The sequence below is a fragment of the Streptomyces sp. TRM49041 genome, from assembly GCF_008271805.1.
In the GTDB taxonomy this organism is placed as follows: Bacteria; Actinomycetota; Actinomycetes; order Streptomycetales; family Streptomycetaceae; genus Streptomyces.
Genome location: NZ_VSRY01000102.1, coordinates 1 through 55,073, shown reverse-complemented (window position 1 = coordinate 55,073; position 55,073 = coordinate 1). Strand labels below are relative to the sequence as shown.

At 70.7% G+C, this 55,073-nt stretch carries 56 protein-coding genes, 4 tRNA genes and 1 pseudogene (1 of these 61 running past the window's edge); 29 read left to right on the top strand and 32 right to left on the bottom strand.

The window, feature by feature from the left end; genetic code table 11:
* The 3 genes from htpX to FVS66_RS11120 all read left to right on the top strand — a co-directional run.
* A protein-coding gene (htpX, locus tag FVS66_RS11130) for a zinc metalloprotease HtpX (RefSeq protein WP_149180859.1) crosses the window boundary here: on the top strand, window positions 1-783 show its 3' portion. Its footprint begins 81 nt before the window's first position; only the last 783 of its 864 coding nucleotides appear in the window; the start codon falls outside the window, past its left edge; the stop codon is at window positions 781-783.
* A complete protein-coding gene (locus FVS66_RS11125; protein WP_149180858.1) occupies window positions 780-1,178 on the top strand; it encodes a YccF domain-containing protein in 399 nt (132 codons plus the stop codon). The genes htpX and FVS66_RS11125 overlap by 4 nt, the downstream gene beginning before the upstream one ends.
* A 66-nt stretch (window positions 1,179-1,244) precedes the next feature.
* Window positions 1,245-1,784, top strand: a complete 540-nt coding sequence (locus FVS66_RS11120) for an SMI1/KNR4 family protein (protein WP_149180857.1) — start codon at window positions 1,245-1,247, stop codon at window positions 1,782-1,784.
* Between the two features lie 156 nt (window positions 1,785-1,940).
* Here the strand turns inward: FVS66_RS11120 and FVS66_RS11115 are convergent, their stop codons facing one another.
* A complete protein-coding gene (locus FVS66_RS11115) occupies window positions 1,941-3,182 on the bottom strand; it encodes an amino acid permease (protein WP_149180856.1) in 1,242 nt (413 codons plus the stop codon).
* Between the two features lie 109 nt (window positions 3,183-3,291).
* On the opposite strand from FVS66_RS11115, the gene FVS66_RS11110 reads away from it, so the two are divergent.
* Window positions 3,292-3,561 (top strand): GlsB/YeaQ/YmgE family stress response membrane protein, encoded by a 270-nt coding sequence (locus FVS66_RS11110; RefSeq protein ID WP_149180855.1) that lies wholly within the window; start codon window positions 3,292-3,294, stop codon window positions 3,559-3,561.
* On the opposite strand, the gene FVS66_RS11105 is transcribed toward FVS66_RS11110, so the two are convergent.
* The 3 genes from FVS66_RS11105 to FVS66_RS11095 form a co-directional block, all read right to left on the bottom strand.
* Window positions 3,558-4,226 carry an alpha-ketoglutarate-dependent dioxygenase AlkB gene (locus FVS66_RS11105; protein ID WP_149180854.1) on the bottom strand — a complete coding sequence of 223 codons (669 nt, stop codon included), beginning with the start codon at window positions 4,224-4,226 and terminating at the stop codon, window positions 3,558-3,560. The genes FVS66_RS11110 and FVS66_RS11105 overlap by 4 nt on opposite strands.
* Window positions 4,223-4,726, bottom strand: coding sequence for a methylated-DNA--[protein]-cysteine S-methyltransferase (locus FVS66_RS11100; RefSeq protein WP_149180853.1), 504 nt, complete (start codon window positions 4,724-4,726; stop codon window positions 4,223-4,225). The genes FVS66_RS11105 and FVS66_RS11100 overlap by 4 nt, the downstream gene beginning before the upstream one ends.
* Before the next feature lie 145 nt (window positions 4,727-4,871).
* The gene (locus FVS66_RS11095; RefSeq protein ID WP_149180852.1) at window positions 4,872-5,360 is read right to left on the bottom strand and encodes a YajQ family cyclic di-GMP-binding protein; all 489 of its coding nucleotides are present in this window, start codon (window positions 5,358-5,360) and stop codon (window positions 4,872-4,874) included.
* Between the two features lie 192 nt (window positions 5,361-5,552).
* Between FVS66_RS11095 and FVS66_RS11090 the strand changes: the two genes are divergently transcribed.
* Window positions 5,553-5,634, top strand: a tRNA-Tyr gene (locus FVS66_RS11090).
* 179 nt (window positions 5,635-5,813) lie between these two features.
* On the opposite strand, the gene FVS66_RS11085 is transcribed toward FVS66_RS11090, so the two are convergent.
* From FVS66_RS11085 to FVS66_RS11030, 12 genes are all read right to left on the bottom strand, one after another.
* Window positions 5,814-7,199, bottom strand: coding sequence for a tyrosine-type recombinase/integrase (locus FVS66_RS11085; protein ID WP_149180851.1), 1,386 nt, complete (start codon window positions 7,197-7,199; stop codon window positions 5,814-5,816).
* On the bottom strand, window positions 7,196-7,405 hold the full coding sequence (locus FVS66_RS11080) for a helix-turn-helix domain-containing protein (RefSeq protein WP_149180850.1): 210 nt from the start codon (window positions 7,403-7,405) through the stop codon (window positions 7,196-7,198). Before FVS66_RS11080 ends, FVS66_RS11085 begins: the two co-directional genes overlap by 4 nt.
* 331 nt (window positions 7,406-7,736) lie before the next feature.
* A complete protein-coding gene (locus FVS66_RS11075; protein WP_149180849.1) occupies window positions 7,737-9,716 on the bottom strand; it encodes a DUF3987 domain-containing protein in 1,980 nt (659 codons plus the stop codon).
* Between the two features lie 89 nt (window positions 9,717-9,805).
* Window positions 9,806-10,267: a hypothetical protein gene (locus FVS66_RS11070; RefSeq protein WP_149180848.1), complete on the bottom strand. Its 462-nt coding sequence runs from the start codon at window positions 10,265-10,267 to the stop codon at window positions 9,806-9,808.
* A gap of 4 nt (window positions 10,268-10,271) precedes the next feature.
* Window positions 10,272-10,880: a hypothetical protein gene (locus tag FVS66_RS11065; RefSeq protein ID WP_149180847.1), complete on the bottom strand. Its 609-nt coding sequence runs from the start codon at window positions 10,878-10,880 to the stop codon at window positions 10,272-10,274.
* A complete protein-coding gene (locus FVS66_RS11060; protein WP_149180846.1) occupies window positions 10,877-11,083 on the bottom strand; it encodes a hypothetical protein in 207 nt (68 codons plus the stop codon). Before FVS66_RS11060 ends, FVS66_RS11065 begins: the two co-directional genes overlap by 4 nt.
* Before the next feature lie 35 nt (window positions 11,084-11,118).
* Window positions 11,119-11,370 (bottom strand): hypothetical protein, encoded by a 252-nt coding sequence (locus FVS66_RS11055; RefSeq protein WP_149180845.1) that lies wholly within the window; start codon window positions 11,368-11,370, stop codon window positions 11,119-11,121.
* 141 nt (window positions 11,371-11,511) lie between these two features.
* A complete protein-coding gene (locus FVS66_RS11050) occupies window positions 11,512-13,734 on the bottom strand; it encodes a cell division protein FtsK (RefSeq protein WP_149180844.1) in 2,223 nt (740 codons plus the stop codon).
* Between the two features lie 130 nt (window positions 13,735-13,864).
* Window positions 13,865-14,251 (bottom strand): RRQRL motif-containing zinc-binding protein, encoded by a 387-nt coding sequence (locus FVS66_RS11045; protein ID WP_149180843.1) that lies wholly within the window; start codon window positions 14,249-14,251, stop codon window positions 13,865-13,867.
* On the bottom strand, window positions 14,251-14,898 hold the full coding sequence (locus FVS66_RS11040) for a GGDEF domain-containing protein (protein ID WP_149180842.1): 648 nt from the start codon (window positions 14,896-14,898) through the stop codon (window positions 14,251-14,253). The genes FVS66_RS11045 and FVS66_RS11040 overlap by 1 nt, the downstream gene beginning before the upstream one ends.
* Window positions 14,895-15,953 (bottom strand): DUF2637 domain-containing protein, encoded by a 1,059-nt coding sequence (locus FVS66_RS11035; RefSeq protein WP_262386925.1) that lies wholly within the window; start codon window positions 15,951-15,953, stop codon window positions 14,895-14,897. Before FVS66_RS11035 ends, FVS66_RS11040 begins: the two co-directional genes overlap by 4 nt.
* Entirely contained in the window at window positions 15,950-16,243 is a 294-nt protein-coding gene (locus FVS66_RS11030; RefSeq protein WP_149180841.1) for a hypothetical protein, read from the bottom strand. The genes FVS66_RS11035 and FVS66_RS11030 overlap by 4 nt, the downstream gene beginning before the upstream one ends.
* A gap of 496 nt (window positions 16,244-16,739) precedes the next feature.
* On the opposite strand from FVS66_RS11030, the gene FVS66_RS11025 reads away from it, so the two are divergent.
* From FVS66_RS11025 to FVS66_RS36545, 5 genes and pseudogenes are all read left to right on the top strand, one after another.
* Window positions 16,740-17,090: a winged helix-turn-helix domain-containing protein gene (locus FVS66_RS11025; RefSeq protein ID WP_262386926.1), complete on the top strand. Its 351-nt coding sequence runs from the start codon at window positions 16,740-16,742 to the stop codon at window positions 17,088-17,090.
* Window positions 17,091-17,285: 195 nt separating this feature from the next.
* Window positions 17,286-17,552 (top strand): annotated as a pseudogene (locus FVS66_RS36785) (helix-turn-helix domain-containing protein); the annotation flags it as partial.
* Window positions 17,553-17,744: 192 nt separating this feature from the next.
* Window positions 17,745-18,749, top strand: a complete 1,005-nt coding sequence (locus FVS66_RS11020) for a DNA-binding protein (RefSeq protein ID WP_262386924.1) — start codon at window positions 17,745-17,747, stop codon at window positions 18,747-18,749.
* A 38-nt stretch (window positions 18,750-18,787) separates the two neighbouring features.
* Window positions 18,788-19,471 (top strand): dihydrofolate reductase family protein, encoded by a 684-nt coding sequence (locus FVS66_RS36550; RefSeq protein WP_149180838.1) that lies wholly within the window; start codon window positions 18,788-18,790, stop codon window positions 19,469-19,471.
* A complete protein-coding gene (locus FVS66_RS36545) occupies window positions 19,468-19,920 on the top strand; it encodes a deaminase (protein WP_149180837.1) in 453 nt (150 codons plus the stop codon). Before FVS66_RS36550 ends, FVS66_RS36545 begins: the two co-directional genes overlap by 4 nt.
* A 1,057-nt stretch (window positions 19,921-20,977) precedes the next feature.
* Here the strand turns inward: FVS66_RS36545 and FVS66_RS11005 are convergent.
* The gene (locus FVS66_RS11005; RefSeq protein WP_187645471.1) at window positions 20,978-21,634 is read right to left on the bottom strand and encodes an SDR family oxidoreductase; all 657 of its coding nucleotides are present in this window, start codon (window positions 21,632-21,634) and stop codon (window positions 20,978-20,980) included.
* A gap of 34 nt (window positions 21,635-21,668) precedes the next feature.
* Window positions 21,669-22,901, bottom strand: coding sequence for an amidohydrolase family protein (locus tag FVS66_RS11000; RefSeq protein ID WP_149180835.1), 1,233 nt, complete (start codon window positions 22,899-22,901; stop codon window positions 21,669-21,671).
* A 253-nt stretch (window positions 22,902-23,154) separates the two neighbouring features.
* Between FVS66_RS11000 and FVS66_RS10995 the strand changes: the two genes are divergently transcribed.
* From FVS66_RS10995 to FVS66_RS10960, 8 genes are all read left to right on the top strand, one after another.
* Window positions 23,155-23,227: transfer RNA gene (locus tag FVS66_RS10995), tRNA-Thr, on the top strand.
* 48 nt (window positions 23,228-23,275) lie between these two features.
* Window positions 23,276-23,348: transfer RNA gene (locus FVS66_RS10990), tRNA-Met, on the top strand.
* 88 nt (window positions 23,349-23,436) lie between these two features.
* Window positions 23,437-23,601 carry a 50S ribosomal protein L33 gene (rpmG, locus tag FVS66_RS10985; protein ID WP_003948671.1) on the top strand — a complete coding sequence of 55 codons (165 nt, stop codon included), beginning with the start codon at window positions 23,437-23,439 and terminating at the stop codon, window positions 23,599-23,601.
* A gap of 157 nt (window positions 23,602-23,758) precedes the next feature.
* Window positions 23,759-24,211, top strand: coding sequence for a MaoC family dehydratase N-terminal domain-containing protein (locus FVS66_RS10980; protein ID WP_149180834.1), 453 nt, complete (start codon window positions 23,759-23,761; stop codon window positions 24,209-24,211).
* 8 nt (window positions 24,212-24,219) lie between these two features.
* Window positions 24,220-24,648, top strand: coding sequence for a MaoC family dehydratase (locus FVS66_RS10975; protein WP_149180833.1), 429 nt, complete (start codon window positions 24,220-24,222; stop codon window positions 24,646-24,648).
* Window positions 24,649-24,707: 59 nt separating this feature from the next.
* Window positions 24,708-25,823 carry a UDP-N-acetylmuramate dehydrogenase gene (locus FVS66_RS10970; RefSeq protein ID WP_149180832.1) on the top strand — a complete coding sequence of 372 codons (1,116 nt, stop codon included), beginning with the start codon at window positions 24,708-24,710 and terminating at the stop codon, window positions 25,821-25,823.
* A 130-nt stretch (window positions 25,824-25,953) separates the two neighbouring features.
* Window positions 25,954-26,475, top strand: coding sequence for a SigE family RNA polymerase sigma factor (locus FVS66_RS10965; protein WP_262386923.1), 522 nt, complete (start codon window positions 25,954-25,956; stop codon window positions 26,473-26,475).
* Window positions 26,472-27,497 carry a hypothetical protein gene (locus FVS66_RS10960; protein WP_149180830.1) on the top strand — a complete coding sequence of 342 codons (1,026 nt, stop codon included), beginning with the start codon at window positions 26,472-26,474 and terminating at the stop codon, window positions 27,495-27,497. The genes FVS66_RS10965 and FVS66_RS10960 overlap by 4 nt, the downstream gene beginning before the upstream one ends.
* Here the strand turns inward: FVS66_RS10960 and FVS66_RS10955 are convergent.
* The gene (locus FVS66_RS10955) at window positions 27,494-28,132 is read right to left on the bottom strand and encodes an NAD(P)H-binding protein (protein ID WP_149180829.1); all 639 of its coding nucleotides are present in this window, start codon (window positions 28,130-28,132) and stop codon (window positions 27,494-27,496) included. The genes FVS66_RS10960 and FVS66_RS10955 overlap by 4 nt on opposite strands.
* A 115-nt stretch (window positions 28,133-28,247) precedes the next feature.
* On the opposite strand from FVS66_RS10955, the gene FVS66_RS10950 reads away from it, so the two are divergent.
* On the top strand, window positions 28,248-28,853 hold the full coding sequence (locus FVS66_RS10950) for a TetR/AcrR family transcriptional regulator (RefSeq protein ID WP_149180828.1): 606 nt from the start codon (window positions 28,248-28,250) through the stop codon (window positions 28,851-28,853).
* Window positions 28,854-28,860: 7 nt separating this feature from the next.
* On the opposite strand, the gene FVS66_RS10945 is transcribed toward FVS66_RS10950, so the two are convergent.
* Both FVS66_RS10945 and FVS66_RS10940 read right to left on the bottom strand, forming a co-directional pair.
* The gene (locus FVS66_RS10945) at window positions 28,861-29,883 is read right to left on the bottom strand and encodes an adenosine deaminase (protein WP_149180827.1); all 1,023 of its coding nucleotides are present in this window, start codon (window positions 29,881-29,883) and stop codon (window positions 28,861-28,863) included.
* A gap of 132 nt (window positions 29,884-30,015) precedes the next feature.
* Entirely contained in the window at window positions 30,016-31,242 is a 1,227-nt protein-coding gene (locus FVS66_RS10940) for a pyridoxal phosphate-dependent aminotransferase (protein ID WP_149180826.1), read from the bottom strand.
* A 207-nt stretch (window positions 31,243-31,449) separates the two neighbouring features.
* Between FVS66_RS10940 and FVS66_RS10935 the strand changes: the two genes are divergently transcribed.
* The 10 genes from FVS66_RS10935 to FVS66_RS10885 all read left to right on the top strand — a co-directional run bounded on the left by FVS66_RS10935 (window position 31,450) and on the right by FVS66_RS10885 (window position 44,722).
* A tRNA-Trp gene (locus FVS66_RS10935) sits at window positions 31,450-31,522 on the top strand.
* 102 nt (window positions 31,523-31,624) lie between these two features.
* Window positions 31,625-31,912 (top strand): preprotein translocase subunit SecE, encoded by a 288-nt coding sequence (gene secE / locus FVS66_RS10930; RefSeq protein ID WP_149180825.1) that lies wholly within the window; start codon window positions 31,625-31,627, stop codon window positions 31,910-31,912.
* A gap of 77 nt (window positions 31,913-31,989) precedes the next feature.
* Complete coding sequence (gene nusG / locus FVS66_RS10925; RefSeq protein ID WP_149180824.1) at window positions 31,990-32,874, top strand: transcription termination/antitermination protein NusG; 885 nt, start codon at window positions 31,990-31,992, stop codon at window positions 32,872-32,874.
* A 149-nt stretch (window positions 32,875-33,023) separates the two neighbouring features.
* Window positions 33,024-33,458, top strand: coding sequence for a 50S ribosomal protein L11 (gene rplK / locus FVS66_RS10920; protein WP_023587070.1), 435 nt, complete (start codon window positions 33,024-33,026; stop codon window positions 33,456-33,458).
* An 82-nt stretch (window positions 33,459-33,540) separates the two neighbouring features.
* Entirely contained in the window at window positions 33,541-34,263 is a 723-nt protein-coding gene (gene rplA, locus FVS66_RS10915; protein ID WP_149180823.1) for a 50S ribosomal protein L1, read from the top strand.
* A gap of 144 nt (window positions 34,264-34,407) precedes the next feature.
* The gene (locus tag FVS66_RS10910) at window positions 34,408-35,346 is read left to right on the top strand and encodes a hypothetical protein (protein WP_149180822.1); all 939 of its coding nucleotides are present in this window, start codon (window positions 34,408-34,410) and stop codon (window positions 35,344-35,346) included.
* A 297-nt stretch (window positions 35,347-35,643) separates the two neighbouring features.
* Window positions 35,644-36,174, top strand: a complete 531-nt coding sequence (gene rplJ, locus FVS66_RS10905) for a 50S ribosomal protein L10 (RefSeq protein WP_017949675.1) — start codon at window positions 35,644-35,646, stop codon at window positions 36,172-36,174.
* A gap of 115 nt (window positions 36,175-36,289) precedes the next feature.
* The gene (gene rplL, locus FVS66_RS10900; protein WP_149180821.1) at window positions 36,290-36,676 is read left to right on the top strand and encodes a 50S ribosomal protein L7/L12; all 387 of its coding nucleotides are present in this window, start codon (window positions 36,290-36,292) and stop codon (window positions 36,674-36,676) included.
* A 534-nt stretch (window positions 36,677-37,210) separates the two neighbouring features.
* Window positions 37,211-40,696, top strand: a complete 3,486-nt coding sequence (gene rpoB / locus FVS66_RS10890) for a DNA-directed RNA polymerase subunit beta (protein ID WP_149180820.1) — start codon at window positions 37,211-37,213, stop codon at window positions 40,694-40,696.
* Between the two features lie 126 nt (window positions 40,697-40,822).
* Complete coding sequence (locus FVS66_RS10885; protein WP_149180819.1) at window positions 40,823-44,722, top strand: DNA-directed RNA polymerase subunit beta'; 3,900 nt, start codon at window positions 40,823-40,825, stop codon at window positions 44,720-44,722.
* A gap of 82 nt (window positions 44,723-44,804) precedes the next feature.
* On the opposite strand, the gene FVS66_RS10880 is transcribed toward FVS66_RS10885, so the two are convergent.
* The 11 genes from FVS66_RS10880 to FVS66_RS10830 form a co-directional block, all read right to left on the bottom strand.
* Window positions 44,805-46,310, bottom strand: coding sequence for a PQQ-binding-like beta-propeller repeat protein (locus tag FVS66_RS10880; RefSeq protein ID WP_149180818.1), 1,506 nt, complete (start codon window positions 46,308-46,310; stop codon window positions 44,805-44,807).
* Window positions 46,311-46,323: 13 nt separating this feature from the next.
* Complete coding sequence (locus FVS66_RS10875) at window positions 46,324-46,644, bottom strand: hypothetical protein (RefSeq protein ID WP_262386922.1); 321 nt, start codon at window positions 46,642-46,644, stop codon at window positions 46,324-46,326.
* Window positions 46,645-46,749: 105 nt separating this feature from the next.
* Window positions 46,750-47,013, bottom strand: a complete 264-nt coding sequence (locus FVS66_RS10870; RefSeq protein ID WP_149180817.1) for a hypothetical protein — start codon at window positions 47,011-47,013, stop codon at window positions 46,750-46,752.
* Window positions 47,010-47,267, bottom strand: coding sequence for a hypothetical protein (locus FVS66_RS10865; RefSeq protein WP_149180816.1), 258 nt, complete (start codon window positions 47,265-47,267; stop codon window positions 47,010-47,012). Before FVS66_RS10865 ends, FVS66_RS10870 begins: the two co-directional genes overlap by 4 nt.
* A 114-nt stretch (window positions 47,268-47,381) precedes the next feature.
* On the bottom strand, window positions 47,382-48,341 hold the full coding sequence (locus FVS66_RS10860; protein ID WP_149180815.1) for an N-acetylmuramoyl-L-alanine amidase: 960 nt from the start codon (window positions 48,339-48,341) through the stop codon (window positions 47,382-47,384).
* A 128-nt stretch (window positions 48,342-48,469) separates the two neighbouring features.
* Window positions 48,470-49,915, bottom strand: a complete 1,446-nt coding sequence (locus FVS66_RS10855) for a phage tail protein (RefSeq protein ID WP_149180814.1) — start codon at window positions 49,913-49,915, stop codon at window positions 48,470-48,472.
* 76 nt (window positions 49,916-49,991) lie between these two features.
* Window positions 49,992-50,708 carry a hypothetical protein gene (locus FVS66_RS10850; RefSeq protein WP_149180813.1) on the bottom strand — a complete coding sequence of 239 codons (717 nt, stop codon included), beginning with the start codon at window positions 50,706-50,708 and terminating at the stop codon, window positions 49,992-49,994.
* Between the two features lie 3 nt (window positions 50,709-50,711).
* Window positions 50,712-51,818 (bottom strand): hypothetical protein, encoded by a 1,107-nt coding sequence (locus tag FVS66_RS10845; RefSeq protein ID WP_149180812.1) that lies wholly within the window; start codon window positions 51,816-51,818, stop codon window positions 50,712-50,714.
* 10 nt (window positions 51,819-51,828) lie between these two features.
* Complete coding sequence (locus FVS66_RS10840; RefSeq protein WP_149180811.1) at window positions 51,829-53,028, bottom strand: hypothetical protein; 1,200 nt, start codon at window positions 53,026-53,028, stop codon at window positions 51,829-51,831.
* Window positions 53,029-53,104: 76 nt separating this feature from the next.
* Entirely contained in the window at window positions 53,105-54,040 is a 936-nt protein-coding gene (locus FVS66_RS10835) for a phage distal tail protein (RefSeq protein ID WP_149180810.1), read from the bottom strand.
* Window positions 54,041-54,063: 23 nt separating this feature from the next.
* The coding region (locus tag FVS66_RS10830; RefSeq protein WP_222946919.1) for a tape-measure protein at window positions 54,064-55,073 on the bottom strand (1,010 nt) is incomplete at its 5' end.

The window sequence follows — 55,073 nt, the reverse complement described above, 5'->3', positions numbered from 1 at the left end:
TTCGGACGCACGGGCCTGGTCGTCGCAGTCCTCATCGCCCTCGGCACGAACGCGTACGCATACTGGAACAGCGACAAGCTGGCCCTGCGCGCGATGCGCGCCCGCCCGGTCAGCGAGTTCGAGGCGCCGCAGCTGTACCGGATGGTGCGCGAACTCTCCACGGAGGCCCGCCAGCCGATGCCGCGCCTCTACATCTCCCCGACCCAGGCACCGAACGCCTTCGCGACGGGACGCAACCCGCGCAATGCCGCCGTGTGTTGCACCGAGGGAATCCTGCGGCTCCTCGACGAACGGGAGTTGCGCGGCGTCATCGGTCACGAGCTCAGCCATGTCTACAACCGGGACATCCTGATCTCGTCGGTCGCCGGTGCCCTCGCCTCCGTGATCGTGTTCCTGGTGAACTTCGCCTGGCTGATCCCGATCGGCCGCTCCGACGACGACGAAGGCCCCGGGCTCCTCGGCATGCTCCTGATTCTGATCCTCGGGCCGCTCGCCGCGTCGGTCATCCAGCTGGCGGTCAGCCGGTCCCGGGAGTACGAGGCGGACGCGTCGGGCGCCCGGCTCACAGGTGACCCGCTTGCCCTCGCGAGCGCCCTCCGCAAGCTGGAGGCCGGCACACAGCGGCTCCCGCTGCCGCCCGAGCCCCGGATCGAGACCGCGAGTCACATGATGATCGCCAACCCGTTCCGGCCCGGCCAGGGCATGTCACGTATGTTCTCCACCCACCCGCCGATGGCGGAACGAATCGCCCGGCTCGAGCAGATGGCAGGCCACCACCCGTGAAGACGATCCTCAACATCATCTGGCTGGTACTGAGCGGCTTCTGGCTCTTCCTCGGCTATCTGGCCGCGGGCCTGCTGCTGTGCATCACAATCATCGGCATCCCGTTCGGCCTGGCCGCTTTCCGCGTCGGTGTGTACGCGCTCTGGCCCTTCGGCCGCACGGTCGTCGACCGGCGCGACGCGGGCGCGCCCTCCTGCCTCGGGAACGTGCTGTGGCTGCTCCTGGCGGGCTGGTGGCTCGCGCTCGGCCACATCGCCACAGGCATCGCCCTGTGCGTCACGATCATCGGCATCCCGCTGGGCATCGCGAACTTCAAGCTGATCCCGGTCTCGCTGCTGCCGCTCGGCAAGGAGATCGTGCCGAGCGACCAGGGCTTCGCGACAACCCGCTGGTAGCACGTCGGCATCCCGGTTATCCACAGCCCGGGCGGACTGTCGGTGCCGTGGTCCACCATGTAGCCCATGACCGACTACGCAGAGTTGCTGGACCGCCTCGCGTCCGCCGTGGGCGACGTCCACCCCTGGACCGGCGAGCCCGTGCCCGAGCCTTGCACCGCGGACGGCATCGCGGCAGCGGAGAGCACTCTCGGCTTCCCGCTGCCGCCGCTGCTGGCCTCCCTCCACACCCGTATCGCGGACGGCGGGTTCGGCCCGGACTACGGCCTGCTGCCGCTGCGGGAAGCCGTCGCGCGGTACGGCGCCCAGCGCCGGGGCGGCGCGGACGGGGGTGAGGACTGGCCGTGGCCGGAAGGTGTGGTGCCGACAGCCGACCTCGGCTGCGCCATGCTCGCCTGCGTCGACTTCCGCAGCGAAGAGGCCAGGGTGCTGCTGTTCGAGCCCAACCCCGGCGAAGCCGACCTCGCCTGGTGCGTCCTCGCGCCGAGCCTCAGCGCATGGCTCACGGCCTGGCTCGACGGCACCGGCTGGTTCGGCGACGAGGAGTTCGTCGACGACCTGGCCCCGTGGCCGGACTACCGCGCCCGCGCGGCCGCCCACATATGAACGCCTGGACCTGAGCGCCCCGACAGGACCGCCAGGACGTGAAGGCGGCCACTCGACCGTCGGCACCTGACCGCCGGCCGTGACCGTCGGCACCTGACCGTCGGCCGTGACCGTCGGCCGGTCTGCGGGACGTGACGGCCCGGCAGGCCGGCCAGCCTAGTCGTCCCGCCCGGGCGCGCCCCGCACCGCGTACAGCACCGCTCCCGCCGCCAGCACGGCCGCGCCCGCCAGCACCGACGCCAGCGGCAGGGAGAACGCCAGTGTCAGGCAGCCGACGAGGCCGCCCGCCGCCAGGAGGCGGACCGACGACAGCTTGGAGACGAGCGTCCAGGCCGAGGCGTTGGCGATCGCGTAGTAGACCAGCACACCGAACGACGAGAAGCCGATCGCGCCCCGGAGATCCGCGGTCGCCGCCACCACCGCGACGACCACGCCCACCGCCAGCTCCGCGTGGTGCGGCACCTGGAAGCGGGGGTGGACGGCGGCGAGCGTACGGGGCAGATGGCCGTCCCGTGCCATCGCCAGCGTCGTACGGGACACCCCGAGGATCAGCGCCAGCAGCGACCCGAGGGCGGCCACCGCCGCTCCCACCCGCACCACCGGGCCCATCCAGTCGACGCCCGCCGCCCGCACCGCGTCCGCGAGGGGCGCCGCAGACTCGCCGAGGGCGCGAGCACCCAGCACCGAAAGGACGGAGACCGCCACGCACACATAGACCACCAGCGCGATGCCCAGCGCCAGCGGGATCGCCCGCGGAATCGTCCGCTCCGGGTCTTTGACCTCCTCTCCGAGCGTCGCGATCCGGGCGTACCCGGCGAACGCGAAGAAGAGCAAGCCGCCCGCCTGCAGCACCCCGCCGACCGACGCGTCGCCGCCCACCTCCAGCCGCCCGAAGTCCACCGCGCCCGACCCGAGAGAGGAGACCACCACGGCAGCCAGCACCGCCAGCACCACGGCCACGATCAGTCGGGTCGTCAGCGCCGACTTCTGAACACCGCCGTAGTTCACGGCCGTCAGCGCCACCACGGCGGCCACCGCGACCGCGTGCGCCTGCCCGGGCCATACGTACGACCCGACCGTCAGCGCCATCGCCGCGCACGACGCCGTCTTACCGACCACGAACGCCCAGCCCGCCAGGTAACCCCAGAAAGGACCCAGCCGCTCGCGCCCGTACACATAGGTGCCGCCCGACGCCGGATAGCACGCGGCGAGCCGCGCCGACGCCATCGCGTTGCAGTACGCGACCGCCCCGGCCAGCGCCAACCCGACCAACAGCCCGGTTCCTGCGGCCCCGGCGGCCGGACCCAGCGCCGCGAAGATGCCGGCGCCGACCATCGACCCCAAGCCGATCACGACCGCATCGAAGACTCCCAGCGACCGCCGCAGTGTCTGTGCCATGCGCCGCACCCTACTGACCTGCGCAACCGCTCACCCCGCCGGAGGCGTCCTCCGGGACACACGCACCCCGCACGACCCGCGTGAACAGCCCAACGGAAGGAACAACGGCATGACCATCATCGGCTGGATCGTCCTCGGCCTGCTCGCCGGCGTCATAGCCAAGATCCTGCTGCCGGGCCGCGACCCGGGCGGGCCGATCGGCACGACGCTCATCGGCATCGCCGGCGCGTTCACCGGCGGCTGGCTGTCCGCCCGCTTCCTGGACCGGCCGATCAGCAACGACTTCTACGACGGCGCGACCTGGCTGGCGGCCATAGGCGGCTCGCTGGTCCTGCTGATCGCGTACCGGATCCTGTTCGGCCACTCCCGGTCCCGCTAGGCGCCGCGCGGCAGCCCCGTCTCTCGCAGGGTGATGTTCAGCCGCCCCGTCCGCAGGCCCACCGCCGGATCGCCGGTGCCCGGGTACACCTTCGGCACCCCGTGGTACGCGAACCGCGCAGGACCGCCGAAGACGAACAAGTCACCGGACTCCAGGCGGACATCGGCGTACGGCCGCCCCCGCCCCTCCGTGTTCCCGAACCGGAAGAGGCAGCTGTCGCCGATGCTCAAGGACACCACCGGCGCCGCGGAACGCTCCTCCCGGTCCTGGTGCATGCCCATGCGCGCGTCGCCGTCATAGAAGTTGATCAGCGCGGCGTCCGGCCCGTACGGAGCGCTGCCGTCCCCGTAGGCCGCTGCCACCGCGTCCCTGCCCAGCTCGGCGAGCCAGTCGGGGAAGGCCGCCACCCGCGCCCCGTTCACATCGTCCGCCGTCCGGGAGTACCGGTACGGCTGCCAGTGCCAGCCCAGGCACACCGTCCGTACGGACATCACGCCGCCACCCGGCAGCGCGGTGTGCCGGATCGTCACCGGCCCGCGCGCCCACTCCCGGCACGCCTCGACCAGTTCCCGCTGCCGCTCCATGGACAGCCACCCGGGCACGTGCACCGCACCCGGCGCCACCTCGGCCGGTCCCCCGTTCAGGGAGAACAATCCGTCCGTCACCCTGCGAGCGCACCCTCCAGGCCGAGCAGCAGCTGCTTGCGCTCCGGCCCGGCCGCGTACCCGCGCAGCGAACCGTCCGCCCCGATCACCCGGTGACAGGGCCGTACGACCAGCAGCGGATTGCGCCCGATGGCCGTGCCCACGGCCCGTACGCCCGCGCCGGAGACACCGACGCGCGCCGCGATCTCCCCGTAGGAGGCGGTGGCGCCGTACGGAATCTCCTCCAGGGCGCTCCAGACACGCCGCTGGAACTCGGTCCCCGCCCCGGAGCCGGCCAACGGAACGTCGAACCGGGTGAGCCGCCCCGCGAAGTACGCCCGCAACTGCCCGGCGACCGTCTCGAACGCCTCCGGCGCGTGCCGCCACCCCTCCTGGACGGTGACCGCGCCCTTCTGCTCCGGCAGGGACAGCGAGGCCAGCGCCGCGGAGCCGTCCGAGATCTCCTCGCCCACCAGCAGCATGGCGCCCAACGGCCCTTCGACACACGCGTACACAGTCATGGTCGGTCCTTTCCTCCCCCGCCAGTCTGGACCGCGCGGCCGCCCCGCCGCTGGCGGAATTCCGACATGACGTCGCGGCCACGGGGCGGGGGCGGACCGGCCACCGGCCGTGTCCTCCCCCGCCCCGCCCGCAGCGCGACCAACCTCAGCGGTAGTTCACAAACTGCAGTGCGAAGTCGAAGTCCTGCCCCTTCAGCAACGCGATCACGGCCTGCAGATCGTCCCGGCTCTTCGAGCTGACCCGCAGCTCGTCGCCCTGCACCTGCGCCTTGACGCCCTTGGGACCCTCATCACGGATGATCTTCGCCACCTTCTTGGCGTTGTCCTGGGAGATGCCCTCCTGGATCGTGGCGAAGATCTTGTACTCCTTGCCGGACAGCTGCGGCTCGCCCGTTTCCAGCGACTTCAGCGAGATGCCCCGCTTGATCAGCTTGGACTCGAAGACGTCGAGGATCGCCTTGACCCGGTCCTCGGAGTTGGCCTGCATCAGGATCTTCTCGCCGGACCAGGAGATCGACGCCCCGACGTTCTTGAAGTCGTAGCGCTGGGAGATCTCCTTCGCCGCCTGGTTGAGGGCGTTGTCGACCTCCTGCCGCTCGACCTTCGAGACGATGTCGAAACTGGAGTCGGCCATGTGCTGTGGCTCCTTGTATCGGGGGCTCAAGAATGCGGCGGCCCTGCGCCGACCGCCACGCCAAGCCTAGCCACCCACCCAGCCCCGAGCGCTGATCAAATCCGGTGGCGGACCACCCCGGGGGATCAGGTATTGTTTACGTCGTTGCCAGGGGGCACCGCCGAAAGGGGGCGCCCAGAGGCGACATCCCATGGCGGTGTGCCCGAGTGGCCAATGGGAGCGGACTGTAAATCCGTCGGCTTAGCCTACCCAGGTTCGAATCCTGGCGCCGCCACGCCAAAGAAACGGCCCCTGACCAGCAGGTTTGCTGATCAGGGGCCGTTCTGGTGTGCGCGCCCGAAGGGCCAGACTGTCTCACCGTGCCTCGGTCCGTCACGCTCTCTATCAGCGTGTCTGGACGGGCCGTGGACGGGATTCCCCGCGCCTACCTGGGCTTACGGCCGGAGCCGTGGCTCAGGGCGTGGCCGCGTCACCAGTGCGGTGCTGGTTGAGCCGCGCGGAGATCTTGGCGTTGGCCGCTTCGTCGCCACCCTTCACGAACTTCGCGTACACCCGGAAGAGCACGGCCGTACTGTGGCCGGCGCGCTGGGCGACAAGCTGGGGCTCCACCCCGGAACTGAGCCAGGTGGACACGGCCGCGTGGCGAAGATCATATGGCCGCTTGGCGAGCTTGGTCGCCCGCTCGGCGGGGGACAGGACGTCTTCCCGCGCGCGGGCCCAGACCTCTCCGTAGCCGCTCTCCTGGACCATGCCGCCGCGCGCCGTGCGGAAGAGCCGCCCGTCGTCGGCCGCGCCGTACCGGGTGACGTGCCAGCGGAGCATGGCCACCAGCTCCGGCGGTATCGGAACGTAGCGAACCGTCCTCCGGGCGCGGTGCTTGAGTCCCCGGCGGTCGTGCGCCTCACCGGTGTCGGTCCAGGAGCTCCCGGAACGCGCCCGGCTCTCCCGGAGTCGGATCAGACCCCAGCCACGTCGGGGAAGTTCGCAGTCCTGAAGACGGAGCCCCACCAACTCGCCGGGGCGTGCGGCTGAGTAGTAGATGCACCCGAAGAACGCCTCCAGGTGCCTGCCACGGTCGCCCTGCTTCCGCACGGCAGCGAGGAGCGCGGCGGCCTGCACGGGATCCGGCACGGCTTCCGGGTCCACCTCCTCCTCCACCTTCTCCGGCGCCTTCCAGCGGACGGCCGGGAGCGGGTTCTCCGCGAGCAGCTCGGCGTCGACGGCGAAGCCGAGGGCTTGGTGGAAGATGGCCCGCTTCCTTGCGATGACCGACCCGGAGGACGTCTTGCCGTCGAGTCGCCGAGAGCACGCATCCAGGGCCTTGCGTACGAGCATCCGATCGGAGAGGGCGGACGTGGCCACGGACTTCCGCTCCACCCACGCGAGCATGGCGGCCACATCGCCCGGCGGCTCCTCCTTCCACTTGTTCACGTTGAAGCCCCACGTGTAGAGCGCGCGCCGCACGACCTTGTGGTCCGCCATGCCCTTGGTGTCCCTCACCAGGGCGAGGGTCACGGTCGCCATGGCCTCAGCGAGGTTCCGCCGTGTGGACGCGGGGGAGTGGTCCCACTTCATCTCCACGTAGTTCCTGGCGTGCTGGTACCAGGAGATGTCCTTCGCTTTCTGGACCATCGACTTCGGCAGGCCGCTGTCGACGTCCCACGGCTCGCCGTCGCGGGCCGCCGTGATGAACTGCGCGCGGCGGCTCTCCGCGAGCCCCATCGTCAGGAAGGACTCGGAGTGGGGCCGGGCGCCCACCTGCCACCGAAGCTGGTACGGCTTGCGGTAGGGACGCTTGCGGATGCTCCAGATCCGCACGGTGTAGCTCCACTCGGTCACACGGTCTCCAGTTCGTTCAGGAAGGCGTCCAGGGCGCTGCGGCGGATGCGCAGGTGCCCGTTGGGAAGGCGCTTGACCTCCGGGCCGTAGCCGCGGTTGCGCCAGCGGTACCAGGTCGCGCGGGTGATGCCGATCTCCTCAAGAACCGCCGTCAGCGGCAGCCACTCGTCGGCCTGGGGCCGACGGCGGCGGGTCGGGGACGTCATCGGAGGGCCTCCTTCTGGTTCACCGGGGGACGGGGGTGCGCCGCAGAAACCGCAGAATCCGCAGAAACCTGCGAAACCGGGGTCTGACCTGCGGTGTTGGGGGTGCGGGGGTGGTCGCCGCAAAAATCGGCGGAATCGCCGCAGAAATAGGCGCCGTGTCCCGGGGCGGGGCGCCGTCGCGGCGAGACCGGGATTTGTGCGGGACTTCTGCGGGTTTTTGCGGCGGGCGGGCCGAGGGGACGTCGTCGCAGGTGAGCGGGAGTGCTCGGGGGTTTCTGCGGATTCTGCGGTTTGTGCGGCGAGGGGCCCGTGTGCGAGCGGATGCGGGCCCTCATGCCTTGGCTCCGCGGACGCTCGGGTGGACGAGGTAGCGGGGCGCCGGCGGGCGACCTCGCTTCCCGGTGCGGGGCGGGGTCTCGCTTCGGATGTAGCCGTGCTCCTCCAGGACGGCGACCACCGGCTCCAGGTCGGCGATGGTTGGGAACTCGGAGCGGGAGAGCTTGGCGAACAGGTCGCGGCGGCTGACGCTCTGCCAGCCGTTGTCCTCCAGCACGGACAGGAGCGAGCGGGCACGGGCCAGGGCGGCATCGGCGCCCATCAGGTCGAAGACCGTCAGGGCGTGGGCGGCGAAGTAGTCGGCCAGTTCGATCGCGGCGCGCATCGTCGCCTCGCTGATGGGCGTGTTGTTACCGCCGTCGATGTGTTCGGCGAGGTGGATCAACCCGGCGATGCGGACGGCGGAGCCGATGAGCTTGCCCGCCCACTTCCCGATGTGTCCCAGACGGCCGCCCTTCGCGCGGAGCTGGGGCTCGACCCGCTGCTCGTACGCCTTGAGCATGGCGTGGGCCTCGGCGCCCACCTGGACGACGAGGGGATCGGTCCAGTCCGCGAGCCGCAGGGTGAGCGCGTACACGTTGCGTTCGTACGCGGCTGCCACGGTGGCGGGGACGGGGTCCGGGTCGATCTTGCGATAGCCGACGAGGGACTCCGGCAGGCAGTACAGGAAACGGGCGAGCAGGCCGCGTCCGTCGAAGCCGCGGTTCTTGCCGATGTCCTCCAGGACGCTGGGCTGGACCGCGAGGCCCATGGTCAGGGCGGGAGCCTCGATGAACTCCTGGCGGCTGCGGCGGTCGACGCGGAGGCGGTCTCCGGCGTGGCCCTTGAGGAAGACCTCCATGTTGGGAACGCCGGAGTAGCGGCCGGCGATGATGTCGAAGATGCCGCCCTCGGCGGACATGACGGCGAGCCTGCCGCCCTGCTCGGAGAGCAGCGTGGTGACCGTTTCCGGCGTCGCGTCGTCGGCCAGCAGCCGCGGGCGCGGCGGCACGCTCAGGGACTCGGCGGTCTGAGCGAGACCGATGGCATCGGCCACCAGGTTGTCCCGCTCCGGCCCGTCCGCCTTGGCAGCCTGCGCGGCGGCCTTGTCGGCGGCCTCGCGAGCCATGCGCGCGGTGACCTCCGCCTCGACGATCGCCAGGCTTGAGCCCTCCACGAGGGCGTTCTCCGCCTCGTACAGCGGCGCCGTCATCGCGGCGAACACGGCGGACTTGCGGTTCGCGGGCCCGAGTGCGACGACGACGAACAGGTTGGTGGGCTCGCGCCATCGCCCGCGCACGTGGACCACGGCCCGGCCGCCGGCCGCCGTGGCGAGGACCGACAGCGCCAGAGCGCCCGCCAGGTCCGGCGGCGTCTGAGTCTCCTCAGCGAGAGCCGCGACGAAGTCGGCGACCCACCTGGGCAGGGCGTGGACGGGGAACGACGGAAGCTTGGGCTGCCGGTCGAGTGGGATCGGCTCCGGCCAGGCGTCGGGCACGGCCGTGGTGCCCAGCGCGAGGGCCTCGCGGAGGTCCTCCTCGGTCGCCTCGGGCGACATGCCCGCCTGGATGATGCGGGTGCCCACCTCGATGCTCTGGCGGCGTCGGGCGAGGCCGTGCACGATCTCGGCGTAGTACGCGGCGTTGGCCGTGGAGGGTACGGCCTGGACGAGGGCGTGGAGGTAGGGCCTGCCGCCCGCTCGGCTCAGGTCGCCGGTCTGTTCGAGGTAGTGGCCGAGGGTGATCGGATCCACGGGCATGCCCTGGGAGTGCAGGGCGAGGACCGCTCGGTGGATCGTCTCGTGCGCGGGGAGGTAGTGGTCGGCCGGGTCCATCACGTCGTTGACTTCGGCGGTCACACCCGGGGCGAGCATGAGCGCGCCGACCACGGCCTGTTCGGCCTCGCGGTCGTGCGGCGGAACGTGCTCCACCCCCGTGGGTGCGCTGTGCAGTGGCACCACGGTGCCGTACTGCTCAAGCGCGAGGTCAGGTGTCATGCTGGAGATCTCCTGTTCTGTCTGCTGATGGGCAGGGAGAACCGCGGCGGCGGGCGACCTTGGTGGGGAGTCCCGCCGCCGCGGTGTTGCTACTGGTTCTTGATCCAGTGGGCGTACTGCTGGCGGACGTAGGCGCGCGGGTCGTGCGCGGTGGTGGCGCGGTCCAGCTCGATGAGGCGGGCGGCGGCCTGCTGGGCGACGTCGCTGGCGTCGCTCCTGGTGTCCTCGGTCTCGTTCTGGAGGGCGATGCGGTCCAGGAGGGCGGCCTTGCGGAGCCAGAATTCGCGGCCGAGGAGGGCGAAGGTGGGGCGGCCGATGGACTCTTCGGCGACCCATCCGATCTCGCTGATGGTGCTCGGCGCGAGGGCGTATGCCTCCTCCGGCGTGGGCCACTCGTCCTCGGGGCGGTGGTCGGCGGTGATGTAGAGGCGGGTGCGCTGGCCGTCGCGGGTGGGGTGCTGGCGGACCGGGCCGGTGGTGAAGGTGTCCTCCAGGGTCTTGGTGATGTGGTCGGTGTCGGTGGGGTCGCAGATGACGCGGATCTCGAACATGGGGTCAGTTCTCCTTGGTGTTCTCGATGGCGGGGATCTCGGGGAGTCCGGCGTGGGTGAGTGCGGTGGGGTTGAAGCCGGGCAGGGCGGCGCGGGTGGTGATGGCGGCGGCGAGGGCTTCTGCGTAGGCGGCGCTCTCGCGTGCCACCTGGATCTGCGTCCCGGCGCGCAGGGCTTCGACACGTTCGACGTGGGCCTGCTCCTCGCGCCGCAGCTCGGTGTGGCGGCGGTGGGCGAGGGTGTCGCGGCGGCCGGTGCGCCAGTGCCGGGCGGCCAGCGCGTAGGCGACGGTGGTGGCCAGGGCCCACAGCAGTAGCGGCAGCGACCAGCCGTCCGCGTACCCGGCGACCCCGGCCAGCGCCAGTCCGCCCGCGCTGGCGAACGCGGTCCCGGCGATGGTGCTGTCACCGCGCTGTCCGGCGGAGGCGAACGCGCCGGCCGTGGCGGCTCCGGTGGCGAGGACGACCATGAGGGCGGCGTTGCCGGTGGAGTGTTCGGCGCCGTTGGCGTTCCAGATCCGCCCGAGGATCAGCACCGTGGAGGTGGCGACGGCGGGGGCGGCCTTGGGTGCGGCGTGGGTGAGCCAGTGGCGGTGGGGAAGGGCTTCGTTCACGACTCGGCCCCCGCAACCAGGTCGCTGACGGCGGTCAGGATGGCGGCGGTCAGCTCGTTGATGGGTCCGGACGCTCCGGTGGAGGCGAGGAAGAACCCGAACATCGCGGCGATGAACGCCGAGCCGTAGCCGAGGGTGTTGGAGCGCAGGAGGAAGAACAGGATCAGCCCGAACAGGGCGACGAGGGAGATGGTCACGGCCATGCCGCAACTCCTTCTGTAGCGGTGGGTGTGTTCGTTCAGCGGGTGCCGTTGCGGTAGGTGCGGGCCCAGAGGTTGTAGAGGTGGCGGCCGAGGCGGATGCGGATGCCGTTGCCGTCGCAGCGGCGGCAGTGCTTGCCGCGCTTCGGCCGTCCCTTGCGGGTCTGGGCGAGCTGAAAGCCGAGTCCGTCGCACTTGCGGCAGCGCCCGAACGGGCTGACCGCACACACTCCGATGTAACAGAATGTGACGGCTGTCAGGCAGGTGATAGCGAGCAGGGCAGGGGTCATGAAGGGCCCTCCCAGGCGGTTTCCAGGGGTTTTCGCAGGTGGGCCGCTATCCGCTAGCGGCCTGATCAGAGCTGGTTTGGGGCGCTAGCGGGGCCGCTAACGTTAGCGGGGCTGGGCGCTATCGTTAGCGGCCCCGACCGGTCAGCTCGCGTCCCGCTTTCCGTCACGCTCCGCAATCGTGGTGGTGATGTGTGAGCGGTCGATGCCGCGCCGGTTGACGACCTTTCCGTCCACCCGCCGGCCGACCTGGATGGTCGAGATCCCGTGCGGCTTGAGCGCTGCCGCGAGGGCGTCGGGGTCCCACCCGGCGTACACGTCGGGCCGCAGCGCGGCGAGCCGCGCGACGATGGTCTCCGACCAGCACTTCGGCTCGGCGGCGGGGACGACGGCGAGGATGTCGCGTAGCAGGTCGTACGTGCTGCCCGCGTCTTCCTCCGGGACCTCGCCCAGGGCGTGGCCGGACAGCGTGCCCGCGTCTTCGCGGAGCTTGCGGGCGCGCAGGGCGATCTGGTCGGCGGCGACCGCGTCGGCGAACACGGCCCGCACGATGCGGGCGTCCGCACCCTCGCCGACGAAGTAACAGATGCCCTTGTCAGCCCAGGAGAACATCGTGGCCCGTACGCCGCGCTTGTAGGCGGAGGTGCCCAGCACCATGTCGTTCTCCAGCTGGCCCATGACCTTCATGCACCACCGGGCCGACGCGTTCGCGCTGATCCCGGTCGGCAGGGCCTTCGCATCCGGCCGCTGCGTCGCCAGCAGCAGCACGATGCCGGTAGCGGGCCCGCGCTTGACCAGGTCGGTTGCGATCTCCTCGAACTCGTCCTTGTGCTTCGGGTGCTCGAACAGCACCTGGCACTCGTCCACCCCGATGACGATCGGGTGCAGCCCCAGCGACCGCTTGTCCGCCAACTCGCTGGTCACCTTGGACTCGGGGCAGATGTCGCGCGGGAGGGAGCGGATCACCTTCGTACGGCGGCGCAGCTCCTCGCGCAGGGCGCGGAAGTCGCGCAGGGCGTACTCGATGACCTCGTCATCGTCCCCGGCGCCGTGCCGGTGGGCGACGCGGTCGCCGACCGGGTCCAGGTCGCCGGTGCCCTTCATGTCGTACGTGTGCAGCTCCGCCCGCGGGTCCAAAGCAGCGATGAGGAGCAGCAGGCGGAGGAGGAAGGTCTTGCCCATGCGGGGGATGGCGCCGATGATCCCCGCGATGTACATCAGGGTGACGTTCACCCACCGGCCGCGCTGGTCTGTGCCGAACGCGACGGGCCTGAACAGGTCGACGCTGCCGCTGGTGAGCAGGGGCCACTTGGGCGGTTTGGCCTTGGACATGTCCTGGTCGCCGACCCAGAGCACCAAGTGCCCGGTGTGCTCCTCCGGCACCGCCTCAGGCCACACACATCCCAGCGGGCGACGCAGGCCGGACGCGAGCTTGTCGCGCCGCTCGATCACGTCCGTGACCGTCACCCCGTAGGGCAGATCACCCTCCGCGCGCCATCCCGGGCCGTCGCGGGTGATGGGAGCGGTGAAGGAGAACCCGTCCCGGCCCTTGGACTGAGCCTGGTTGATCGCCGGAATCCCCAGCGCGCCGAGCGCCCGCAGCACGATGTCGGACGTGAGCTTCGGTGCCTTTGTCACCTCCACGGCGCGGGTGACGACCGGGGCGTCCGCACGGCCGCCGGCCGACCCCAGCGCCAGCATGACCGCGCCGACCGAGAGGGCCTGGAGCCACCCGGGCGCCAGGACGTAGAGGGCGAGCGCTGCCCCGACTCCGACGAACAGGGCCACGGTGGCGACCAGGGTGCGCAGCCGGACGCGGCCGTCGCGCTGCCGGGACAGCTTCAGGTACTCGGCCGCGTCCTCCCGGCGGACAGCGGCGAGGCGGACCGGTTCGCTCTCGCGGTCGGCCATCCACCGCAGGGTGCCGCCGACGAACTTTGCGGCGCCGCGTGGCGCCTGGAGGGCGAGGCGTCCGGCGTAGACGGGTGAGCGCAGCGCGTGGTATCCGGCCAGGTGGGCGTAGTGCCCGGCCACCCACGCGGCGGCCGTCTTCAGCTCCTGTGTGGAGCGCAGCCAGTCGGGCACGATCGGCCGCCGCTTCGCCCCCGCAAGTCGGTCCAGCAAGTCGGGCCCGGCAACGTCCGGGCCGTCGACCAACCGGGGCTTGGCCGGGTCGGCCGACCCGTCGCCCGACCCGCCCGGGCCGCAGTCGGTTGTCGGGCCGGTGGCGGAGTCGGCCGACTCGGCGCGAGCCGACCGTGCCTTGTCCAGGTCGACTACCTTCCCGTCCGGGTCGGGCGACGGATCGGCGGACATCTCGGCTTCCAGTCGGTCAAAGAAGTCGTCGTTGTCGTCGCGGTGATTCACTGGTGGTCCTTCCTTGCGAGGGAGGAAAGGACGGGCCCGGCCGACGCTGTAGGAGGTGAGCGGTCGGGCCCGTGCGCTGGATGATGGCCCCTGGAAACGGGCCGGTTACCCCGACTTGGGGGGGGCGTTCTCAAGCGGCGCGCTGTTCGTCGGGGTAGGCGCAGGGGACGCATGCTCCGAGCGATGCCGGGATGACGTATCCGGCGTCCCGGCGGCACTGCGGGCAGGTGCGGCGGGCCAGCATCGCCAGAGCCAGCGCGCCCCACTTCCGTGCGGTCATCGGCCTCACCGGCTGGGCGCGGTCGACGCGGTAGAGGTAGGCCACCAGCATCCCGTCCCGGCGGTGCCGGGAGCGGCGCACCACCTGCGCGGCGACCGGCTGACCTCCGGGCCGAAGACCTTGTGCGCGGAGTTGGCGGCGGGTCGCGTAGCCGTCGGGGGCGAGCTTCCACGGGTAGGTCGGTATCCCCCATGTGGCGCCGGTCGGGTCGTAGCACTTGCCGAACGTCGGCGACATCAGACCGCCACCCCCACCGAACCCTCGGCGTGGGTGCCGCGCCGCCCGGACCGGCGCCCGGCCAGGCTGGCGAACAAGCGGCCCAGCCCGGCCCGGCGGACACCCGCCCGTGCCTGCTTGGCCGCGTACATGGCTTCGTCGGCGCGGCCAAGCAGGGCGGAGAGGTCTTCGCCGGGGAAGTCGGCGGCGCGGACCCATCCGAGGGACACCGTCGTACGAACCTGCGGGTGCCCGTCGTCGGCGGGGCGGGCGAGGACGCTGTGGAGGACGGCGAGCAGGTCGCCGGCGGTGCCGTGGCGGTCGATGACGACGGCGGCGAACTCGTCCCCGCCCAGCCGCCCTGCGACGCCGTCGGTGCCGACGTAGTGGGCGAGGCGGTCGGCGGTCGCCTTCAGCAGCGCGTCCCCGGCGGCGTGGCCGTGGGTGTCGTTGATCTGCTTGAAGTGGTCCACGTCCGCCAGCAGCACCACGGCCCGCTTGTCGCGCAGCAGCTTGGCGGCGCGGCGGGTGAACCCGTCGCGGGTGCGCAGACCCGTGAGCGGGTCGCGGCGGGCGGTACGCAGGTGGCGGCGCAGCCACCACACGTTCACCGACCAACCAGCCGCGACAGGCGCCACGGCGGCCACGGCGGCCAACAGGGTGCTCATGCCGCCACCTCCTCGGCGACGTCCTCGACCGCGTCGTCCGCCTTCGGCCCGTCCTGCTCCGCCCGGTCGGCCGGGGCCTCGACGGGGCGGGGGCGGCGGGTCTGCGCGCGCTCGGCGAGCAGCGCATCCCGCAGGGTGCGGGAACTGGCGGCGGAGCAGCGCAGCGCGGTACGGATGGCCTCAGCGTTGATCGCCGCGTGCTCCCACCCGGCGGTGACCTCCCGGGCCTGAGCGAGCAGCTCATCCGCCGTGCGCTGCTTCGGCGTCTTCGGCTTGCGGGTGCGGCGCCGGGGCGACTTCAGCTTGTCCCCGGCCGGCGGCGCCGACGGGTCGGGGTGCGCGACCGCCTCGTCCTGGTGCAGCTCCGCGGGCGGCTCCTCGTCCTCACTGGCGGGGGCGAATTCGCCAAGCCGGAGCAGGACGCGTTCCCTGCGTGGTGTCTTCGACCGCCACCGCCGGCCATACCGCTCGCGCAGCTCGGCACGGGCCAGCTGGCGTTCCTTCTCCCGGGCGAGGGCGTCGGCGTAGGAGGTGATCTCCCACAGCGTCATCCGCCGCCACAGCGAGAACGTGGACGGGAAGGCCAGCAGCCACCGCGAAGCGCGGATCTTGCCCATCCGCCGTCCGGTCACCGCGCCAATGCGGACGGCGTAGATGTGGGCGCCGATCTCAGAAAACACCACCCACAGCAGCGGCATCGTCCCGTGCGCCACCTTCGCCCACACCCCATGCCCTGCGGCGACGTTCAGGCCGCAGGTGATCAGGGTGAGCGCCCAGGGCACGAACCGGACCCACGCCAAGGCCATGTCCATCCGGATCAGCAGCAGGTTAGCCACGGTGAACACCGGAATCGCCACATCGATACCGACCGGCAGCATCCACGGCTCACCAAACCCCCACCGGGCAGCAGCAGCCGAAACCGCGTCGAACGACGACAACAGCCCCAGCGCCCCAACCCCGGCGGCGGCGATTGCGCCGATACCGGCGAGGCCCATCTCCGGGCGCGTCAGCGGCGGCACCACCGGCCGCTCGTCCAGAACGGTCGTGGCGCTCATGCCGCCGCTCCCTGGGCGTTGCGCGGGCGGCGGTCGGCAGGCCGCGTGAGGGGGACGACGTTGAACAGCTCCGGGGCGAACGCCTCGATCGCTTCCGCGGCGATCCGGCTGACCTCGTCCGGCAGGTTCGGGTTGTCGGCGAGGATGTCGCGCGCCGCGTCCAGCCGCGCCGTGCGCTCCGCGGCGCTCTCGCCCTCCACCCCGAGCCAGAGCTCAACCGGGGTACCAAGGGCCAGTTCCACGAAGTCGTGGGCAGAGACGGCCTCATGGCCGCCGATGTACAAACGCATGGTCTCTCCTGAGACGAAGGAACAGGGAGAAGCCGGGCGGCAGGCGACCTTGGTGGGGAGCCCTGCCAACCAGCACGTGTGCGTCGAGCAAGTCGCGGCTCGGCGAGCGAGCCGCGATGGCCGTACGTCGGTGACGAGTGGCCATGGCCACCGCCGCTGCCTTACGAGCTGCGGCGGGACCAAAACCACTGGTGCATGCACGGTCTGCTTGCCAGGCGCCGTGCGATTCAGTTCTCAAGCGACGAGCGCTTCCTTCAGCCGCAGTGGCCTCCGGGCGCGGGTACTGCGTGTTCGCTCGGCACCGCCGAGTGCAGGCGGGCATTGGCGAGGTGGTTGAGGTTCCGCCGGAACTTCAACTCTGCCTCAGAGTGCACTATGAGGCAGAGTGCGTCAAGTCGTCTCGCCGGACTCGTCGACGCGGGGGTTGGCCATGCCTCTGGCGCTTAGGCACTATGAGGCAGAGGCTATGTAGTCGTCTTCAGGACTTGAGGTGCAGATGATCGAGTGGACCGGCACGCCCGCCTACAAGCAGGTCGCGGAGGACCTGCGCCGGCGGATCGCCGAGGGCGAGTTCGCCCGGACCGGGCAACTGCCGTCCTTGGCGCAGATCCGTGAGCGCTACGACGTGACCGTGACGGTTGCCCGGGACGCGATCCGCCAGCTCAAGACCGACGGACTCGCGGTCAGCCACCAGGGCAAAGGAGCCTTTCTCACCTCCGATTCCGTGACTCTCGTTCGACAGGCGGGACCGGAGAGCGCCATCGCAGAACTGCGGGACGAGATGAGCCGCCTGAAGAGCGAGGTCAACGAGCTTCGTGAACGGGTTGCGGCGCTGGAGGCCGGATAGAACCTGGCGCAGGCCAGCGCCGAGGCGGAGGCCATTGGCGGCACCGCCGCCGGCGTCGACCTCCGCGAGTCTGCTTCCATCACGTCCACCTCCTTCGCTCGCATGGGGGTGCGGTACCTCGACCAGCGTCGATAGGTTGAGAACCGCCTCTGCATCATTTGTAGCGGGCTGAGTTGACGGGGCGACAGACGTGCCATGTGGCTGCCACGAGGCGGCCACATGGGACTCATCGGGGAGGACGGAGTGGGACAGCGGCCGAACGAGTTGACGCCTCACGCGAGCCCACAGCACTACCTCGGCGCCGAGATGCGCGCATGGCGGAATCAGCGCGGCTTATCCCTCGGGAAACTCGGCAGAGCCATCGTCTTCAACAGCAGCTATATGGCGCGCGTGGAGCGTGGGGATCAGGCTGCCTCGGCCGACCTGGTCCGCGCCTACGACGATGCCCTGGGAGCCAGCGGTTCCCTTGTCCGGCTGCACAAGCGGATAGCTGAGGGCGCCAGCCTTGAGGCCCTGCGTGCGGCCCATGTGTCCAATCACGGGACCCATGTGGCCAACACGTCTGTGGCCATGGCTGGCGAGAGCGGCGTTCATGCACCGTCTGAGGAGGGGCTGTCTGTCCCCGTACGAACCGATGACGGAAGGATCATCTTCGTGTCGCTCTCTCGCAGGGCCCTCCTCGGCGCGCTCGGAGCGGGCGCAGCGCTGACTGCCGCCTCCGAGATGCCGGCTACCGCCGCCGCCCAGCGCTCCGCCAGCCGGATGTCGGGGGCCAACCCGATCGAACTTCTCCAGGCGACACGGAGAGTCCTGATCGACAACGACAACCGCTTCGGTCCGGCTCGCGTGATCCCCGTCGTCCAACAGCAGGTCGCAGCCATCAAGGAACTCCGGGCCGATCGGAGCGGAGCCGACCGGCGCCAGCTGCTCCAGCTTCAGACCCAGTACTCCGAGCTTTGCGGATGGCTCTACCAGGATCTCGGAGACTTCCGGGCCGCTCAGCACTGGATGAGGGAAGCGCTCGAAGCCTCCCACATGAGTGGTGACTCAGACCTCACCACGTACATCCTCGCCCGGCGCAGCCAACTCGCTGGGGACATGCGGGACGCCATAGAGGCCGTCGACGTGGCGGACGCGGCGGAGGACCTGGCGGCCCCTCGAAGTCGCCTGGCCGCCGTTGCCGCGACATACGGAGCCCACGGCCACGCACTCCGCAAGGACGCCACGACGACGCAGCGAGCGTACGAGCACGCCTTGGAGCTCCACGCGAGCATGGACCCCGACCCCGGCTCGCCGTGGGGCGTATGGCTCGACAGCGCGTACATCGAGGTGCAGCGAGCACACAGCCTCGCCGTCCTCGGGGACCACCAGGGCGCCGCCGAGGGGTTCCGCCAAGCCATCAGCCGACTGCCCGCCGGCTACCACCGGGACCGGGGCGTGTACCTGGCGCGCCAGGCAGTCGCACTCGCCGAAGCGAGGGAGGTGGAGCAGGCCGTCGTCGTGGGACTCCAGGCCCTGAGCATCGGCGAGGAGACCGGATCGGCGCGCATCTCCCGGGAGCTGGCCCGGCTCGACGAATCCTTCGACCAGTGGCGTACGGTCCCGAGCGTGATCGAGTTCAAGGACGCCATGACCGAAGCCGTCCTCCGCCAAGCCTGACACCGGCCGTACCCAACCAGCGAGCAAGGAGACTTCCCGTGCCCCGTCCTTACGTGCTGCTGAGCGTGGCGACGTCGATCGATGGACACATCGACGACACCAACGCCGAGCGGCTCCTCCTCAGCAACAGCGAGGACTTCGACCGCGTCGACCAGGTCCGCGCCGAATCCGACGCCATCCTGATCGGCGCCAGCACGATGCGCGCCGACAATCCACGGCTCCTCGTTAACAGCGAGGAACGCCGTGCCGCCCGGGTGGCGGCGGGCAAGCCCGCCTACCCGCTCAAGGTCACGGTGTCCGGCAGCGGCGACCTCGACCGCGGCCTGAAGTTCTGGCACCACGGCGGCGACAAGGTCGCCTACACGACGGACGATGGTTACGAGAAGCTCAGCGAGCGTCTGCGCGGCCTGGCTGAGGTCGTGTCCTTGGGCCCCACGGTCGACTTCGGCGCGATGCTGGATGACCTCGGCCGACGAGGAGTCGAGCGCCTGATGGTGGAGGGCGGGGGCCAGATCCACACGGCGTTCCTTTCCCAGGGCCTCGCCGACGAGATCCACCTTGCGATTGCCCCGCTCCTCGTGGGCGACGCGGACGCCCCGCGCTTCCTGAACCCGACCAGCTACCCGGGTGGGTCCACGCGCCGGATGCAGCTCGCAGAGGCGCGCACCATCGGTGACGTCGTCCTCCTCCGCTACCTGCCCAAGCAGGAGAGCGCCGCATGACCCTCACTGGAGACCGAGCCTGGATGGAACGGGCCATTGACCTCTCACGGAAGTGCCCGCCAGCGGAGGGCGCCTTCTCGGTGGGCGCCGTCATTGTGGGCGCCGACGGAGAGGAACTCGCGACCGGCTACTCCCGCGAGACCGATGCCCACGTCCACGCCGAGGAATCGGCCCTGGCCAAGCTCCCTGTGGACGACCCCCGCCTTGTTGGCGCCACCATCTACAGCACCCTGGAGCCCTGCTCCGAGCGTCGTTCTCGCCCCCTCACCTGCACCCAGCTGATCCTCCGCTCCTCAATCCGCCGCGTGGTCATCGCCTGGCGCGAGCCGAGCCTTCTGGTGGCTGACTGCGTGGGCGTTGAGACACTTCTAGCTGAGGGCGCAGAGGTCGTGGAGCTCGAAGATCTGAGCGGCCAGGCGCGCTCGGTGAATGCTCACCTGCTGCGGTAGCACCACTGCGGCCGATAGGTGTCGGTTGCATTCGTTGATGCACGCACGGGGTCCACCTGTCGTCGGCCGCCCTGGCCCAGCTGCCTACAGGATGGTGTCTGGTGCGGCAGCTGACCTCTGGACGCTTTCTATCCCCGGACCGGCCGACCTGCGGACCGGTGTCTCGCCCTCACCCCGCTTTGCCTACGGTGTGACTTCAACCTGCGAACACCTTGCTTGGCGAGGCCCACGAGGTGTCCCCAAGCCCAGTATGCTGAGCCGAGCTTCGGCCGATTCTCCGTCGAACTCCCCTGCCTACTTGGGAGTTCCATGACCCCTGGCCCGACAAGGGGCCAGACGGAGGAAAGGAGGAAGCGGTGGTGACTCCCGACATGGGCAAGCCCCGGAAGAGGTGGACCAGCGCTGAGAGGGCGCAGATCTACATCGGCTTCGTGGGAGTGCTTGTGGCGATCATCGCCTGTGCTGGGCAGTTCTTGCAGTAGCTGACCAGCGACGTAGGCCCGGACGTTAAGGCCGCTCACGCAGTGAGCCCGGCCGATGCGTAGACGGCCGGGCTCATACTGCAGTGCGAGGGCCTGACCCGGTGCCCGCCGGGTTGGGCCCTTCCGCATCCTCTGCAGTGAACGGATGCGGAGGCATCCAAGAACCTGGACGGATCATCCCAGTTCTGGGATGGGCTGACCAGAAATTTTGCCAGTCTCACTGTAGCCGCTTTCACACTTAGCAAGCGAGACGGCGGATGGCGAGCCCGCAAAGCGACATCTGGTGCCGCGCTAGGTTCCGCTCCCCCGTCCGTCTTGCCGGGATGCTTCCGCAGCTCCGTGGACGAGGCATGGACGAAGGCTGTCCCGCTTGCGCGATCATGAGGAAACGGTGCAGCTCAGGTGGGTCGCCCAGCGCTCAGGATCAGGAGTCTGTAAATCCGTCGGCTTAGCCTACCCAGGTTCGAATCCTGGCGCCGCCACGCTTGACAACCCCCGTCGCCCGCGGAAACGCGGAGCGGCGGGGGTTTTCTCGTAAGCGAATCCGCGCGGGCGACGCCGGCGACGCGGGCGGGTCAGTTCCCCGCGATCGCCTTCACCGCGACGGAGACCGGGACGGTGCCGCTGATCAGTTCCAGGGTGAGGCCGGACGTCGCCGGGGTCTCGAGGAGTTCGGCGAGGACCGCGGCCACGTCGTCGCGGGGGACCGGGCCGCGGCCGGTGGACGCCTCCAGGCGGACCAGGCCCGTGCCGGCGTCGTCCGTGAGGATGCCGGGGCGGAGGACCGTCCAGTCCAGCGTGGGCTTCGCGCGCACGTACGCGTCGGCCGCGCCCTTCGCCCGCAGATACGCGTCGAACACCTCGTCACCCTTGTGGTCCGGGTCCGCACGCATGGCGGACACGACGATGTGCCGCCGCACCCCCGCCCGTTCCGCCGCGTCGGCGAAGAGGATTGCTGCGTTCCGGTCCACGGTTTCCTTGCGGGCCGCGCCGCTGCCCGGCCCCGCGCCCGCGGCGAAGACCGCCGCGTCGGCCCCCTGCAGCACCGCGGCGACCATCTCCGTGGATGCCGACTCCAGGTCCAGCAGGACCGGTTCGGCGCCCGCCTCCCGCAGGTCGGCGGCCTGTTCCAGACTGCGGATGATCCCCGCGACCTCGTGCCCGGCCGCCGCCAGCAGCCGCTCAAGGCGCAGGGCGATCCGACCGTGTCCTCCAGCGATGACAATGCGCATGCTCACGACCGTACGGCGCGGACGCCCGGAACGCTCATGGGCGCGCGTCCGGCCTTCCCTGACGCGGCAGTTCCAGCGCCGCCGCCGAGTCGCAGTACTCGCGCACCGCACTCGTCCGCGCCACCACCCGCCCCCGGTGCACGACGATGCGGCTGTACGCCAGCGACAGCACCCCCGCCAGCCGCTCCCCTCGCACCGCCAGCAGCTCCGCCGGGAACCCGGCCTCCACCCGCACCGCCGGCAGCCCCATCGCCTCCCGCGCCGCCTCGCTCACCGCCCCGTACGCCTCCGCCGGCCGCAGCCCGCCCTGCGACACCAGCAGGTACGCGGACTCCAGCGGGTCGCCCCGCCCCACCGGGTTCGCCAGGTCCCGCAGCGCCCCTCCGCCCGCCGCGATCCGCACCCCCGCCGACCGCAGCAGCCGCACCGGCGCCACGCCCCGCACCTCCGTACCCCCGCAACCGCCCTGCGGCAGGCATGTCACCGTCACCCCGGCCGCCGCCAGCTGGTCCGCCACACGGGACCGGGCGTCCACGGACAGCCGCGTCAGCGCACCGCACGGGCCGATCGACACGCCCGGCCGCAGCCCGCCCGCCATCGCCGCGAGCCGCGCCAGCCGCGCCGGATCGTCACCGTCCGTGTGCAGGTCCACCGGGCAGCCGTGCTCCGCCGCCACCTCCAGCACCGCCTCCGCGTACCCGGCCGGATCCGGGTCCAGGTCCGGGCGGCCGCCCACCACCGACGCGCCCATCTTCATCGCGTCCCGCAGCATCGCGAGACCGTCCGCGCCCGCCACACCCGTCAGCAGCCGGGGCGCCGCCACCGCTGTCAGATCGGCCAGCCCCCGCAGCGAACGCCGCGCCTGCAGCACCGCCTCCAGCGACGCCAGCCCCTGTACGTCCCCGATCCGCACATGCGCGCGCAGCGCCGTCGCCCCGTGCCCGAGCTGGAGCAGCGTCGCCTCCGTGGCCCGCCGCTGCACGTCCTCGGCGGCGTATGAGACGGGCCCGGGCGTGTCGTCGCTGAGCGCCGTGTCGGCGTGGGCGTGCGGCTCGGCGGGGGCCGGCAGGAGGAGGTAGCCGCCGAGGTCGACGCGGGCGCCGTGGGAGCCGAGGCTGCCCGGCGTACCGACGGCCTCGATGCGCCCGCCGCTGAGCCGTACGTCGACGGTCCGGCCGTCGGTGAGGCGGGCGCCGCACAGCAGCAGCGTGGTGGTGTCGGTGGTGGCGCCCTCGGGCGGCCGCGGCTGCTGGCTGTCGGCGGACATCGGGCTCCTGGGGGCGGGGAACGGGGCGGGGAATCCGGCGGGTGGCGACCAGGGTGACGAGGCAAGATCGCGCAGCGTGAGGCGAGCCTAGGACGCGGCCGTCCGGGCTTCGCGGAGGAGCGCAATAGTCGTACCGGCGTGGGGCACGAGTGGCGTACGAGGCGTGGGTGCGGTCACGCGTGTGGGCCCGCCCCGGGGGGCCGGGAACGGATTTGGGTGAACGGCCGCCGACCGTGTAATGTCTTCATCGCTCGCCCCAATAGCTCAGTCGGCAGAGCGTCTCCATGGTAAGGAGAAGGTCTACGGTTCGATTCCGTATTGGGGCTCTGGTGTGGGGAGATCCTCACCTTCGGGTGAGGTGATCCAAACACCGCAGCGGTGTAGCTCAGTCGGTAGAGCAAGCGGCTCATAATCGCTGTGTCACCGGTTCAAGTCCGGTCACCGCTACTCCTAGTAGCCGATTGTGGGGTCGGTCCTTCGATCGGCTACTCTTTTCTGCGTTCATCCGTCCATCTGTCCGTCAAGGAGCACTCACGTGGCTGCCACCGACGTCCGCCCGAAGATCACGCTGGCCTGCGTGGAGTGCAAGGAGCGGAACTACATCACCAAGAAGAACCGGCGTAACAACCCGGACCGTCTTGAGATGAAGAAGCACTGCCCGCGTTGCAACGCGCACACCGCGCACCGCGAGACGCGCTGAATCAGGCTCGTACACGAGGCCGTCCCCACCGGGGGCGGCCTCGTGTCGTTTGCACTCGGCTACGCAGTCACTCGGCTACGCAGTTACAGAGCTGCAAGAGCTGCAAGAGCTACAGAGCTACAGAGCACGACATGGGACAGCAGGAGGTACCGAGTACATGGCGCTCGACCAGTCCTTCGTCGGGCGGAGCTATCCGCCCACCGCGCCGTACGAGGTCGGCCGGGAAAAGATCCGCGAGTTCGCCGAGGCGATCGGCGACGCGAACCCGGTCTTCACCGACACGGAGGCGGCGAAAGCGCTAGGCCACCCCGATGTGATCGCGCCGCCGACCTTTGTGTTCGCGATCACCTTCAAGGCGGCGGGCCAGGTCGTCTCCGATCCGCAGCTGGGACTCGATTACAGCCGGGTCGTGCACGGCGACCAGAAATTCGCGTACACGCGTCCCGTACGGGCGGGCGACCGGCTCACGGTCACTTCCACCATCGAGGCCGTCAAGTCCCTCGCCGGGAACGACATTCTCGATATCCGCGGTGAGGTGCACGACGAGGCCGGCGAGCACGTCGTGACGGCGTGGACCAAGCTCGTGGCGCGAGCGGCAGAGGAGGCGTGAGACACACCATGACCGCGAAGATCGCATTCGACGAGGTCGAGGTCGGCACCGAACTGCCGGCCGGGAGCTTCCCCGTGACCCGCGCCACGCTGGTGCAGTACGCGGGAGCCTCCGGGGACTTCAACCCCATCCACTGGAACGAGAAGTTCGCCCGCGAGGTCGGCCTTCCGGACGTCATCGCGCACGGCATGTTCACGATGGCCGAGGCCATCCGTGTCGTCACGGACTGGGTGGGCGACCCGGGCGCCGTCGTCGAGTACGGCGTGCGCTTCACGAAGCCGGTCGTCGTACCCAACGACGAGAAGGGCGCCCTGATCGAGGTGACCGCGAAGGTCGCCGCGAAGCTCGACGACCACAGGGTCCGCGTCGACCTCACGGCCATGAGCGAGGGCCAGAAGGTCCTCGGCATGTCCCGCGCGGTGGTCCAGCTGGCCTGAGCCGGTACGGCCCTGCCGCCGTGCCGTTCGGTGATGCCGGTGGACGATGCCGGTGAGTGATGCCGGTGAGTGATGTGTGGGTGGGGGAGCGGGCGGGCGCGCACCGTACTCTTGAGCGCGTGCAGGAACTCCACGACGCTCCCCTCGCCCCCCTGACCACCTTCCGGCTCGGAGGGCCCGCGAACCGGCTGCTCACGGCGACCACGGACGACGAGGTCGTCGCCGCCGTGCGGGACGCCGACCGGGCCGGGACGCCGCTGCTGATCATCGGTGGCGGGTCCAACCTGGTCATCGGCGACAAGGGCTTCGACGGCACCGCCCTGCGCATCGCGACCAAGGGCGTCATGCTCGACGGCAACCGCCTGGAGCTCGCCGCCGGCGAGAACTGGTCCGACGCCGTGGCCCGCACCGTCGAGGCCGGGCTCGCCGGGATCGAGTGCCTGGCCGGTATCCCCGGCTCGGCCGGTGCCACCCCGATCCAGAACGTCGGGGCGTACGGCCAGGAGGTCGCCACCACCCTCACCGAGGTCGTGGCGTACGACCGGCGCGCCGAGACGGTCGTCACCGTCCCGGCCTCGGAGTGTGCCTTCTCCTACCGGCACAGCCGCTTCAAGGCCGACCCCGACCGGTTCGTCGTCCTGCGCGTCCGGTTCGAGCTGGAGGACGCCCAGGGGATGAGCGCGCCCCTCCGGTACGCCGAGACGGCCCGCGCCCTGGGCGTCGAGCCGGGCGACCGCGTCCCCGTCGACGCCGCCCGCGAGACCGTTCTCGCCCTCCGCGCGGGCAAGGGTATGGTCCTCGACCCCGACGACCACGACACCTGGTCCGCCGGGTCCTTCTTCACCAACCCGATCCTCGGCGACGTCGAGTACGAGGCGTTCCTGGACCGTGTGCGCGACCGCCTCGGCCCGGACACCGCCCCGCCCGCCTACCCGGCAGGGGAGGGCCGCACCAAGACCTCCGCGGCCTGGCTCATCGACAAGGCCGGGTTCACCAAGGGGTACGGCGCCGGGCCCGCCCGTATCTCCACGAAGCACACCCTCGCCCTCACCAACCGCGGCGAGGCCACCACCGAGGACCTCCTGGCCCTCGCCCGGGAGGTCGTCGCGGGTGTACGGGACGCGTTCGGCGTCACGCTCGTGAATGAGCCGGTGACGGTCGGCGTCACTCTCTGACCCGGCTCCGCCCCCGAAAGAAGTCAGTGGAACCTGCCGGAACCCCCACGTTGTCGAGTGGATGACAGGGGTCCCTTCAGAAACCGGGACCACCACACGCTGGTCGAGGGGATCTCCGGTGAGGACGGGCTTGTCCACGGCGCACGACGAGGACTTCACAGAGTTCACCGAGGCGTCGTACGCGCCGCTGCTGCGCACCGCCCGCCTCCTGACCGGGGACCGGCACGCCGCGGAGGACCTGGTGCAGGCCGCGCTGGTGAAGGTCTACCTCCGCTGGGGGCGCTCCGAGAGCTGGGCCTCCCCGCAGGCGTACGCGCGCAAGGTCGTCGTCAACCTGTACGCGACCTGGCGCCGGCGGCGCTGGCACACCGAGACGGCCCACCCCGGCGGTGAGGGGGCGGCGGTCGCGGACGGCCCGGACATGGCGGGGAGCGCGGACGCGAGGCTGGAACTGGCCGGCGCCCTGAACGCCCTGCCCCGTGCCCAGCGTGCCGTGGTGGTGCTCCGCTTCTACGAGGACCTGTCGGTGGAAGAGACGGCCGGACTGCTCGGCTGTTCGCCCGGGACGGTCAAGAGCCGGACCAACAGGGCCTTGGAGCGGCTGCGCGCCGCGGGCGCGCTCGCCGGGTACGCGGGAAGGGGCACGCGATGACCCACATGGACGACGAGGACCAGTTGCTGCGGGGCCTGCGGGAACTCGCCGACGCGGACAGCACCCACGGCGCGGGAGGCGCGGCGCCCCCGACCGGCGCCGTCCTCACCACGGCGCGCCGCCTCCGCCACCGACGGCGCGCGCTGGGCGCCGGCGCGGCGACGGCACTGGTCGCGGCGGGCTCCCTCCTCGCCGTGCGCTGGACGGGTGCGGCCGCCGACGGCGGGCCGACGGTCGTCGCCGACGGTGTCGACCGTGTGACGGCCCCGGCGAGCGCCGACGCCCCGCTGCCGCGCAACGGGGTCTATCCGCCGCAGCCCCGGTCCGAGGCGGGGGCGCCCCTGGACACCGGCCCCAGGAGGCCCGAGGCCGACGTCCGCTACCGGTACGACCTGTCGGCCGTCTGCGATATGGAGTACGCCGTGTTCGGCGGGCGGATGTGGAAGGCGGACGAAGGGCAGGCCAAGACCCGTTCGGCCGGGGACCGCGTATGGGGGTTCATGCGCTGGTCGGACGGGTTCGCGACGCGCGCGGAACCCGACGTCGCGATCTTCGAGAACGACGCCCCGAATCCCTCCACGCGCACGTTCCACCTCCTGAAGGACGCGGAGGCCCCGCCGGCCTGCCTCGCCCGGGAGCCTGCGCGTCGGTACTCCGACGCGCCCGCCGCGACGCTCGGTCCCCGGAACCCGCAGCCCGGCGTCAGGTACGTCTACGACTGGACAACCGCGTGCGACGCGCGCTACCTCGTCTTCGGCGGCCGCCTGTGGAAGTCGGAGAGGTTGCTCGGACCCCTGGCCCTGGCCAGCCTGGTGGGCGACAAGCCCATGGCCCGCTTCCTGACGCTCACCTCGGACGGTGGGACCGCCGTGGTGGAGTCACGGCCGCTCAACGCCCAGGACAAGCGGAGGCAGGCCGAGCACCGGTACCACCCCGTGGACCAGCCGGACGCGGGCGACCGCGACCGGTGCGGCAGCGCGCTGGACGACCTCCAGCGCCTCGCCCGTGACACCGCTTCCTAGTACGCCACCCCCACCCCCCGCCGCACCGTCTCCGGGTCGGTGATCATGGCCAGCATCGCATGGGCCACATCGGCCCGCGCGATCTTGGCGCCGCCGCGCAGGTTCCCGCCGATCGCCGTGCGGTAGCGGCCGGTCAGCGCCGCGTCGACGAGCTGCGGGGGGCGTACCGCCGTCCAGTCGGTGGAGCTCTCCCGCATGGCGGACTCCATGACGCGGAGGTCGTCGTAGTGCGACCGCAGGACGCGGGAGATCAGCGGGGTCGCGATCCGCAGCCGGAGCGTCTCGTTCTCTGGCACGGGGCCCAGCGGTGCCGCGCTCACCACCAGGAGCCGACGCGTCCCCTCCGCCTCCATCGCCCGCAGGATCGACCGGGTCGACGACGACGCGACGCCCACCTGCTTCCGGCTGCGCGGGCCGAGCCCGGACAGCACCGCGTCCCGGCCAGCGACGGCCGGTCGCAGCGCCTCCATGTCGTCCAGGCGGGCGGCCGTCACCACCTCCAGCCTCTCGCGGCCCGGCACGGTCAGCCGGGACGGGTCGCGTACCACCGCCGTGACGTGGTGGCCCGCGTCCAGGCCCTGCCGGACGATCTGCCCGCCGATGCCGCCCGTCGCACCGAAGACGGTGATCTTCATGACGTTTCTCCCCCAGAGATGGGTGGGTAAGTGCTCACTCACCTCTAGAGTGGGTGAGTACCCACTCACCGTCAAGCCGCACCCGGCGGCCCGACACCCCTGGAGAGCCGGAGACATGAAGCCCGCGCGGGAACGCATTCTCGACGCCGCCCACGAGCTGTGGCTCGACGTCGGACTCGCCCGTACGACCACCAAGGAGATCGCCAAGGCGGCCGGATGCTCGGAGGCGGCGCTCTACAAGTACTACGCCGGCAAGGAAGAGCTCTTCACCGCCGTCCTCCACGAGCGCCTGCCCAAGCTGCGCCCGCTCCTCGACGGACTCGCCGCCGCCCCGGACGCGGACGACAGGAGCGTCGAGCAGAACCTCACCGAGATCGCCCGCCGCGCCACCCTCTTCTATGCCGAGAGCTTCCCGATCGCCGCGTCCCTCTATGCCGAGACCAAGCTCAAGGCGCGCCACGACGCGACCATGCGCCGGCAGGGCACCGGGCCCCACGTACCCATCGAGGCCCTGGACGCCTATCTGCGCGTCGAGCGCGACGCCGGCCGCATCCGCCCCGACGCGGACACCTTCGCCGCCGCCTCACTGCTCCTCGGCGCCTGCGCCCAGCGTGCCTTCGCCTACGACGCGACCGTGGGCGCACGCCCCCCGCAGGACGTCGACACCTTCGCCGCCGCCCTGGCCCGCACTCTCCTGGCCGGCCTCGGTCGAGCCGGCTAGGCCACGGCTAGGCCGCCAGCCAGGTGTCGATGCCCGCCAGCAGCTTCGCGCGTGTGTCCTGCGGCGCCACCGAACCCCGCACCGACTGCCGCGCCAGCTCCGCCAGCTCGGCGTCCGTGAAGCCGTGGTGGTGCCGCGCGATCTCGTACTGGTCCGCCAGCCGCGCCCCGAACAGCAGCGGGTCGTCCGCGCCCAGCGCCAGCGGCACCCCCGCGTCGAAGAACGCCCGCAGCGGTACGTGCTCGGGCTTCTCGTACACCCCGAGCGCCACGTTCGACGCCGGGCACACCTCGCAGGTCACGCCCTTCTCCGCGAGCCGCCGCAGCAGCCGCGGGTCCTCCACCGCCCGTACCCCGTGGCCGATGCGCGAGGCCCGCAGGTCGTCGAGGCAGTCCCGTACCGACGCCGGGCCCGTCAGCTCACCGCCGTGCGGTGCCGCCAGCAGCCCGCCGTCCCGGGCGATCGCGAACGCCCGGTCGAAGTCCCGCGCCATCCCGCGCCGCTCGTCGTTGGAGAGCCCGAACCCCACCACGCCGCGGTCCGCGTACCGGACCGCGAGCCGGGCCAGCGTCCGCGCGTCCAGCGGGTGCTTCATCCGGTTCGCCGCGACCAGCACCCGGATCCCCAGGCCGGTCTCCCGCGAGGCCGCTTCCACTGCGTCCAGGATGATCTCCAGCGCCGGGATCAGCCCGCCCAGCCGGGGCGCGTACGACGTCGGGTCCACCTGGATCTCTAGCCAGCCCGATCCGTCCCGTACGTCCTCCTCGGCCGCCTCCCGCACCAGCCGCCGGATGTCCTCGGGCTCCCGCAGACACGACCGGGCCATGTCGTACAGCCGCTGGAACCGGAACCAGCCCCGCTCGTCCGTGGCCCGCAGCTTCGGCGGCTCTCCGCCGGTCAGCGCCTCGGGCAGATGGACGCCGTACTTGTCGGCGAGCTCCAGGAGGGTGGAGGGCCGCATCGACCCCGTGAAGTGCAGGTGCAGATGGGCCTTCGGCAGCAGTTTCAGATCGCGGACTACGTGCTCCATCCGGGGATCTTGCCGTACGCACCCGCCCTGGGGCAGCCCCTTTCTCCGAACGGGTACGTGCGGGAACGAAAAAACGGGCCCCGGCCGGGAGAAACCGGCCAGGGCCCGCGATCCGCTCCTGAGCGGCAGCTGCTAGTCGCGCGCCTCCGCGAGCAGCTTCTGCATCCGCGACACGCCCTCGACCAGGTCCTCGTCGCCGAGCGCGTACGACAGCCGCAGGTAGCCCGGCGTGCCGAACGCCTCGCCCGGCACCACCGCGACCTCGACCTCGTCCAGGATCAGCGCCGCGAGCTCGACGGAGGTCTGCGGGCGCTTGCCGCGGATCTCCTTGCCGAGGAGCCCCTTCACCGAGGGGTACGCGTAGAACGCGCCCTCCGGGGTCGGGCAGACGACGCCGTCGATCTCGTTGAGCATCCGCACGATGGTCTGGCGGCGGCGGTCGAAGGCACTGCGCATCTCGGCGACCGCGTCGAGGTTCCCGGACACGGCGGCCAGGGCGGCCACCTGGGCGACGTTCGAGACGTTGGACGTGGCGTGCGACTGGAGGTTCGTCGCCGCCTTGACGACGTCCTTCGGGCCGATGATCCAGCCCACCCGCCAGCCCGTCATGGCGTACGTCTTGGCCACGCCGTTGACGACGATGCACTTGTCGCGCAGCTCGGGGACGAGCGCGGGCAGCGAGGTGAAGGCGGCGTCGCCGTACACCAGGTGCTCGTAGATCTCGTCCGTCATGACCCACAGGCCGTTGTCGGCGGCCCAGCGGCCGATCGCCTCGGCGTCCTCGCGCGCGTAGACGGCGCCCGTGGGGTTGGAGGGGGAGACGAACAGGACGACCTTGGTCTTCTCCGTGCGTGCGGCCTCCAGCTGCTCGACGGAGACCCGGTAGCCGGTCGTCTCGTCGGCGACGACCTCCACCGGGACGCCGCCCGCGAGCCGGATCGACTCGGGGTACGTGGTCCAGTACGGGGCCGGGACGATGACCTCGTCGCCCGGGTCGAGGATCGCGGCGAACGCCTCGTAGATGGCCTGCTTGCCGCCGTTGGTCACCAGGATCTGGGAGGTGTCGACCTCGTAGCCGGAGTCGCGCAGGGTCTTGACGGCGATGGCGGCCTTCAGCTCGGGCAGGCCGCCGGCCGGGGTGTAGCGGTGGTACTTCGGGTTGCGGCAGGCCTCGACGGCCGCCTCGACGATGTAGTCGGGCGTCGGGAAGTCGGGCTCGCCCGCGCCGAAGCCGATCACCGGACGCCCGGCGGCCTTGAGGGCCTTGGCTTTGGCGTCCACGGCGAGGGTCGCGGACTCGGAGATCGCGCCGATGCGGGCGGAGACCCGGCGCTCGGTCGGAGGAGTTGCAGCGCTCATGCGGCCCATCGTCGCAGACCCCGCAGAACCCGGGCACGCAGGATTCGCCTTCCGGACGACGGCCCGCCGAGGGTCGGCGCGAGGACGGCTCGGGGCTATCTGTTCGACGCGGAGGCGCTGACCACGTACACTCTCTGCTCGTTGGCCCTCACCGACCACTCCACAGAGGCACCTCTCCGTATGCGGTAGGTTGGGGGAGAACCACAAAGGGTCGTAGCTCAATTGGTAGAGCACTGGTCTCCAAAACCAGCGGTTGGGGGTTCAAGTCCCTCCGGCCCTGCTACACACACCGCCAGGATGTGTGCGCAGGTATGTACTTCATTGCACCGCCGTGCGGCTCCACCCGGGCGCGGCACGGCCGACCCGGAATCAGGTGAGAGACGTGACGGACGCCGTAGGCTCCATCGACATGCCTGATGCTGAGGACGAAGCGCCGGAGTCGAAGAAGAAGACCCGCAAGGGCGGCAAGCGCGCCAAGAAGGGCCCGCTCGGTCGGCTCGCGCTCTTCTATCGCCAGATCGTCGCCGAGCTGCGCAAGGTCGTCTGGCCGACCCGTAACCAGCTGACCACGTACACGACGGTCGTGATCATCTTCGTCGTCATCATGATCGGTCTGGTGACCGGAATCGACTTCGGCTTCCAGGAAGCAGTCGCTTACGTCTTCGGCTGATTCCCGCGGAGGGCGCCCACCCCGGCGCCCCTTTTCGCATGTTCCACCCCATCTGTATCCAGGAAGAAGCAGCCACCGTGTCTGACCCGAACCTGAACGAGTCCGCCCAGGACGAGCTCGACATCGTCGCGGCGGCCGACGAGGACCAGGCGGAAGCTGCGGACGCCGCTGTCGGCGAGGCGGCCGAGGACGCCGCGACGCCCGTCGAGCCCGTCGAGGAAGGCCGGCCCGCTGAGGCCGCCGAGGGCGACGAGGCCGAAGAGGCCGAAGAGGCCGAGGACGTCGACGCCGAGCCGGCGACCACCGAAGCCGCCGCTACCGAAGAGGCGGAGCCGGCCGCTCCCGTCGACCCGGTCGCCGCGCTCCGCGACGAGCTCCGCGGTCTCCCCGGCGAGTGGTACGTGATCCACACCTACGCGGGCTACGAGAAGCGCGTGAAGGCCAACCTGGAGCAGCGTGCCGTCTCGCTCAACGTCGAGGACTTCATCTACCAGGCCGAGGTCCCCGAGGAAGAGATCGTCCAGATCAAGAACGGCGAGCGCAAGAACGTCCGGCAGAACAAGCTGCCCGGCTATGTGCTCGTCCGTATGGACCTGACGAACGAGTCCTGGGGCGTCGTACGCAACACGCCCGGCGTCACCGGCTTCGTCGGCAACGCCTACGACCCGTACCCGCTGACGCTGGACGAGATCGTCAAGATGCTCGCCCCGGAGGCCGAGGAGAAGGCGGCCCGCGAGGCCGCCGAGGCCGAGGGCAAGCCCGCCCCCGCCCGCAAGGTCGAGGTCCAGGTCCTGGACTTCGAGGTCGGCGACTCGGTCACCGTCACCGACGGCCCGTTCGCGACGCTGCAGGCGACCATCAACGAGATCAACCCCGACTCGAAGAAGGTCAAGGGCCTCGTCGAGATCTTCGGTCGTGAGACCCCGGTCGAGCTCAGCTTCGACCAGATCCAGAAGAACTGAGGCAGTAGACCTTCGAGCAGGTCAGAGGGGCGCGTCCACCCGCGCATCCACCCTCTGACCTGCTCGGTTTTTAGCCGCGCGGCCATAGCCGTTATCGTTGTGCGGTTGCCTTTGGGCACAGGAAACAGGAATCAGGAAGAGGACCCGGAATGCCTCCCAAGAAGAAGAAGGTCACGGGGCTTATCAAGCTCCAGATCCAGGCCGGCGCCGCCAACCCGGCCCCGCCGGTCGGCCCCGCGCTGGGTCAGCACGGCGTCAACATCATGGAGTTCTGCAAGGCCTACAACGCCGCGACCGAGTCGCAGCGTGGCTGGGTGATCCCGGTGGAGATCACGGTCTACGAGGACCGTTCCTTCACCTTCATCACCAAGACTCCGCCGGCGTCGAGGATGATCCTCAAGGCCGCGGGTGTGGAGAAGGGCTCCGGCGAGCCGCACAAGACCAAGGTCGCCAAGCTGACGAGCGCCCAGGTCCGCGAGATCGCCACCACCAAGATGCCCGACCTGAACGCGAACGACCTGGACGCCGCCGAGAAGATCATCGCCGGCACCGCCCGTTCCATGGGCATCACGGTCGAGGGCTGATCAGCTCCCCGTCCCACGTACCTCAGTGGCAGGGCCAGCGCCGGCCCGGACCACGACTCCACACTTGACAGCAGGAGAAGAAGTGAAGCGCAGCAAGGCTCTCCGCGGCGCGGACGCCAAGGTCGACCGGGAGCGTAACTACGCCCCCCTCGAGGCCGTCCGTCTCGCCAAGGACACCGCCACCACCAAGTTCGACGGCACCGTCGAGGTCGCCTTCCGCCTGGGTGTCGACCCGCGCAAGGCCGACCAGATGGTCCGTGGCACCGTGAACCTTCCGCACGGCACCGGCAAGACCGCCCGGGTCCTGGTCTTCGCGACCGGTGACCGTGCTGCGGCCGCGGAGGCCGCGGGCGCCGACATCGTCGGCTCCGACGAACTGATCGACGAGGTTGCGAAGGGCCGTCTGGACTTCGACGCCGTCGTCGCCACCCCGGACCTCATGGGCAAGGTCGGCCGCCTCGGCCGCGTCCTCGGCCCCCGTGGTCTGATGCCGAACCCGAAGACCGGCACCGTCACGATGGACGTCGCCAAGGCCGTCACCGAGATCAAGGGCGGCAAGATCGAGTTCCGTGTCGACAAGCACGCGAACCTGCACTTCATCATCGGCAAGGTGTCGTTCGACGAGACGAAGCTGGTCGAGAACTACGCCGCGGCGCTGGAGGAGATCCTCCGTCTGAAGCCGTCCGCCGCCAAGGGCCGCTACATCAAGAAGGCGACCCTGACCACCACCATGGGCCCCGGCATCCCGCTGGACTCCAACCGCACCCGCAACCTCCTCGTCGAGGAGGACCCGGCCGCTGTCTGACCGGGCCGAGCCTGACGGCTCACAGGGTTTCCGAACCGGTCCCCGCACCTCTCCGGAGGGCGGGGGCCGGTTTTCTGTGTGAGGGCTGTCGTACGTGTGCGTTACCGTTCTGGTGTTCATGCAACGAATGACTTGGGGGTGGGCATGTCCGTGTCCGTTTGGAAGCGCGCAGGTGTCTCGCTGACGGCCGTGGCTGTCGTGGCCGGTGTCGCGGGCTGTCAGGGTGAGAAGAAGTCCGCCGACGCGCCGCGGGACGAGCTCCAGTGGTCCTCGGCGGCCCAGGTGATCCAGGCCGCGTACGAGAAGACCGCCGCCGCCAAGTCGGCGAAGATCCGCATGACGGTGTCCATGCCCGAGGGCATGGGCGGTATGGGCGGCATGGGGGGTGGCGCCGAGATGGAGATGTCCGGCGTCATGGGCTGGGACCCCGGCATGATGGACATCACCATGAAGGGCGGCCCGGGCGGGGCCGGGAGCTTCCGCATGGTGATGCTCGATGAGGTCATGTACATGGACATGAGCCAGTTGGGCGAGAAGATGCCGGCCGAGCTGCGCGACAAGAGCTGGCTCAGGATGGACTTCAAGGCCATCGCGGAGAAGAGCGGGAACGCCGAGCTCCAGAAGCAGATGACCGGCAGCCTGGAGAACATGAACCAGGACCCGGCCAAGCAGCTCGCCATGCTGCTCGACTCGCCGAACCTGAAGCACATCGGCCCCGAGAAGGTCGACGGCGTCGACACCCAGCACTACAAGGGCAGCCTCACCGTCGAGGAGATGCTGGCCGCCAACAAGTCGCTCTCCGTGCTCGACGAGGACGAGCGCAAGGAGCTGGTCGCCAAGATGAAGGAGAGCGGCCTCAAGGCGTACGACACCGAGGTCTGGGTCAACGAGGACGGCTACCCGGTCAAGATGGACATCGGCATGGAGACCCCCGAGGGCACGGTGACGGTCTCCGCCGCGTACTCCGACTACGGCACCAAGGCCGCCGTCCAGGCCCCGCCGGCCGACCAGACGATCGACTTCATGAAGATGATCGAGAAGTTCGCCGGAGCCGCGAAGGACGCCGAGGGCGCCGCCGCCTGACCGGTGGCGAAGGGGTCACCCGACGGCGGCCCCTTCGCCCGATTTGCTTGACGGTCGGCCGTTCGCGTACTCTCACACGGAAGCCAAAGACCGCTGGTCGCAGCTGTGCCCGCAGGGGCGCGGTTGCCGAAGGATCCGCTAGCTACGGACGGCCTGCGCAGGTGACTGTGGTTGTACTCCCGGGCATGCCGCCCGGTCGAGTCACGCCCCGTGCGCCTGCGCCGGGGCGTTTCGTTTTGCCCAGTCTCCTTCCTTCAGCCACTGCGGTCCGAATCACCCGGAAGGAGGCCGAGGCTCATGGCGAGGCCCGACAAGTCTGCTGCGGTTGCCGAGCTGACGGACAAGTTCCGCAGCTCGAACGCCGCCGTGCTGACCGAGTACCGCGGTCTCACCGTGGCTCAGCTCAAGCAGCTGCGCCGTTCGCTCGGTGAGAACGCCCAGTACGCCGTGGTGAAGAACACGCTGACCAAGATTGCGGCCAACGAGGCCGGGATCACGTCGCTGGACGACCAGTTCGCTGGTCCGACGGCGGTTGCCTTCATCACCGGTGACCCGGTGGAGTCGGCGAAGGGTCTCCGTGACTTCGCCAAGGACAACCCGAACCTGATCATCAAGGGCGGTGTCCTTGACGGCAAGGCGCTGTCCGCCGATGAGATCAAGAAGCTTGCGGACCTCGAGTCCCGCGAGGTTCTGCTCGCCAAGCTGGCGGGCGCCATGAAGGGCAAGCAGTCCCAGGCTGCCGCGCTCTTCCAGGCGCTCCCGTCGAAGCTCGTCCGCACCGTGGACGCGCTCCGTGCCAAGCAGGCCGAGCAGGGCGGTGCCGAGTAATTCGGCTCGCGCACTGACCGCCGCCTGATCCGGGCGACGGTCACAGCGGGCCCAACGTACGCCCGCCACACATGTACATCCCGGCACCAGCCGAATTAGTGGAAGGACCGCCACCATGGCGAAGCTGTCTCAGGACGACCTGCTCGCGCAGTTCGAGGAGATGACCCTCATCGAGCTCGCCGAGTTCGTGAAGGCCTTCGAGGAGAAGTTCGACGTCACCGCCGCCGCCCCGGTCGCCGTTGCCGGCGTTGCGGGCCCGGGTGCCCCGGCCGCCGAGGCCGTCGAGGAGAAGGACGAGTTCGACGTCATCCTCACCGGCGCCGGCGACAAGAAGATCCAGGTCATCAAGGTCGTGCGTGAGCTGACCTCCCTGGGTCTGAAGGAGGCCAAGGACCTCGTCGACGGCACCCCGAAGCCGGTCCTCGAGAAGGTCAACAAGGAAGCCGCCGAGAAGGCCGCCGAGTCCCTCAAGGGCGCCGGCGCCTCCGTCGAGGTCAAGTGACCCGGCGGCGGGTCTCCTGACTCGCACTGACGCCCCTGGAGGGCGTTACGAAGGGCGATCACCCATTCGGGTGGTCGCCCTTCGGCGTTGCCGTGACAGCCGCCTTGCACCGGGGCACGAGGGGAGTATGGTGATCTTCGCCGTGCGCCGCGCGCAGCCTGGGGCCTTGACGAACCGCACGCCGCGCGCAATTCTCAGGACGCGTCGTCACAACGATCCGTATCCGAGGCATGGATCGACGGCGGAACGGGCAGTATCGGTGTGCGCCGACAGGCGCGAGGTGCCGCGGAGATGAGAACAACGAGGGTCGCGAATTGCTCGCCCTGGACATCAGTGGGCCAAGTGGCTACACTGACCCTTTGCGCTGCCTGTTAGCTGCTCCCTGCCCGTCACCAGGGGCATCCCCTCGCAAGAGCACAGTTGACCGAATGCCCTGACCTGGCCAAACGGCTGAAATCAGGAACAGTCTGTCTGTGTGCCCGGCTTGGGACCGGTACGCGCGTAGTGAGTCCGAGCCCTCGGAAGGACCCCCTCTTGGCCGCCTCGCGCAACGCCTCGACCGCGAATATGAACAACGGCGCAAGCACCGCCCCGCTGCGCATCTCCTTTGCAAAGATCAAGGAGCCCCTCGAGGTTCCGAACCTCCTCGCGCTGCAGACCGAGAGCTTTGACTGGCTGCTCGGCAACGCCGCGTGGAAGGCTCGTGTCGAGGCGGCTCTGGAGAACGGACAGGACGTCCCCACCAAGTCCGGTCTGGAGGAGATCTTCGAGGAGATCTCCCCGATCGAGGACTTCTCCGGGTCGATGTCGCTGACCTTCCGCGACCACCGCTTCGAGCCGCCGAAGAACTCGATCGACGAGTGCAAGGAGCGCGACTTCACGTACGCCGCGCCGCTCTTCGTCACGGCCGAGTTCACCAACAACGAGACCGGCGAGATCAAGTCCCAGACGGTCTTCATGGGCGACTTCCCGCTCATGACCAACAAGGGCACCTTCGTCATCAACGGCACCGAGCGTGTCGTGGTGTCGCAGCTCGTCCGCTCGCCGGGTGTCTACTTCGACTCCTCCATCGACAAGACGTCCGACAAGGACATCTTCTCCGCCAAGATCATCCCGTCCCGGGGTGCCTGGCTGGAGATGGAGATCGACAAGCGCGACATGGTCGGTGTCCGCATCGACCGCAAGCGCAAGCAGTCCGTGACCGTCCTCCTCAAGGCTCTCGGCTGGACCACCGAGCAGATCCTGCAGGAGTTCGGCGAGTACGAGTCCATGCGCGCCACCCTGGAGAAGGACCACACCCAGGGCCAGGACGACGCGCTTCTCGACATCTACCGCAAGCTCCGTCCGGGCGAGCCCCCGACGCGTGAGGCCGCGCAGACGCTGCTCGAGAACCTCTACTTCAACCCCAAGCGCTACGACCTGGCCAAGGTCGGCCGCTACAAGGTCAACAAGAAGCTCGGCGCCGACGAGCCGCTGGACGCCGGTGTCCTGACCACCGACGACATCATCGCCACGATCAAGTACCTGGTGAAGCTCCACGCGGGCGAGACCGAGACGATCGGCGAGAACGGCACCCAGATCGTCGTCGAGACCGACGACATCGACCACTTCGGCAACCGTCGTCTGCGCAACGTCGGCGAGCTCATCCAGAACCAGGTCCGCACGGGTCTGGCCCGGATGGAGCGCGTCGTGCGCGAGCGCATGACGACCCAGGACGTCGAGGCGATCACGCCGCAGACCCTGATCAACATCCGGCCGGTCGTCGCTTCCATCAAGGAGTTCTTCGGCACCAGCCAGCTGTCCCAGTTCATGGACCAGAACAACCCGCTGTCGGGTCTCACCCACAAGCGCCGTCTGTCGGCTCTTGGCCCGGGTGGTCTCTCCCGTGAGCGGGCCGGCTTCGAGGTCCGTGACGTGCACCCGTCGCACTACGGCCGCATGTGCCCGATCGAGACGCCCGAAGGCCCGAACATCGGCCTGATCGGCTCGCTCGCCTCGTACGGCCGGGTCAACGCGTTCGGCTTCGTCGAGACGCCGTACCGCAAGGTCGTCGAGGGTCAGGTCACCGACGACGTGGACTACCTCACCGCCGACGAGGAGGACCGCTTCGTCATCGCCCAGGCCAACGCGCCGCTGACCGAGGAGCTCCGGTTCGCCGAGGCTCGTGTCCTGGTCCGCCGCCGCGGTGGTGAGGTCGACTACGTCGCGCCCGACGACGTGGACTACATGGACGTCTCGCCGCGCCAGATGGTGTCGGTCGCGACCGCCATGATCCCGTTCCTCGAGCACGACGACGCCAACCGCGCCCTCATGGGCGCGAACATGATGCGCCAGGCCGTCCCGCTCATCCGCGCGGAGGCCCCGCTCGTCGGCACCGGCATGGAGTACCGCTGTGCCACCGACGCCGGCGACGTGGTCAAGGCCGAGAAGGACGGTGTGATCCAGGAGCTCTCCGCGGACTACATCACCGTCGCCAACGACGACGGCACGTACATCACGTACCGCCTCGCCAAGTTCGCCCGCTCCAACCAGGGCACCTCGGTGAACCAGAAGGTCGTGGTCGCCGAGGGCGACCGGGTCATCGAGGGCCAGGTCCTCGCCGACGGCCCGGCCACCGAAGAGGGCGAGATGGCCCTCGGCAAGAACCTCCTCGTGGCGTTCATGCCGTGGGAGGGCCACAACTACGAGGACGCGATCATCCTGTCGCAGCGCCTCGTCCAGGACGACGTCCTCTCCTCGATCCACATCGAGGAGCACGAGGTCGACGCCCGTGACACCAAGCTCGGCCCCGAGGAGATCACCCGGGACATCCCGAACGTCTCCGAGGAGGTCCTGGCCGACCTCGACGAGCGCGGCATCATCCGGATCGGTGCCGAGGTCGTCGCCGGCGACATCCTGGTCGGCAAGGTCACCCCGAAGGGTGAGACCGAGCTGACGCCGGAGGAGCGCCTGCTGCGCGCCATCTTCGGTGAGAAGGCCCGTGAGGTCCGTGACACCTCGCTGAAGGTGCCGCACGGCGAGACCGGCAAGGTCATCGGTGTGCGCGTCTTCGACCGCGAGGAGGGCGACGAGCTGCCGCCCGGCGTGAACCAGCTGGTCCGCGTCTACGTGGCACAGAAGCGCAAGATCACCGACGGTGACAAGCTCGCCGGCCGCCACGGCAACAAGGGTGTCATCTCCAAGATCCTCCCGATCGAGGACATGCCGTTCCTGGAGGACGGCACCCCGGTCGACATCATCCTCAACCCGCTCGGTGTGCCGTCCCGAATGAACCCGGGACAGGTCCTGGAGATCCACCTCGGCTGGCTCGCCAGCCAGGGCTGGGACGTCTCCGGCCTCGCCGACGACTGGGCGAAGCGACTGCAGGCCATCGGCGCCGACCAGGTCCAGCCCCGGACCAACGTCGCCACCCCGGTCTTCGACGGCGCCCGCGAGGACGAGCTGGCGGGTCTGCTGGAGAACACCCTCCCGAACCGCGACGGCGACCGTCTGATGCTGCCGTCCGGTAAGGCGCGTCTGTTCGACGGCCGCTCCGGCGAGCCGTTCCCGGACCCGATCTCGGTCGGGTACATGTACATCCTCAAGCTCCACCACCTGGTCGACGACAAGCTGCACGCCCGGTCGACCGGTCCGTACTCGATGATCACCCAGCAGCCGCTGGGTGGTAAGGCTCAGTTCGGTGGCCAGCGCTTCGGTGAGATGGAGGTGTGGGCGCTGGAGGCGTACGGCGCCGCTTACGCCCTCCAGGAGCTGCTGACCATCAAGTCCGACGATGTCACCGGCCGCGTGAAGGTCTACGAGGCCATCGTCAAGGGCGAGAACATCCCCGAGCCCGGCATCCCGGAGTCCTTCAAGGTGCTCATCAAGGAGATGCAGTCCCTGTGCCTCAACGTGGAGGTGCTGTCCTCGGACGGCATGTCCATCGAGATGCGCGACACCGACGAGGACGTCTTCCGCGCTGCGGAAGAGCTCGGCATCGACCTGTCCCGGCGCGAGCCGAGCAGCGTCGAAGAGGTCTGACGGGTCGGTCGGCCGGATGCCCTCCCCCAAGCTCTTCGAGCAGGGGGCGCCCCCATCCGGCCGGCCTCGCCCAGCGACCCGTACAGACCATTGATTGACACGAACCCTGAGAGGGATTGACGCATAGTGCTCGACGTCAACTTCTTCGACGAGCTGCGGATCGGCCTGGCCACCGCGGACGACATCCGGCAGTGGTCCCACGGCGAGGTCAAGAAGCCGGAGACCATCAACTACCGCACCCTGAAGCCCGAGAAGGACGGCCTCTTCTGCGAGAAGATCTTCGGCCCGACCCGGGACTGGGAGTGCTACTGCGGCAAGTACAAGCGTGTCCGCTTCAAGGGCATCATCTGTGAGCGGTGTGGCGTCGAGGTCACCCGCGCCAAGGTGCGCCGTGAGCGGATGGGCCACATCGAGCTGGCCGCTCCCGTCACCCACATCTGGTACTTCAAGGGCGTCCCGTCCCGGCTGGGATACCTGCTGGACCTCGCCCCGAAGGACCTGGAGAAGGTCATCTACTTCGCGGCGTACATGATCACGTACGTCGACGAGGAGCGCCGCACCCGCGACCTGCCCTCGCTGGAGGCGCATGTCTCCGTCGAGCGCCAGCAGATCGAGAACCGCCGCGACGCCGACCTCGAGGCCCGCGCCAAGAAGCTCGAGACCGACCTGGCCGAGCTCGAGGCCGAGGGCGCCAAGGCCGACGTGCGCCGCAAGGTCCGCGAGGGCGCCGAGCGCGAGATGAAGCAGCTCCGCGACCGCGCCCAGCGCGAGATCGACCGTCTCGACGAGGTGTGGACCCGCTTCAAGAACCTCAAGGTCCAGGACCTGGAGGGCGACGAGCTCCTCTACCGCGAGCTGCGCGACCGCTTCGGCACCTACTTCGACGGATCGATGGGTGCCGCGGCGCTGCAGAAGCGCCTGGAGTCCTTCGACCTCGACGAGGAGGCCGAGAGGCTCCGCGAGATCATCCGCACCGGCAAGGGCCAGAAGAAGACCCGCGCCCTGAAGCGGCTGAAGGTCGTCTCCGCCTTCCTGCAGACCTCCAACAGCCCCAAGGGCATGGTCCTCGACTGCGTCCCGGTCATCCCGCCGGACCTGCGTCCGATGGTGCAGCTGGACGGTGGCCGCTTCGCGACCTCCGACCTGAACGACCTGTACCGCCGCGTGATCAACCGGAACAACCGACTGAAGCGGCTTCTCGACCTCGGCGCGCCCGAGATCATCGTGAACAACGAGAAGCGCATGCTGCAGGAGGCCGTCGACGCGCTGTTCGACAACGGCCGCCGCGGCCGCCCGGTCACCGGTCCCGGTAACCGCCCGCTGAAGTCCCTCAGCGACATGCTGAAGGGTAAGCAGGGTCGCTTCCGTCAGAACCTGCTCGGCAAGCGAGTCGACTACTCGGCGCGTTCCGTCATCGTCGTCGGCCCGCAGCTCAAGCTGCACCAGTGCGGTCTGCCCAAGGCCATGGCGCTGGAGCTCTTCAAGCCGTTCGTGATGAAGCGCCTGGTCGACCTGAACCACGCGCAGAACATCAAGTCGGCGAAGCGCATGGTCGAGCGCGGCCGCACGGTCGTGTACGACGTGCTCGAAGAGGTCATCGCCGAGCACCCGGTGCTGCTGAACCGTGCGCCCACGCTTCACCGCCTCGGTATCCAGGCCTTCGAGCCGCAGCTGGTCGAGGGCAAGGCCATCCAGATCCACCCGCTCGTCTGCACCGCGTTCAACGCGGACTTCGACGGTGACCAGATGGCCGTCCACCTGCCGCTCTCCGCGGAGGCGCAGGCCGAGGCGCGCATCCTGATGCTCTCCTCGAACAACATCCTCAAGCCGGCCGACGGCCGTCCCGTCACCATGCCGACCCAGGACATGGTGCTGGGCCTGTTCTTCCTCACCACCGACGAGGAGGAGCGGGAGGTCAAGGGCGAGGGCCGGGCGTTCAACTCCACCGCCGAGGCGATCATGGCCTTCGACGCCCGGGAGCTCTCGCTCCAGGCGAAGGTCGACATCCGCTTCCCGATCGGCTCCGTCCCGCCCCGTGGGTGGACGCCGCCGGTGGCGGAGGAGGGTGAGCCCGAGTGGCAGCAGGGTGACAGCTTCCGGCTGCGGACGACCCTGGGCCGCGCGCTCTTCAACGAGCTGCTGCCCGAGGACTACCCGTTCGTGGACTACACGGTCGGCAAGAAGCAGCTCTCCGAGATCGTCAACGACCTCGCCGAGCGCTACCCGAAGGTCATCGTGGCGGCGACGCTCGACAACCTGAAGGCGGCCGGCTTCTACTGGGCGACCCGTTCCGGTGTCACCGTCGCCATCTCCGACGTCGTCGTTCCCGAGGCGAAGAAGGAGATCGTCCGTGGCTACGAGGCGCAGGACGAGAGGGTCCAGAAGCAGTACGAGCGCGGTCTGATCACCAAGGACGAGCGCACGCAGGAGCTCATCGCGATCTGGACCAAGGCGACCAACGAGGTCGCCGAGGCCATGAACGAGAACTTCCCGAAGACCAACCCCATCTTCATGATGGTCAACTCGGGTGCTCGTGGAAACATGATGCAGATGCGTCAGATCGCCGGTATGCGTGGTCTGGTGTCGAACGCCAAGAACGAGACCATCCCGCGTCCGATCAAGGCGTCCTTCCGCGAGGGTCTGTCCGTGCTGGAGTACTTCATCTCCACGCACGGTGCCCGTAAGGGTCTGGCCGACACCGCCCTGCGTACCGCCGACTCGGGTTACCTGACCCGTCGTCTGGTGGACGTCTCGCAGGACGTGATCATCCGCGAGGAGGACTGTGGCACCGACCGCGGTCTGAAGCTCCGGATCGGCTCGAAGGACGAGGCCGGCATCCTGCGCAAGGCGGAGGACGTCGAGACGTCCGTGTACGCCCGGATGCTCGCCGAGGACGTCGTCGTGGACGGCAAGGTCATCGCGCCGGCCAACGTCGACCTGGGCGACGTGCTCATCGACCAGCTGATCGCGGCGGGTGTCGAGCAGGTCAAGACCCGCTCGGTGCTCACCTGTGAGTCGGCGGTCGGCACGTGTGCGTACTGCTACGGCCGTTCGCTCGCCACCGGCAAGCTGGTCGACATCGGTGAGGCGGTCGGCATCATCGCCGCCCAGTCCATCGGTGAGCCCGGTACGCAGCTGACGATGCGTACCTTCCACACCGGTGGTGTGGCCGGTGACGACATCACCCAGGGTCTGCCCCGTGTCGTCGAGCTCTTCGAGGCCCGTTCGCCCAAGGGCATGGCCCCGATCTCGGAGGCGGCGGGCCGCGTCCGGATCGAGGAGACCGAGAAGACCAAGAAGATCGTCATCACGCCGGACGACGGCAGCGACGAGACGGCGTTCCCGATCTCGAAGCGCGCCCGTGTCCTGGTCGGCGAGGGCGACCACGTCCAGGTGGGCCAGAAGCTCACCGTGGGTACCGAGAACCCGCACGACGTGCTGCGCATCCTCGGCCAGCGGGCCGTTCAGGTCCACCTGGTCGGCGAGGTGCAGAAGGTCTACAACTCGCAGGGTGTGTCGATCCACGACAAGCACATCGAGATCATCATCCGGCAGATGCTGCGCCGTGTGACGATCATCGAGTCCGGCGACGCGGAGCTGCTGCCGGGCGAGCTCGTGGAGCGCTCGCGCTTCGAGCAGGAGAACCGTCGTGTGGTCACCGAGGGCGGTCACCCCGCCTCCGGCCGACCGCAGCTGATGGGTATCACCAAGGCGTCGCTGGCGACGGAGTCGTGGCTGTCCGCGGCCTCCTTCCAGGAGACGACCAGGGTCCTGACGGACGCGGCGATCAACGCCAAGTCCGACTCCCTGATCGGCCTCAAGGAGAACGTCATCATCGGTAAGCTCATCCCGGCCGGTACGGGTCTGTCCCGCTACCGCAACATCCGGGTCGAGCCGACCGAGGAGGCCAAGGCCGCGATGTACTCGGCCGTCGGCTACGACGACATCGACTACTCGCCGTTCGGCACGGGCTCCGGCCAGGCCGTTCCGCTGGAGGACTACGACTACGGTCCGTACAACCAGTAAGGCGTACGTCTGACCGAAGGGCGGTCACCCCGTTGGGGTGGCCGCCCTTCGGCGTTACATGGCGCGGGCGGCGGACACGTGGCTACCGGACCTTCCACGCGGTGGTCTCCAGGACGCCGACGGGGGCGTCGTCGCCGGTGCCGTCGTCGAAGACGACCGTGTACCGGCCGCCACCGCCGACCCACAGGTCCACGGGCCGGTCCGGCTCCAGGTCGTGGACGTCGAGCTCGTGGAGGAACAGGCCGGTGGCCGGTTCGACCTGGAGGAGCCGGTTCGAGCTGAGCGCCCACACCGCGCCGTCCGCGTCGGTGGCCAGGGCGTGGAGATGGTCGTCGAGGCCGGCGGTCCACAGATGGCGGCCGTCGCGGAGCGAGTAAGCGACGAGCCTGCCGTCCGTGTGCCGGGAGGCGCCCTTGCCGGTGCCGTTGACGCTGTCGTCGCCGGGGCGTACCCCGAGGGCGACGAGGGTGTCGCCGACGACGACGCCCGCGCGGGCCGGGCGTGCGGGGAAGGCCCGGTAGGGCAGCTCGCCGACGCTCGGCACGACGCGGATCTCGTGGCCGGGAGCGACGGCGGGAATCCTGGCCAGGGGACGGCCCCGGTCGTCGTACGACAGGACGGCGTGGGTGCCGCGGGACTCGTGCTCCTGGAGCCAGACGGTCAGCGGGCGGGCCGAGAGGACGGCCGCGTGCTCGGGTGGCCCGACGGCGGGCAGAGCGGTGCGGGTGAGCACGCGGCCGCTGCCGGGTGCGTGCGTACGGAGAACCGGGGCGCGCCGGTCGCCGCAGTCCGCGAGGGTGACGACGGGGCGTCCCGCCGGTCCGGGCGGTGTGTCCAGGTGGGCGAGCAGCGGGGTGCAGCCCGGGCCCGCCGATGTGCGCCAGCGCTGCTCGCCGTCCGGCAGGCCCAGCGCGCGCCAGCCGGTGCGCGTCGGGACGACCGCGAGCCCGTCGCCGGCGGCGATCAGGTCGTGGCGGGTCGGCAGGAGGCCCGACACCTCCGCGGTGTAGCGCGTGGACCAGCGGGCGGTGCCGGTGGTGAGGTCGAGGGCGACGGCGGTGGCGCAGGGTCCGCCCTCCGGGGCGTGGCCGACGAGGCCGATACCGCCGGAGGTGCCGCGGCTCATGGTGCAGACGGTGTTCCTGCCCGGTGGCGCCCACTCCCAGGTGACCGCGCCGTCGCTGAGGCGGTGGCCGGTGACCTTGTCGGGCCGGGCGCGGATCACCGTGTCCCCGGTCTGCCAGCTGCCCACGGCGCCGGCCCCGGCGGGCCGGTCGTGGGCGGCGGTCCACATGGCCCGCGCGCCCTCGCCGCCGCCCGCGTACAGCAGAACGGCCACCGGCAGCGCCCCGGCCAGGACGCCGGCCGGGGTCCAGCGGGCGGACGTGGTGAGCCCGTGGACCAGGAACGGCACGGTGACGAGTATCCCGGCCAGGCCCAGGAAGGCGAGTGCCCCCGGGAGCGCGCCGCCGATGTGCCGGAACGCCAGGGTTCCCCCGAGCCCCAGGGCCCCGGCCGCGGCACCGAACGGCGTACCGCCGAACAGTCCGTGTAACCAACGGCGGCGGATCGGACGGTTCTGCGGCATGGTTTCCTTTCGCTCAGCCCAGCAGGGCGAGATGAACGCGGCGCAGGGCGCGGACGCCCACCGCCAGGACCGGCGGGACGTCGTCCGCCGGGACGCGGCGGGCCAGGGACAGGGCGTCGACGGCGATGGCGTAGTCGTCGACCACCGCCGGGGGTGTGTCCGGTGCGGTCGCGGCCGTGGCGTAGTCGGCGAGGACGTCGCCGTACTCGATGACGGCCAGGCGGACGTCGGTCTCGACGGCGTCGGACCCGACCCCGTCCGTGCCGAGGCTCCTGAAGGTGTGCCGCTGCTCGTGCGCCATGACGTACCCCCGTAAGTCGAATCGCTGTGCCATGCATTGTCCTGGCAGAGCGGACGGGGCGTCAGGTCCTTTTTGGCGCTGTCTTGACGGGATGTTGTTGCCGGGGCCCGGCAAGCCGTTGCCGGGCCCCGGCCGTGGTCAGCGGAGGGTGATCTCCCACAGCGCGACGGCGACGGCGGCGCACGCGGCCACCGCGCCGATGCTCGCCAGCGGCCAGCGCGCGCGCTCCAGGGAGTCGAGGCGCGCCTCGTGGTCGGCGAGCTGCCGGTCGGTCTGGTCGCTCCGCTGGACCAGCAGGGCGAGGGAGCCGTCGACCCGGGCGAACCCGGCTTCGAGGGTGCCGCGCAGGCGCTCCAGCTCCAGGGCGACCCCGACCGGGTCGTTCGGGTCGGTCTCGGTCATGGGCGGCTCCTGTGTTCGGGGCTGCCGGCGGGCTCGGCCGGTTCGGTGCCGGTGCGCAGCCAGGGCGGCAGCAGGGGTTGTACGGCCGGGACGGCCATCACCCGGGTCAGCGCACCGGCGACGGCGAGTGCCGCGGCGACCCAGGGAAGGCTCGCCGGCAGGCCCGCCGCGTCGATCAGGGCGGGCAGGGCGACGGCGATACCGACCGCGGTCTGCAGGACGGTGCGGGCCGTGCGCTTGGCGGCTTCGGACATCAGGCTGCTCCTCGTAGGGGGCGGGGGTGGGGGCGGGGACGGAGGACGCGGTCGGCGGCCGGGGCCCGGGCCCTGGCCGGGGCGCCCCGGGCCGGGGAGCGCCGGGGCGGGCGGTCAGGGGGTGACCGTGAAGCCGTGGCGGCCGCCGAGCCTGGTGAGGGAGGTCCGGCCGGGGATGCCGTCGGCGTCGGCGCCGCGGTAGCCGAGCTTGCGCTGCCAGGCCGCGTACGCCCGTACGGTGGCCGTCCCGAAGTGGCCGTCGGCGTACGGCTTCGGCAGCAATCCCTCGGCGACCAGAGCGGCCTCGACGACGCGTGCGCCGGAGTACGAGACGGGGGTCCCCGCCCTGGGCGGGTCCTGACGTGCCGCGGCGACCAGCCGGGACAGGTCGACCGCCGGGATCGCGGGCGGCCGGAGCGCGGGCGAGGCCGTCCGCGCCGGGGCCGGCTTGGTGGCGGCGGTGCCCAGGCGGGTGGCGATCCGGTTCCGCATGGCCGGCATGGTGAAGCCGCGCGGGTCGACCTTCCAGTCGGACCATTCCAAGTGGCCGATGACGCTCTTCGAGGTCCAGCCGTGGGCCCGGCAGATCGCGGCCGATGCCCGCTCGACGGCCTCCAGCTGAGCCGCCGGCCACGGGTCGGCGCCGTCGCCGAGGTTCACGCACTCGAAGCCGTAGAACCGGGCGTTGCCGTCCACGGCGCCCGGGCTGCCCTGGTGCTCGTGAGGTGCGGGCGGCCGGTCGCCGTAGTCCTCGGCGATCACCCGCTGGAGGACCGCCGGGTCACCGCCGCCCGCGTGGTTGGCGCGGCCGCCGCCGACCAGGTGGACGGTGCCGTCCTTGGCGATCACGCCGTGGCAGAGCGGCCCGGGCAGCTGGTCGTATCCGTCGTAGCAGAGCTGGACGGACGTGGCGGTGCCGCTGGAGACGGTGTGGTGGATCATCACACCGTTCACCGGCCCCCAGGCGCCGACGTGGTCGCGGTCGTTGGTGCGCCAGCCGGCGTGCTCGACGACGGTGACGCCCTCGGCGCGGAGGGCGGCTAGCAGCTTGTCGGGGGTGAGTGGGGTGGCCATGGCGGCTCCTTCCGTGGTGCGTGGGTGGAACGGGTTGTACATGGGTACGGAAAAGCCCGCCCCGTGCGCCGGTCTTCGGCATACGGGGCGGGGCCGTGGGGGCTGTCGGGTCCGCCGGGCCGGGTCGGTCAGGAGAGCGCCGCCCAGATGGCGTTGGCGTCGGGCATCACCGTGGACGGGTTGAACGAGGCGGGCAGCGACGTCTGCCCCGTGACGCTCAGCCGCCCGTGCCGGATGAACGAGCCCGGCATCCGGGCGCTGCCGCCCGGGGCCTCGCCCATGGCGGCGCCCCGCATGAAGGCCGGGCCGTTGCTGTTGGGGCTCGGGCCGTTGACGACCAGCGCGACCCAGTACAGGCCGGGCTGCGCCTGGTACGGGGTGGTCAGCGGGCACACGACGGTCTCGCCCTCGGTGGCGGGGATCAGCCCGGTCAGCGATGCGGTGAGGCCGACCCGCGTTCCGGCGCCGGTGTAGAGACCGGCGTACGAGGAGGAGCTCAGCGTGCCGCCGACATAGCCGGGCACGTAGAACACCACGTTGCCGACGGTGGTGGCGGAGTGCAGCGGGACGCCGATCAGGTACACCCAGCCGCTGATGCAGTACTGGACCGAGTTGCCGGAGCTGGCGGCCGGGTCGAACGACCACCCGGCGAAGCCCACCGAGGCCGGCGACCAGGTGCCCGCGGCGGACACCGCGTCCACATACCCGCGGCGGACCAGCTGGTCGGGGGACGCCGGGTCGGCGGCGGTGGCCGGCGGGGTCTGGAACGTCTTGGCGCCGGCCACCGTCTGGTCCCCGGCCAGCAGCAGCGCGGTGCCCGCCGGGACCGCCGCGACATCGGCGGCGCTCAGCTGTACGGCGCCGACGTCGCCGTTGACGGAGGTGACGGGTGCCGCGTCTATGCTCAGGTACCGGGCGTCGCCGGCGGCCTGGGTCAGGGCGCCCAGATCGGCGGCGGTCAGCTCGACCACGCCGGTCTTCCCGTTGACGGAGGCGACCTGGCCGCCGCCGCCCGGCAGTTGGGCGGGTGTGACGAGGCCGTCGGCGCCGAGCGTCGCGACGCCGCCGGGCGCGCCGGCCCGGTCGGCGGGGACGGCCGCCACGTCGTCGGCGGTCAGCACGATGACGGGTTCGGTGTGGCCGTTGACGGAGGTGACCGCACCGGCCGGGCCCTGTGGTCCCGGTGCGCCGGGCGGCCCCGCCGGGCCCGGGACCGCCACATAGTTCGGGGCGTTCGGGTCGGCCGGGGCCATGTCGGCGAGGTCGACGGCCGGGGCCGACGCGGGCAGGGCGATCTGGTAGACGCGCCGCCGGGTGATCCCGGAGAGCTTCTCGGTGACGGTGTACGTCCAGTTGACCGGGTTCCAGCCGGGCGCGTCGGTGGCCGGCAGGGTGAGGGTGATGCGTCCCTCGGCGTCCAGCGTCGCGCGCGTGGGCCCGCCCAGGAACAGGTCGGCCTCGGCGTGGGTGAGCAGCGCGGGCGGCCGGAACTCGACGGTGCCGTTCAGCGGGCGGCCGTCGGGGGCGAGATAGCGAGCGGTGACGCTCACGGTCGGGATGGTTTCGGGCAGCACGAGGATGTCTCCTTGCTCGGGTGGTTCCAGGGGCTGGGCGGGGCGTGAGCTCGATCGCCGTACGCGGCCGTGGGCGTCAGGACTGGACGCCGTACAGGGCCAGGGGGTGGCAGCGGACCGTGTCGCCGGCCGTGGCCACCTTCGCCTGCACCTCGAACGTGACGGTCGCGCTGTACGCCGCCGCCAGTGGCTCGGTGAAGACCAGCTCGGCGCCGGGGGCGCCCACCGGCCCCACCTGCGCACCGTCCACCAGCAGCCGCACCTGCGCCCCGGCCGCGCCCTCGACGGCGATCCGGCAGTGCACGCGCGGGTGCTGGGCGATGCCGGGGCCCCGGTAGAGCGTCGTCCAGGTCGTGGCGCCGGTGGACTCCCAGCGGGCCGACGCGACGGGCTCGGGCAGCGGGTACGGGATGTACGGCCGGGCGAGGCCGCGCTGCCGGGCGTCGTCGGCGACGACGACATTGCCCTTGCGGTCGAAGATCTGGACCGGCTGCACCGGCAGTGTGTCCGGCGTGCCGGTCCACACCGTCAGCGCCAGCGAGCCGTCGTCCCGGCGCACGAGCAGCCCCTGCTGCGCGGTCTGCGCGTCCCGGTCGGGCTCGACCTGCCCCAGGTACAGCAGGTCCTCGCCGCTCGCGGTGCGCACCCGGAGCCGTCCGCCGTCGCCGATGACCACCTCGCCGCCCGAGATCTGGTTCAGCGCCGGGTTGGTGTTGGCGCTGCCCATCAGGTCCCGTACCTGGCGTTCCAGGTCGCGGATGCGGTCCAGCAGATCGGTGGGGATGATCGCCACGGGTTACACCCCTTCCAGATAGAGCGTGGCCGTCTCGGCCTTGGTGCGCTGCGGCGGGTTCACGGCGAGTCCGACGATCCGGTACGGCGCATCGAGCCCGTCCGGGTGCCACAGGTCGTGGACGCGCAGCCGGATCCGGGCGCCGAGCAGCGCCGGGGTGATCCGTCCGTCCAGCCGGACGGTGATCTCGGGGATGGTCTCCGGCCTGCGCTGCCGGGCCAGTTCGGCGAGACCCAGGGACCGCAGCGTCGCCTCGTCCTTCACGCCGCTGTGGTCGGAGGTGCGCTCCAGCCGGGGCCAGCCGGCGGCCAGGTCGGCCGGCTCCTCGACGCTCACGGTGAGCGGCACGGAGTCCTGCGACTGGTCGGTGTTGGCGGACTCGCCGCGTGCCACCCACACGTTGGCCTGCACGGTCGAGTCCGTGGGCAGGCTGTATGTGACGACCGGGCCCGGGTGGTCGAGGACGATGTCCGCGTGCCCTGTCTCGATCCTCGGGTGGCCGAGCTGGAGCCGTTTGACGCGGCGGCCCTGGGCGTCGCGGTGGCAGTGGATCCGCCACTCGAAGCCGTCGGCGAGCTTGGCCAGCTTGTCGAGCAGTTCCCGGACCCGGGCCAGCGCGGAGTACCCGTAGGCGAAGTCCCGCCGGACCCCCGACATCTCGGGGCCCAGGCTGATGCCGATGTCACCGCCCGGCTGCTCCTGGGCGTGGCCCACCAGGGCGCGGGCGATGTCGAACTGGTCGGTCGCGGTGCCGACCATGTCGCCGGAGAGGATCCGGTGGTCCAGGTACGAGTCGAACGTGCCGGCCTGGAACCGGACCGTGAGCCGGCCCTTGTCGTCGGCGGACGGGGTGCAGGTCCACAGCACGCCGCCCCACCAGATGTCGCCGTCGCGCTCCAGCCACACGGCGGTGCGCCCCGGCTGGAGCGCGGCCCGCGCCCGGGCGGCCAGCCGGGCCTCCGGGAGCGGGACGGTGGCGGACAGCGAACCGGCCTTGCCGATGTAGTCGTCGAACTTCGTCTCCGTCAGCGGCATGACGTCCAGCACCTGGTCGGTGCGGAGGTCGCAGAAGACCGCACGGTAGACGGGTGTGGTGACGGGGCTGCTCATCGGCGTCGCCTCACAGCCACGGGTCGACGCGGATGAACCGGTTGTCGAACCAGCACTTGTTGGTGGTCGCGGACGAGGCGTGGGCGGACACGGCGGTGTAGGTGGCGCCGACCTCCAGCCCGGTCACCGGGAAGGTGGTCGAGACGGAGTAGGAGCGGTTGTTCGCGGCGATGGCGGAGCGGGTCTCGTGGGCGGCGAGGACCAGGGCGCCGTTCTTGCGGATGTTGGCGGACATCCGGGCCCACTGGCCCTCGACCCCGGCCCGGCCGTTGAAGCCCACGGTCACCAGCACCTTGCCGGAGGCGGGGACTGTGAAGGTGGCGCTGATGGTGGGCTGGGTCGTGTCGGTGATGGCCTCCACATAGGTGGTGGAGCTGGTGTAGCCGCCGTCGTTGTCGTACACGAACGCCGTGGAGGGCACCGCCGGGCGCCACACCGCGCCGTCCCAGCGCTGGAGCCGCCCGGCCTCGTCCCGGTACTGCCCGGTGTACTCGCCGGCCGCGAGCGCGCCCTGCGGGGCGATGCCGCCGACCTGCCGGGGATAGGAGGCCCAGCGGGCGCCCTCCCAGCGCTGCAGGCGGGTGCCCGTGTCCCGGTACTGGCCGACGTAGCCGCCCGGGACCTCCCGGTTCCACGACTCGGCGAGGATGCCGCCGACCGCGACGGTGGGCACGCGCAGGTCGTACACCGCGGTCGCCCAGTCCAGCCCGCCCGTGCCGACGGACGCCCCGGCCGGGACGGTGACCCGGGCGAGCGGAAGCGACGCCTCCGGCGTTGCCGGGACCTCGGGGGTGCCGTCCGGAGTGCCCTGGACGATCTCCAGTACGGCCTCGGTGCGGTCGCTGGCGTCGTACTGCGTGTCGTACACCCGCAGCACGACCAGGTCGATGCGCGGGTTGTTGGCGTCGCCGTCGGCGAACGTGATCGGCGTGTAGTCGGTGAGCGCCACCGGGTACGCCCCGGCGCCCGCGAGGCCCTGGACGACGGCGCGGCCCGGGGCGACCGCGGCGGTCATCCCCGCGGCCTCGCCGAACACGTACAGGGCGGACATCAGGTACTCGCCGTCCGTGGACCCCGGGATGACACCGGCGGCGCTGGTGAGCGCCCCGGTCGGGGCCATCGTGCCGATGGGTGCGAGCCGGGTGTCGGTGCGGGACTGGCCGGAGTTGGTCTCGGTGCGGTTGATCAGCCATGCGCTGCGCACGGGCATGTCGTCCTCCTGGGAAGGCGAAGGTGCTGGGGGAAGGGGTGTGTCGGTTCCGGCTTTTCCGGTCGGGCGTGTCCGGTCACCAGTGGGCGTCGCGCCAGCGGACCAGCGCGGAGGCGCGCGGGTCGGGGGTGGCGTCGTCGGAGTGGAAGGCCAGCCCCGTGCTGCCGGGTTCGAGCTGGAAGAGCTGCTCGGGCGCGGACTGGGAGGTGGCGGTGTAGAGCCGGGACGCGGTGCCGTTGAGCAGGACCGTGCCGACCTCGGTGTCGACGGTGAGGACGTCCCCGGCGCCCAGCACGATGTCGTACTGGAGCCGCCGCCCGTCGCTGAGCCGGGTCAGGGTGGGGCGGCGGACCGGCCCGTGGAACTCGACGACCGGGTGGGCGGGCGCGCCGCCCGCGTTGACGGCGGTCAGGGTGCCCGCGCCGCCGGTGCCGCCCCAGTCCAGGGGCCAGCTCAGCCCGAGCCCGCCCGGGTCGTCCCAGACGAGGCCGGGTTCGGAGACGGGCAGGGTGGCGCGGCCCTGCCGCTCCATGGCGCCGAAGCGGCGCGGGTCGGTCGCCGTCCACTGCAGGCTCGCCCTGGACGTGCCCTGCGACACGTACCCGCGGTCCTGTGGGACGACGCGGCGGCTGATCCGGGCCCGTACGGCGAGGGTCTCGCCGTGCAGCCGCACCGCGAGCCACTGCTCACCGCCGTCCGCTCCGGTCGCGCCCCGGAACGCGGCGGTGACCGCCCGGGCGTCGGCGATCGACGGCGGCAGCAGCCAGACCGTCGCGCCGACGAGCCGGGGCTGCGCCCAGCGGGCACCGGGCCAGGAGCCGTGCTGGTCGGGGCGCGGGATGTCGCCGGTGTCCAGGGCCGGGAGGTCGTCCCAGCCGGTGAGGCCGGTGCGGTCGATCTCGTAGGGCGTTCCGGGGCCCATCAGCAGTCCGGCCCACTGGATCTGCCCGTCGCGGGTGATCAGTGAGCCGGGTGCCCTCTTGTCCCTCTTCGTTTCTGTGATCTCGGCCATGGCGGGCCGTCACCTCACTTCCTTCATGCTGCCGTCCGGTACAGGAACAGCAGGTCCTCGGCGATGGCGAGGGCGCTGCGCCCCTCGGGTTCGCGGTATGTGTGCAGCACCGCGCGGTCGTCGGGCACGGGCGCCGGGGCGGCGGCGTGCGGTGACGCGGGATGGCCGGGCTCGGCCGGGCGCAGCCACTCGACGGCGGACAGCGGCCGTACGGCGGCGACGCCGGGTGTGCCGGCCGGGTCGACGACGCCGCCCTCGGCGAGTTCAGGGATCCTCGGCAGGTCGACGCCGAACTTCTTGCCGAGGATGTTGAAGCTGAGGCCGCTGTTCAGTCCGTCGACGACCCAGTTGGCGAAGGCGATCAGGCCGTTGACGGCGCCGGTGATCGCGCCGGCGACGCTCTGGAGGCCGGTCGTGACGAAGCCGCCTATGCCGTTGAGCGTCCGGGTCATGGCGTCCTTGACCCGCTTGAACATGTCCGGGATCTTCTTGCTGATCCAGTTCAGGACGGGCTTGACGACGGTCTTGATGCCCTTCCAGGCGGCGCGGACGATCCCGGTCAGCGCCCGGGTGGCCGACGCGATGGCACGGCGGGCGCCGTTGAAGCCCCCTGAGATGACGGCACCGACGGCCTTCAGGACGCCGGTGACGACGGTGCGGACGGCCTTGAAGTAGAGCGAGATCACCTTGGCGTACACCCGGACGACGGGACCCAGGAACTTCCAGATCGCCCGGAAGACCTTGAGCACCTGGTCGAAGACCCGCTTGATGATCTTCTGTCCCGCCTCGGAGTTGAGCGCGTAGTCGATCAGATAGCCGATGAGCGGTGTGACGAGGCCGAGGACGAAACCGAACGGGTTGGCCCGCATGGCCACGTTGACGGCGGTCATCGCGCCGGCGGCGACGGTGAGGGCGCCGCCGAAGAACCCCATCAGCTTGGAGACGGTGCCCGAGCCCTTGCCGAGCGCCCCGGCGATGGCGCTCACGGAGGCCCCGTCGGCGGCGATCCGCCGGAGCGGAGCCCCGGCGGCCC

Excerpts from the sequence above, each read along its gene's own strand:
- FVS66_RS11120 (WP_149180857.1), top strand. The coding sequence starts at position 1,245 with ATGACCGACTACGCAGAGTTGCTGGACCGCCTCGCGTCCGCCGTGGGC.
- FVS66_RS11115 (WP_149180856.1), bottom strand. The coding sequence starts at position 3,182 with ATGGCACAGACACTGCGGCGGTCGCTGGGAGTCTTCGATGCGGTCGTG.
- FVS66_RS11110 (WP_149180855.1), top strand. The coding sequence starts at position 3,292 with ATGACCATCATCGGCTGGATCGTCCTCGGCCTGCTCGCCGGCGTCATA.
- FVS66_RS11100 (WP_149180853.1), bottom strand. The coding sequence starts at position 4,726 with ATGACTGTGTACGCGTGTGTCGAAGGGCCGTTGGGCGCCATGCTGCTG.
- FVS66_RS11095 (WP_149180852.1), bottom strand. The coding sequence starts at position 5,360 with ATGGCCGACTCCAGTTTCGACATCGTCTCGAAGGTCGAGCGGCAGGAG.
- FVS66_RS11080 (WP_149180850.1), bottom strand. The coding sequence starts at position 7,405 with ATGACGTCCCCGACCCGCCGCCGTCGGCCCCAGGCCGACGAGTGGCTG.
- FVS66_RS11075 (WP_149180849.1), bottom strand. The coding sequence starts at position 9,716 with ATGACACCTGACCTCGCGCTTGAGCAGTACGGCACCGTGGTGCCACTG.
- FVS66_RS11070 (WP_149180848.1), bottom strand. The coding sequence starts at position 10,267 with ATGTTCGAGATCCGCGTCATCTGCGACCCCACCGACACCGACCACATC.
- FVS66_RS11060 (WP_149180846.1), bottom strand. The coding sequence starts at position 11,083 with ATGGCCGTGACCATCTCCCTCGTCGCCCTGTTCGGGCTGATCCTGTTC.
- FVS66_RS11055 (WP_149180845.1), bottom strand. The coding sequence starts at position 11,370 with ATGACCCCTGCCCTGCTCGCTATCACCTGCCTGACAGCCGTCACATTC.
- FVS66_RS11045 (WP_149180843.1), bottom strand. The coding sequence starts at position 14,251 with ATGTCGCCGACGTTCGGCAAGTGCTACGACCCGACCGGCGCCACATGG.
- FVS66_RS11040 (WP_149180842.1), bottom strand. The coding sequence starts at position 14,898 with ATGAGCACCCTGTTGGCCGCCGTGGCCGCCGTGGCGCCTGTCGCGGCT.
- FVS66_RS11035 (WP_262386925.1), bottom strand. The coding sequence starts at position 15,953 with ATGAGCGCCACGACCGTTCTGGACGAGCGGCCGGTGGTGCCGCCGCTG.
- FVS66_RS11030 (WP_149180841.1), bottom strand. The coding sequence starts at position 16,243 with ATGCGTTTGTACATCGGCGGCCATGAGGCCGTCTCTGCCCACGACTTC.
- FVS66_RS11025 (WP_262386926.1), top strand. The coding sequence starts at position 16,740 with ATGATCGAGTGGACCGGCACGCCCGCCTACAAGCAGGTCGCGGAGGAC.
- FVS66_RS36545 (WP_149180837.1), top strand. The coding sequence starts at position 19,468 with ATGACCCTCACTGGAGACCGAGCCTGGATGGAACGGGCCATTGACCTC.
- FVS66_RS11005 (WP_187645471.1), bottom strand. The coding sequence starts at position 21,634 with ATGCGCATTGTCATCGCTGGAGGACACGGTCGGATCGCCCTGCGCCTT.
- FVS66_RS11000 (WP_149180835.1), bottom strand. The coding sequence starts at position 22,901 with ATGTCCGCCGACAGCCAGCAGCCGCGGCCGCCCGAGGGCGCCACCACC.
- FVS66_RS10980 (WP_149180834.1), top strand. The coding sequence starts at position 23,759 with ATGGCGCTCGACCAGTCCTTCGTCGGGCGGAGCTATCCGCCCACCGCG.
- FVS66_RS10975 (WP_149180833.1), top strand. The coding sequence starts at position 24,220 with ATGACCGCGAAGATCGCATTCGACGAGGTCGAGGTCGGCACCGAACTG.
- FVS66_RS10970 (WP_149180832.1), top strand. The coding sequence starts at position 24,708 with ATGCCGGTGAGTGATGTGTGGGTGGGGGAGCGGGCGGGCGCGCACCGT.
- FVS66_RS10960 (WP_149180830.1), top strand. The coding sequence starts at position 26,472 with ATGACCCACATGGACGACGAGGACCAGTTGCTGCGGGGCCTGCGGGAA.
- FVS66_RS10955 (WP_149180829.1), bottom strand. The coding sequence starts at position 28,132 with ATGAAGATCACCGTCTTCGGTGCGACGGGCGGCATCGGCGGGCAGATC.
- FVS66_RS10950 (WP_149180828.1), top strand. The coding sequence starts at position 28,248 with ATGAAGCCCGCGCGGGAACGCATTCTCGACGCCGCCCACGAGCTGTGG.
- FVS66_RS10945 (WP_149180827.1), bottom strand. The coding sequence starts at position 29,883 with ATGGAGCACGTAGTCCGCGATCTGAAACTGCTGCCGAAGGCCCATCTG.
- FVS66_RS10940 (WP_149180826.1), bottom strand. The coding sequence starts at position 31,242 with ATGAGCGCTGCAACTCCTCCGACCGAGCGCCGGGTCTCCGCCCGCATC.
- rplK (WP_023587070.1), top strand. The coding sequence starts at position 33,024 with ATGCCTCCCAAGAAGAAGAAGGTCACGGGGCTTATCAAGCTCCAGATC.
- FVS66_RS10910 (WP_149180822.1), top strand. The coding sequence starts at position 34,408 with ATGTCCGTGTCCGTTTGGAAGCGCGCAGGTGTCTCGCTGACGGCCGTG.
- rplJ (WP_017949675.1), top strand. The coding sequence starts at position 35,644 with ATGGCGAGGCCCGACAAGTCTGCTGCGGTTGCCGAGCTGACGGACAAG.
- rplL (WP_149180821.1), top strand. The coding sequence starts at position 36,290 with ATGGCGAAGCTGTCTCAGGACGACCTGCTCGCGCAGTTCGAGGAGATG.
- FVS66_RS10880 (WP_149180818.1), bottom strand. The coding sequence starts at position 46,310 with ATGCCGCAGAACCGTCCGATCCGCCGCCGTTGGTTACACGGACTGTTC.
- FVS66_RS10875 (WP_262386922.1), bottom strand. The coding sequence starts at position 46,644 with ATGGCACAGCGATTCGACTTACGGGGGTACGTCATGGCGCACGAGCAG.
- FVS66_RS10870 (WP_149180817.1), bottom strand. The coding sequence starts at position 47,013 with ATGACCGAGACCGACCCGAACGACCCGGTCGGGGTCGCCCTGGAGCTG.
- FVS66_RS10865 (WP_149180816.1), bottom strand. The coding sequence starts at position 47,267 with ATGTCCGAAGCCGCCAAGCGCACGGCCCGCACCGTCCTGCAGACCGCG.
- FVS66_RS10860 (WP_149180815.1), bottom strand. The coding sequence starts at position 48,341 with ATGGCCACCCCACTCACCCCCGACAAGCTGCTAGCCGCCCTCCGCGCC.
- FVS66_RS10845 (WP_149180812.1), bottom strand. The coding sequence starts at position 51,818 with ATGAGCAGCCCCGTCACCACACCCGTCTACCGTGCGGTCTTCTGCGAC.
- FVS66_RS10840 (WP_149180811.1), bottom strand. The coding sequence starts at position 53,028 with ATGCCCGTGCGCAGCGCATGGCTGATCAACCGCACCGAGACCAACTCC.
- FVS66_RS10835 (WP_149180810.1), bottom strand. The coding sequence starts at position 54,040 with ATGGCCGAGATCACAGAAACGAAGAGGGACAAGAGGGCACCCGGCTCA.